The 57,671-nt window shown below is 48.0% G+C and carries 47 protein-coding genes and 3 pseudogenes (1 of these 50 running past the window's edge); 21 read left to right on the forward strand and 29 right to left on the reverse strand.

Going from position 1 to position 57,671, the window contains the following annotated elements; translation table 11 throughout:
- Nucleotides 1-105: pseudogene (locus tag ACTHTU_RS08075) on the forward strand (IS1595 family transposase); the annotation flags it as partial.
- Nucleotides 106-222: 117 nt separating this feature from the next.
- Here ACTHTU_RS08075 and rtcR read toward each other — a convergent pair.
- The 3 genes from rtcR to ACTHTU_RS08090 all read right to left on the reverse strand — a co-directional run bounded on the left by rtcR (nucleotide 223) and on the right by ACTHTU_RS08090 (nucleotide 8,030).
- Nucleotides 223-1,845, reverse strand: a complete 1,623-nt coding sequence (gene rtcR, locus ACTHTU_RS08080) for an RNA repair transcriptional activator RtcR (RefSeq protein ID WP_296185746.1) — start codon at nucleotides 1,843-1,845, stop codon at nucleotides 223-225.
- A gap of 88 nt (nucleotides 1,846-1,933) precedes the next feature.
- Nucleotides 1,934-7,261, reverse strand: a complete 5,328-nt coding sequence (locus ACTHTU_RS08085; protein WP_440362249.1) for a RecQ family ATP-dependent DNA helicase — start codon at nucleotides 7,259-7,261, stop codon at nucleotides 1,934-1,936.
- A gap of 13 nt (nucleotides 7,262-7,274) precedes the next feature.
- Entirely contained in the window at nucleotides 7,275-8,030 is a 756-nt protein-coding gene (locus ACTHTU_RS08090) for a tRNA(His) guanylyltransferase Thg1 family protein (protein ID WP_440362303.1), read from the reverse strand.
- Nucleotides 8,031-9,060: 1,030 nt separating this feature from the next.
- Between ACTHTU_RS08090 and ACTHTU_RS08095 the strand changes: the two genes are divergently transcribed.
- The 3 genes from ACTHTU_RS08095 (at nucleotide 9,061) to ACTHTU_RS08105 (ending at nucleotide 13,192) form a co-directional block, all read left to right on the forward strand.
- Nucleotides 9,061-10,635 (forward strand): RNA-binding protein, encoded by a 1,575-nt coding sequence (locus ACTHTU_RS08095; protein ID WP_440362250.1) that lies wholly within the window; start codon nucleotides 9,061-9,063, stop codon nucleotides 10,633-10,635.
- Between the two features lie 161 nt (nucleotides 10,636-10,796).
- Nucleotides 10,797-11,495 (forward strand): DUF4145 domain-containing protein, encoded by a 699-nt coding sequence (locus ACTHTU_RS08100; protein WP_440362251.1) that lies wholly within the window; start codon nucleotides 10,797-10,799, stop codon nucleotides 11,493-11,495.
- A 218-nt stretch (nucleotides 11,496-11,713) separates the two neighbouring features.
- Complete coding sequence (locus tag ACTHTU_RS08105; RefSeq protein WP_440362252.1) at nucleotides 11,714-13,192, forward strand: RNA ligase; 1,479 nt, start codon at nucleotides 11,714-11,716, stop codon at nucleotides 13,190-13,192.
- 32 nt (nucleotides 13,193-13,224) lie between these two features.
- Here the strand turns inward: ACTHTU_RS08105 and ACTHTU_RS08110 are convergent, their stop codons facing one another.
- Nucleotides 13,225-13,668, reverse strand: a complete 444-nt coding sequence (locus ACTHTU_RS08110; RefSeq protein ID WP_440362253.1) for an RpiB/LacA/LacB family sugar-phosphate isomerase — start codon at nucleotides 13,666-13,668, stop codon at nucleotides 13,225-13,227.
- 86 nt (nucleotides 13,669-13,754) lie between these two features.
- Between ACTHTU_RS08110 and ACTHTU_RS08115 the strand changes: the two genes are divergently transcribed.
- The 4 genes from ACTHTU_RS08115 (at nucleotide 13,755) to cysI (ending at nucleotide 17,555) form a co-directional block, all read left to right on the forward strand.
- Entirely contained in the window at nucleotides 13,755-14,408 is a 654-nt protein-coding gene (locus tag ACTHTU_RS08115) for a phosphoesterase (RefSeq protein WP_440362254.1), read from the forward strand.
- A 137-nt stretch (nucleotides 14,409-14,545) separates the two neighbouring features.
- Complete coding sequence (nudB, locus tag ACTHTU_RS08120; RefSeq protein ID WP_440362255.1) at nucleotides 14,546-15,010, forward strand: dihydroneopterin triphosphate diphosphatase; 465 nt, start codon at nucleotides 14,546-14,548, stop codon at nucleotides 15,008-15,010.
- 84 nt (nucleotides 15,011-15,094) lie between these two features.
- Nucleotides 15,095-15,628 carry an inorganic diphosphatase gene (locus ACTHTU_RS08125; protein WP_003678634.1) on the forward strand — a complete coding sequence of 178 codons (534 nt, stop codon included), beginning with the start codon at nucleotides 15,095-15,097 and terminating at the stop codon, nucleotides 15,626-15,628.
- Between the two features lie 169 nt (nucleotides 15,629-15,797).
- A complete protein-coding gene (gene cysI / locus ACTHTU_RS08130; RefSeq protein WP_440362256.1) occupies nucleotides 15,798-17,555 on the forward strand; it encodes an assimilatory sulfite reductase (NADPH) hemoprotein subunit in 1,758 nt (585 codons plus the stop codon).
- Between the two features lie 127 nt (nucleotides 17,556-17,682).
- Here cysI and ACTHTU_RS08135 read toward each other — a convergent pair whose 3' ends face one another.
- From ACTHTU_RS08135 to ACTHTU_RS08160, 6 genes are all read right to left on the reverse strand, one after another.
- Nucleotides 17,683-18,255 (reverse strand): hypothetical protein, encoded by a 573-nt coding sequence (locus ACTHTU_RS08135; RefSeq protein WP_440362257.1) that lies wholly within the window; start codon nucleotides 18,253-18,255, stop codon nucleotides 17,683-17,685.
- Nucleotides 18,256-18,345: 90 nt separating this feature from the next.
- Entirely contained in the window at nucleotides 18,346-18,852 is a 507-nt protein-coding gene (locus tag ACTHTU_RS08140) for a hypothetical protein (protein WP_440362258.1), read from the reverse strand.
- 449 nt (nucleotides 18,853-19,301) lie between these two features.
- The gene (locus ACTHTU_RS08145; RefSeq protein WP_440362259.1) at nucleotides 19,302-21,092 is read right to left on the reverse strand and encodes an assimilatory sulfite reductase (NADPH) flavoprotein subunit; all 1,791 of its coding nucleotides are present in this window, start codon (nucleotides 21,090-21,092) and stop codon (nucleotides 19,302-19,304) included.
- A 190-nt stretch (nucleotides 21,093-21,282) separates the two neighbouring features.
- Nucleotides 21,283-21,606, reverse strand: a complete 324-nt coding sequence (locus ACTHTU_RS08150) for a DMT family transporter (RefSeq protein ID WP_004520006.1) — start codon at nucleotides 21,604-21,606, stop codon at nucleotides 21,283-21,285.
- 27 nt (nucleotides 21,607-21,633) lie between these two features.
- Nucleotides 21,634-22,503, reverse strand: coding sequence for an ABC transporter six-transmembrane domain-containing protein (locus ACTHTU_RS08155; protein ID WP_314589320.1), 870 nt, complete (start codon nucleotides 22,501-22,503; stop codon nucleotides 21,634-21,636).
- An 11-nt stretch (nucleotides 22,504-22,514) separates the two neighbouring features.
- The gene (locus ACTHTU_RS08160) at nucleotides 22,515-22,940 is read right to left on the reverse strand and encodes a MarR family winged helix-turn-helix transcriptional regulator (RefSeq protein ID WP_440362260.1); all 426 of its coding nucleotides are present in this window, start codon (nucleotides 22,938-22,940) and stop codon (nucleotides 22,515-22,517) included.
- Between the two features lie 182 nt (nucleotides 22,941-23,122).
- On the opposite strand from ACTHTU_RS08160, the gene yddG reads away from it, so the two are divergent.
- Nucleotides 23,123-24,037: an aromatic amino acid DMT transporter YddG gene (yddG, locus tag ACTHTU_RS08165; RefSeq protein WP_440362261.1), complete on the forward strand. Its 915-nt coding sequence runs from the start codon at nucleotides 23,123-23,125 to the stop codon at nucleotides 24,035-24,037.
- A gap of 129 nt (nucleotides 24,038-24,166) precedes the next feature.
- The gene (locus ACTHTU_RS08170) at nucleotides 24,167-25,477 is read left to right on the forward strand and encodes a sulfate adenylyltransferase subunit 1 (RefSeq protein ID WP_440362262.1); all 1,311 of its coding nucleotides are present in this window, start codon (nucleotides 24,167-24,169) and stop codon (nucleotides 25,475-25,477) included.
- 74 nt (nucleotides 25,478-25,551) lie between these two features.
- Here ACTHTU_RS08170 and glyA read toward each other — a convergent pair whose 3' ends face one another.
- Together glyA and ACTHTU_RS08180 are read right to left on the reverse strand one after the other, a co-directional pair.
- Nucleotides 25,552-26,802, reverse strand: coding sequence for a serine hydroxymethyltransferase (glyA, locus tag ACTHTU_RS08175; protein ID WP_004520001.1), 1,251 nt, complete (start codon nucleotides 26,800-26,802; stop codon nucleotides 25,552-25,554).
- A 133-nt stretch (nucleotides 26,803-26,935) separates the two neighbouring features.
- Complete coding sequence (locus tag ACTHTU_RS08180) at nucleotides 26,936-27,310, reverse strand: hypothetical protein (RefSeq protein ID WP_070585602.1); 375 nt, start codon at nucleotides 27,308-27,310, stop codon at nucleotides 26,936-26,938.
- A gap of 221 nt (nucleotides 27,311-27,531) precedes the next feature.
- On the opposite strand from ACTHTU_RS08180, the gene ACTHTU_RS08185 reads away from it, so the two are divergent.
- Together ACTHTU_RS08185 and ACTHTU_RS08190 are read left to right on the forward strand one after the other, a co-directional pair.
- Nucleotides 27,532-27,750, forward strand: coding sequence for a YdcH family protein (locus ACTHTU_RS08185; RefSeq protein ID WP_003685475.1), 219 nt, complete (start codon nucleotides 27,532-27,534; stop codon nucleotides 27,748-27,750).
- Nucleotides 27,751-27,980: 230 nt separating this feature from the next.
- Nucleotides 27,981-30,326: a FepA family TonB-dependent siderophore receptor gene (locus ACTHTU_RS08190; RefSeq protein WP_440362263.1), complete on the forward strand. Its 2,346-nt coding sequence runs from the start codon at nucleotides 27,981-27,983 to the stop codon at nucleotides 30,324-30,326.
- Between the two features lie 181 nt (nucleotides 30,327-30,507).
- Here the strand turns inward: ACTHTU_RS08190 and ACTHTU_RS08195 are convergent, their stop codons facing one another.
- From ACTHTU_RS08195 to ACTHTU_RS08210, 4 genes are all read right to left on the reverse strand, one after another.
- Entirely contained in the window at nucleotides 30,508-31,170 is a 663-nt protein-coding gene (locus tag ACTHTU_RS08195) for an NAD(P)H-dependent oxidoreductase (RefSeq protein ID WP_063075894.1), read from the reverse strand.
- Nucleotides 31,171-31,415: 245 nt separating this feature from the next.
- Nucleotides 31,416-32,813: an aspartate ammonia-lyase gene (gene aspA / locus ACTHTU_RS08200; RefSeq protein ID WP_440362264.1), complete on the reverse strand. Its 1,398-nt coding sequence runs from the start codon at nucleotides 32,811-32,813 to the stop codon at nucleotides 31,416-31,418.
- An 89-nt stretch (nucleotides 32,814-32,902) separates the two neighbouring features.
- Nucleotides 32,903-33,103: a hypothetical protein gene (locus ACTHTU_RS08205; RefSeq protein WP_107867224.1), complete on the reverse strand. Its 201-nt coding sequence runs from the start codon at nucleotides 33,101-33,103 to the stop codon at nucleotides 32,903-32,905.
- A 192-nt stretch (nucleotides 33,104-33,295) separates the two neighbouring features.
- Entirely contained in the window at nucleotides 33,296-33,442 is a 147-nt protein-coding gene (locus ACTHTU_RS08210) for a hypothetical protein (protein WP_168163629.1), read from the reverse strand.
- Nucleotides 33,443-33,739: 297 nt separating this feature from the next.
- On the opposite strand from ACTHTU_RS08210, the gene ACTHTU_RS08215 reads away from it, so the two are divergent.
- The 4 genes from ACTHTU_RS08215 to ACTHTU_RS08230 all read left to right on the forward strand — a co-directional run bounded on the left by ACTHTU_RS08215 (nucleotide 33,740) and on the right by ACTHTU_RS08230 (nucleotide 39,598).
- Nucleotides 33,740-34,432 (forward strand): VIT1/CCC1 transporter family protein, encoded by a 693-nt coding sequence (locus tag ACTHTU_RS08215; RefSeq protein WP_440362265.1) that lies wholly within the window; start codon nucleotides 33,740-33,742, stop codon nucleotides 34,430-34,432.
- A gap of 130 nt (nucleotides 34,433-34,562) precedes the next feature.
- Nucleotides 34,563-37,967 carry a transcription-repair coupling factor gene (mfd, locus tag ACTHTU_RS08220; protein WP_440362266.1) on the forward strand — a complete coding sequence of 1,135 codons (3,405 nt, stop codon included), beginning with the start codon at nucleotides 34,563-34,565 and terminating at the stop codon, nucleotides 37,965-37,967.
- A gap of 244 nt (nucleotides 37,968-38,211) precedes the next feature.
- The gene (locus ACTHTU_RS08225) at nucleotides 38,212-38,952 is read left to right on the forward strand and encodes a hypothetical protein (protein WP_265511165.1); all 741 of its coding nucleotides are present in this window, start codon (nucleotides 38,212-38,214) and stop codon (nucleotides 38,950-38,952) included.
- Nucleotides 38,945-39,598 carry a hypothetical protein gene (locus ACTHTU_RS08230; RefSeq protein ID WP_265511164.1) on the forward strand — a complete coding sequence of 218 codons (654 nt, stop codon included), beginning with the start codon at nucleotides 38,945-38,947 and terminating at the stop codon, nucleotides 39,596-39,598. The genes ACTHTU_RS08225 and ACTHTU_RS08230 overlap by 8 nt, the downstream gene beginning before the upstream one ends.
- Before the next feature lie 160 nt (nucleotides 39,599-39,758).
- Here the strand turns inward: ACTHTU_RS08230 and ACTHTU_RS08235 are convergent.
- Nucleotides 39,759-39,947 (reverse strand): annotated as a pseudogene (locus ACTHTU_RS08235) (contact-dependent growth inhibition system immunity protein); the annotation flags it as partial.
- Between the two features lie 150 nt (nucleotides 39,948-40,097).
- Here ACTHTU_RS08235 and ACTHTU_RS08240 point away from each other — a divergent pair.
- Together ACTHTU_RS08240 and ACTHTU_RS08245 are read left to right on the forward strand one after the other, a co-directional pair.
- The gene (locus ACTHTU_RS08240) at nucleotides 40,098-40,466 is read left to right on the forward strand and encodes a hypothetical protein (RefSeq protein ID WP_440362267.1); all 369 of its coding nucleotides are present in this window, start codon (nucleotides 40,098-40,100) and stop codon (nucleotides 40,464-40,466) included.
- A 30-nt stretch (nucleotides 40,467-40,496) separates the two neighbouring features.
- Entirely contained in the window at nucleotides 40,497-41,504 is a 1,008-nt protein-coding gene (locus ACTHTU_RS08245; RefSeq protein WP_440362268.1) for an IS5 family transposase, read from the forward strand.
- A 248-nt stretch (nucleotides 41,505-41,752) separates the two neighbouring features.
- Here ACTHTU_RS08245 and ACTHTU_RS08250 read toward each other — a convergent pair whose 3' ends face one another.
- From ACTHTU_RS08250 to cls, 5 genes are all read right to left on the reverse strand, one after another.
- On the reverse strand, nucleotides 41,753-42,055 hold the full coding sequence (locus tag ACTHTU_RS08250) for an ArsR/SmtB family transcription factor (protein ID WP_063068694.1): 303 nt from the start codon (nucleotides 42,053-42,055) through the stop codon (nucleotides 41,753-41,755).
- 79 nt (nucleotides 42,056-42,134) lie between these two features.
- The gene (locus ACTHTU_RS08255; protein WP_440362269.1) at nucleotides 42,135-42,656 is read right to left on the reverse strand and encodes a rhodanese-like domain-containing protein; all 522 of its coding nucleotides are present in this window, start codon (nucleotides 42,654-42,656) and stop codon (nucleotides 42,135-42,137) included.
- Between the two features lie 12 nt (nucleotides 42,657-42,668).
- On the reverse strand, nucleotides 42,669-42,863 hold the full coding sequence (locus ACTHTU_RS08260) for a YgaP family membrane protein (protein ID WP_003685761.1): 195 nt from the start codon (nucleotides 42,861-42,863) through the stop codon (nucleotides 42,669-42,671).
- Nucleotides 42,864-43,327: 464 nt separating this feature from the next.
- Complete coding sequence (locus ACTHTU_RS08265; protein WP_440362270.1) at nucleotides 43,328-45,424, reverse strand: TonB-dependent receptor plug domain-containing protein; 2,097 nt, start codon at nucleotides 45,422-45,424, stop codon at nucleotides 43,328-43,330.
- A 317-nt stretch (nucleotides 45,425-45,741) separates the two neighbouring features.
- A complete protein-coding gene (gene cls, locus ACTHTU_RS08270; protein ID WP_440362271.1) occupies nucleotides 45,742-47,235 on the reverse strand; it encodes a cardiolipin synthase in 1,494 nt (497 codons plus the stop codon).
- Nucleotides 47,236-47,721: 486 nt separating this feature from the next.
- Between cls and ACTHTU_RS08275 the strand changes: the two genes are divergently transcribed.
- From ACTHTU_RS08275 to ACTHTU_RS08285, 3 genes are all read left to right on the forward strand, one after another.
- Entirely contained in the window at nucleotides 47,722-48,216 is a 495-nt protein-coding gene (locus ACTHTU_RS08275) for a hypothetical protein (protein WP_440362272.1), read from the forward strand.
- Between the two features lie 114 nt (nucleotides 48,217-48,330).
- Nucleotides 48,331-48,612 carry a hypothetical protein gene (locus ACTHTU_RS08280; protein WP_377073293.1) on the forward strand — a complete coding sequence of 94 codons (282 nt, stop codon included), beginning with the start codon at nucleotides 48,331-48,333 and terminating at the stop codon, nucleotides 48,610-48,612.
- A gap of 162 nt (nucleotides 48,613-48,774) precedes the next feature.
- Nucleotides 48,775-49,134, forward strand: coding sequence for a hypothetical protein (locus ACTHTU_RS08285; RefSeq protein WP_228378036.1), 360 nt, complete (start codon nucleotides 48,775-48,777; stop codon nucleotides 49,132-49,134).
- A 272-nt stretch (nucleotides 49,135-49,406) separates the two neighbouring features.
- On the opposite strand, the gene hemE is transcribed toward ACTHTU_RS08285, so the two are convergent.
- The 7 genes and pseudogenes from hemE to thrC all read right to left on the reverse strand — a co-directional run.
- Nucleotides 49,407-50,468, reverse strand: coding sequence for a uroporphyrinogen decarboxylase (gene hemE / locus ACTHTU_RS08290; RefSeq protein ID WP_440362273.1), 1,062 nt, complete (start codon nucleotides 50,466-50,468; stop codon nucleotides 49,407-49,409).
- 145 nt (nucleotides 50,469-50,613) lie between these two features.
- Nucleotides 50,614-51,837 carry a heme biosynthesis protein HemY gene (locus tag ACTHTU_RS08295; RefSeq protein WP_440362274.1) on the reverse strand — a complete coding sequence of 408 codons (1,224 nt, stop codon included), beginning with the start codon at nucleotides 51,835-51,837 and terminating at the stop codon, nucleotides 50,614-50,616.
- On the reverse strand, nucleotides 51,834-53,105 hold the full coding sequence (locus tag ACTHTU_RS08300; protein ID WP_440362304.1) for a uroporphyrinogen-III C-methyltransferase: 1,272 nt from the start codon (nucleotides 53,103-53,105) through the stop codon (nucleotides 51,834-51,836). Before ACTHTU_RS08300 ends, ACTHTU_RS08295 begins: the two co-directional genes overlap by 4 nt.
- Nucleotides 53,106-53,321: 216 nt before the next feature.
- Nucleotides 53,322-54,029 (reverse strand): annotated as a pseudogene (locus ACTHTU_RS08305) (uroporphyrinogen-III synthase); the annotation flags it as partial.
- A complete protein-coding gene (locus ACTHTU_RS08310; protein WP_070646015.1) occupies nucleotides 54,029-54,805 on the reverse strand; it encodes a ferredoxin--NADP reductase in 777 nt (258 codons plus the stop codon). The gene ACTHTU_RS08310 and the pseudogene ACTHTU_RS08305, both read right to left, overlap by 1 nt.
- Nucleotides 54,806-54,890: 85 nt before the next feature.
- A complete protein-coding gene (gene msbA / locus ACTHTU_RS08315) occupies nucleotides 54,891-56,657 on the reverse strand; it encodes a lipid A export permease/ATP-binding protein MsbA (RefSeq protein ID WP_293207885.1) in 1,767 nt (588 codons plus the stop codon).
- A gap of 227 nt (nucleotides 56,658-56,884) precedes the next feature.
- Nucleotides 56,885-57,671, reverse strand: partial view of a threonine synthase gene (thrC, locus tag ACTHTU_RS08320; protein ID WP_070646009.1) — the 3' portion only. 623 nt of this gene lie beyond the right edge of the window; 787 of the gene's 1,410 nt are visible here — the last part of the coding sequence; the start codon falls outside the window, past its right edge — the gene reads right to left on this strand; the stop codon is at nucleotides 56,885-56,887.

The following is a 57,671-nucleotide window of genomic DNA, read 5'->3' on the forward strand; positions in this document are numbered from 1 at the left end:
GATCGCAAATCGTTCCCGCTGTTCTTGAAAGAATGCGAATTTCGATTTAACTTCGGCACACCGTCTCAACAGCTTAAAATCCTGCGGGATTGGTGTGGAATTTAGGGCTAATCTACGTCAGCCCCTTTATTTTTATAAATAGTAATAAAAGTACTATTAAAATTATATATTTACTAGAATCAGCATAAGGAGGATTTTGCAAAATCTTCTTGCTCACTCTACTTAAATATCTCCCCATTCTAATCCGAATCGCTGTAAATATTTCCTCAATCGATCGCTGTCATTGACTTTTGCCCTTTCTGTTCGGGAGACGTTGAACAATGCACGGCCGGCAGAGGCCATGTTGGGGTGTTTGCGGCATTCGTCGATGACGTGTTGCAGTTGTAGTTTGTCGAACAAATCCAATGTGTCCCAATCGACTTTATCGGGGTAGTCTTGTGCTTTTTCAGACGGCCTTTTATGTAGGAGGCCGTCTGAAAAGGGTTCTTCCGACCATAACCATTTGAGGCGTTCGATTTCAGCTTGGACTTGTTCTACCTGTATCCTACCTTGCGGCGCGAGTGTGGCCAGACGCATGATGCTGGCGGCGAGGTCGCGGAAATTACCGCGCCACGGTGCTTGGTTGGAGTGGGCGAAGTCAAGGTAGGCGGCTAGGGCTTCTTTGTTGAAGCGGGTAGTGCGGCCGAGTTCTTGCGAGGCTAGGGCGAGCTGGTGTTCGACGTTGGGCTCGATGTCTTCGCGGCGGTTGGCGAGTGCGGGCAGTGGGTAATTCCAGATATTAATGCGGGCGAACAGGTCTTCGCGGAAGCGTCCGGCACGAATTTCGTGGCGCAGGTCGCGGTTGGTGCCGGCGATGAGTTGGAAGTCGCTTTTGACTTCGCTGTCGCTGCCGACGGGATAAAAGTGTTTTTCTTCAATGGCTTTGAGCAACATGGCTTGCTCGTCTAAGCCCAATTCTCCGATTTCATCTAAAAACAATACGCCGCCGTCGGCTGTTTTTAGATAGCCTTCGCGTTTTTCTGCGGCGCCGGTAAAGGCGCCTTTTTTATGGCCGAACAGGGCAGATGCTGCGCCGTCGCCGCGAAGGGTGGCGCAGTTTACATCGACAAACGTGCCTTTAATCAGATGGCGCGCTTTTTTCAATTCAAAAATCCTACGTGCCAGCATGGATTTGCCTGCGCCTGTGGGGCCGGAAAGCAGAATGGGGGAAGGGGAGTTGAGCGCGACTTGCTCGATTTCGGCAATCATGCGGTTGAAAGCGGCGTTTTGGGTGGAAATACCGCTTTTCAGGTAGCGCACTGCGTCATCGCGTACGGCGGCAAGGCGTTCGGCCAGTACGTCGTAACGAGCCAAGTCTAAATCGATGATTTCATAACTGCCGACATTGCCGTCCTCCATACTGCGTCTTTGGTTTTTGGGAGGGGCGGTTTGTAAAAGTACGCCGGGGATTTGACGCGATTCCACCAATAAAAACAGGCAGATTTGGGCAACGTGTGTACCTGTCGTGATGTGGGTGAGATAGGTTTCTTCTTCTGTATCAAATGGATAGCTCGCCGCCCAGTCGTGCAGCTTGGTATAAACCTCGGAGAAATCCCACGGGTTTGCCAACTCCATAGACACGAGATTGACGACTGTGTGGGGCGACACCTGCTGAATATCGGCTTTTACATGATCCGCCAGTTCGCGGTATTTTTCCGCATAAAACAGCTCCATGCGGTCAAGATGAAAATCCTGACGCTGATTCATGGCGACATTCGGCCGCCACTTCTGCCAACGCCCTTGACCAAAACCGCTGTCCAACACCGTACCGAGAAAGCTGACGGCGACTTGTTTTTTGTTACTCATCTTTTATTCCGTTTATTCCGTTCGAGTCTCAGACAGCCTTGTATTCAAGCTGCCTTCTTCATGTTTGAGATAGCCTGAAAAACTCTTTTTACTCAGGCGGTATCACTAACATAGGAATAACAAGCGTCCATTTTTCCAGCTTTTTAGTGCCGATTTTTTCTGGGATACGTTGGCGAAATGATTCTCCGACTTCGTCTAAATAACGTACTCTGAAAGTGTTGGCATAGGCGGTAGTTTTTGTCGGCAACGGTGGTAATTTGACGGTACGGGCAACTTCAATATCATCAGAAAGGAAAATATATCTGCCATCCTCCGTCCGCTTCATTTCCAGTGGGTCGTCTTTTTTCAGCTTCGCAGCAGCAAACAGACGTTGTTTCACAGTTTCGACATTGTTGTGACAGACAATGAAGTCGATATCCAAATCACTTTTGCTATCGGTTTCTCCCTCGACTGCCGTGTTTCGATAAGCTGCCAAACGTCTGTATTCGGTATTCAACTCAGGTAATTCGGTAAAGATTTGAGCCACGTTTTCAATATCATCAGGTAGCTTTGTCATCCAAGGATGCTCTGGAGTAGTTTGCAGTAGGGTCAGTGTTTCTATGGCACGAGTCATAGCGACGTAATAAAGCCTCTGTTCGGCTTCGTCAACTCCCTGCCAACCGCCGTCTAAAATGAAGACGTGCTTAAACTCCAACCCTTTGACTGCGTGCGCCGTGCCTAGAAATATACCTTCCGAACGGGTTTCATGTTCATCACCTACATATTCGTAGAGCCAGCTTTTCAGAAAGGCAGACGAATATCGGTTAACAGTGCCACTACCGTTTTCAGACGACCCGTTGTCTTCTATGGGCGACGCTTGGATTTCTGCCTCACGACTCTCTGCAAAGTTATCCGACTTTTCAGGTAGCTTCTCATCTTGCAGTGGATATTCGTTTAAGAAATCAGTTTGTAATTGCCTAAACCAAACGCACCAACTGCCACCGCTTTTTTTCACTTGTTCACTAATAAGTTCTGCAAAAGCTTGTGATGTAAAGCCTTCGGTTTGTTTTTCCACGCCATCAATCAGGCGGACAAACTCACGGGTGTGGCGCAATTTGATTTTGCTGCTTTTGTCGGCACTCAAAAAATAAGGTATGCCGTTTTGTTCACACCATGCCTGCAGAGGTTTGAGACTAGCATTATGACGGGATAAAACTGCAATCTCATTCCATGTGACTGCGCCCAAGGTTTTCAGACGACCTATTTCGGCAATAACCGCTTGTGCCTGTATGTTGCTGCTGCTACCGAACGGCAGGCTGATGTGGCGCACACTCCCCTGCCTTTCGCTGTCTGTTGAAGCCCATACGCCACCGTTGGGCTGTGTTTGACGTTCAGGGTTGATAACAATCGGATGCAGTGTTTTCAGACGACCTGTCATACCGTTTATCACGCTGTTGGCAGCGCTGATGATGTATTGTGTACTGCGGTAGTTGTAGGTCAAGTAATCGGGTTGGGCAACGTCGTAGTCTTTTTGGAAACGGTGGATGTACTCGTTGCTGGTGCCGTTGAAGGCGTAGATGTTTTGGTCATCGTCGCCGACCGCCAGAATGGTCAGCTTGTCTTCTTCAGCCCGCTTCCTACCCGCAAGCGCAGAAATGAGCCGGTAGTGTTCTTCGCTGATGTCTTGGTATTCATCTACCAGAATATAGCGGAAACCTGCCATGATATGTTCGCGTGTCTCGTCGCTACCATCATCGTTTTCAAGGTCGTCTGAAAGCATAGCGGCAGCCTGCCTGCACCATTCTTTAAACTGACTTTTGCCATATTCTCGGCTGTTGCCGTCAAAACGAACCCCCAAAAGCCGCATTGCCATACCGTCATAAGTCATGACCGTAACGGCAGCAGCAAGAGGACCGACCAGTCCGAACAGGCGGCGCTTGACCTCCTGCGCCGCCAACCGGTTGAAAGTCAAAACAATGATGGCGGATGCGGGAACATGTTGCACCCGCAAAAGGTAGGCAACCCGGTGCACAATAACTCGCGTTTTGCCTGAACCTGGTCCGGCAAGAATAAGACGGTTACTACCGCTTTGGTCGGTAACAACGGTTTTCTGCATCTCATTCAGCCCATCTGTAATTTCGCGCAGGGTTTGTGGCGATGCAGGCTCGTCCAATTCTTTCAGACGACCTTTAAACCATTTATTTTTAAAATTCTTTTCTTCCAAACCAAAGTAATCACGCACCAAATTCAATCCTTCGGCAAGGTTTTTCAATGCACGAAGGGCGTATTCCTGCATCACATGGATTTGAAAACGTTTTTCGCTGTAAAAAACAGAAAGTGGTTTATAGTCCTCCACAAGATATTGGCGTTTGGCTGAGAGTGCTTCAGGATTAGGGATAATAGTCATGGCATGTCTCAGAATAGTCATGCCGTGGTTGAGTTTGATCACACCTTGTTTGTGCATAAACAGCAAAGTCTGCTTGAGCAGAAGCTCACGACGGTCGGCGGGGATTTGCACCGACAATACCAAATCGTCGGCAATCTGCTGCACCAATTCACCCATGCGGGTTTCCACCATTACGTCTTTTTGACGCACTCCGTTGGTTTTTGCCATCAAGAATGGTAAGAGGCACAGGTTGATATTTCGGCGAAGCTCGGCGTTGTTTTGCAAGTTTTCCCAACTGTCGCTCTTAGGATTCTTGAAACGCACTTTCAAAAGGTTGTTGCCAACATCGCGGATTTGAAAACTGCCGCTGCTGTTTGTCCGCTGTGCCGCCTTATCATCGGCGAGCGACTGCATCAAAAGTTTGATTTCAGCCGGATTGGTTTCCAAATCTGCTTCATTCATTTGGTAGCAAACAGCATTCAACGAGAGATTTTGCCAAATGCCTTGATCTGCTTCTGGAATTTCGTTTTTTAAAATCTGCCAAAGTTTCTCTTCCCAAGCGATAACTTGCGCCAGACGTTTATCAGCAGGCTTTTTGTTATCAGTACGCAAAATAACGGTCATGTGTGTATCGTTGGTAAGAATGTCCAATTCTTCCAGTTTTTTTAGATGACCGCGCAATTCAGTGAAACTGCATGCTGTTGCCTGCACCAAATCATCGGTACTCAAAGGCGCGTCTTCTGGCGCTTGAAACACAATTTCGGCAATGGTTTGGTAAATTTCCGAGATACGCTTGCTGAACTTGTTTTTTTCAATAATCGCCAGCGCCTCATCTAGATTCAGACGACCTGAACGTGCGGGGAAAATACGGGTTTGATTTTCCTTACGCTCTAATAAATCTGCACGTTCCAACCATGCCAATACGGTTTTGACTTTGGTATCTGCCTGTCTATCATCGCTGTCAAAACTCATGTACTCCTCGGTGTCGCGCAAGATTTCTCCACCTGTAGCCACGATTTCACCGCAATGGTCTTTGCCGTATGCCGCTTGATTCAGCCAACCGACTTTCTTCCACACGGATTTCAAATCGCGCAATTCGATTTGCGACATTTTGCTGATGGAAAACTGCGTATCCACGTCTCTTCCGTCATAAAGCAACACGCATTTTGCATCTGCCTGATCCCTCCCTGCTCTACCCGCTTCCTGCAAATAATTCTCCAGCGAACCGGTAATCTCGGCATGAATCACTAGGCGCACATCAGATTTGTCCACCCCCATACCAAAGGCGTTGGTGGCGACAATAACGCGCAAACTACCGCCAATAAACTGGTTTTGAATATCGGCTTTTTCGTTGTTCCCCAAGCCTGCATGGAAATGCTCACATGCCCAGCCTTGTTCTTTCAGGTAAGCCGAATAGGTTTCCGCACTTTTCCGCCGTCCGACAAATACCACGGCTCCACCGCTTTGATGATCAAGTTCACGATGCAACAGCTCGTTGATTTTTTGCTTTTTAAGGCCATCTGAAATCTCCAGCACATCGTAAAACAGATTGTCGCGCTCGTTGTCACCAATAAATTGGCGGAACTCAATACCAGCCTCCACACGGAAATGGTTAGTGATGTCGGCGAGGACATCGGGTTTGGCAGTAGCAGTAAAACAACTTACCGGAGCCACCGTACCGTTATTTTTGCTGTGTTCAGCGATAAATTTGACTGCGTATAGATAGTCTGGACGGAAGTCGTGTCCCCATTTCGACAGGCAATGTGCCTCATCGAATACCCAGCCGTTGATTTGGCGTTGCGAAATAGCGTTAATAAAACTGGTGTTGCGGAACTGTTCAGGCGCGACAAACAAAATGCCGATATCGCCCAAAGCTATTTTGTCTAAAATTTGGGCGCGTTCAACCACCTCAACCAAGCCGTTAAGCATAGCAGCGCAGGTAGCTCCTTTTATTTCCAAACCGTCCAATTGATCTTTCATCAGCGATTGCAACGGTGAAACAACTATTGTCAAGCCTCCGTTGCGGTAGTAGCGGTTGAGTGCTGGCAACTGATAACACAAGGATTTGCCGCCGCCCGTGGGCAGCACCGCCAGCGTATGCAACCCCTTCATACCTGATTGCACCACAGCACGTTGTCCACCATCAAATCCTTTTACATCGCGAAAAGTCGGTAGTTTGAAATAACGCTGTAACTGCGCCTCAGGATTGAGCGTATCCTGACAATAACGGCATTCCGTACTACCGCAATCATGGTCGCGCAATTCGGCAATCAGCCGAGCCGTATCGGGAAACTGGTGCCTCACCCACGGAGCTAACACAGAATTACCACCAGAGACATTTAACCAAGATAAGGCATAGCCGAGGGAAGGATATATGGCAGGATTACGGATGTCTGTTTTCATTAACTCCAAAAAACGTGTGCGGCAGACTTTCAGACGACCTTGATCATTGTTGTCCTGCATCATCAACCAAATAGTGTCGATCAGTTTCTTGACATCTGGCGATGTATCACGCTCGGGAATCATAATGTCTTCTGAAAGACGATACGGCAGGGGTATATCAGACAGGGCTGTCCACAGCGCAAACTCCTCGGGCTTTTCGGCTTTGATTTTTCCGAGCGCAGTGCATTGGTCTTGAAAAAGCTGCCAGCAAGCGTGACAGTCGGAGAGTGGGGAATTAATTTCAGAAGAGATGATTTTATGGTTTTTGATTAGTCGGTGATACGGATTTTGCGGAAATGCCAAAGGCGAGAGCCACAGCGTATCGATAACAGGCACTTTAAGCCATGCGGCTTCGGGCACTACGGCCTTCAAATATTTTAAATCGTGCCCGAGGATGTTGTGCCCCATCAGCCACTTTAATCCACTGGTCAGATGAGCCATTTCACACAAGGCGGTATGAAAACCCTTTTCTCCACGAAAAGCTTTTTCAAAAAACAAACCTGAGTCGGGGCGGAATGCACCGATTTTGAACGGCTTGTCGGTTTTTGGATCGACTTCCAAATCAATGATAAGAACAGCGGGGATTTGTCCTTTTGTAGCAGTATTCATTTTTAGACGACCTCTAAACAATTCTTTCCAAGATAAACGCGCCGTAATCATCGCCCAACGGCAGCTCGAAATCCGTATGCAGGATTTGGCGTTTTACTTGTACAGTTTCGTCAGTTTTCGGATTAAAACCTTCTTTTAAGGCCGTCTGAAAATACACACCGAAGCCGCGTTTCTGCCATGCGGGCAATTCATTGAAATTGATATTGTGTTCAAACAGCAAATCATGTTTCTGCGCGCGCGTGAGACCGCTGACCGCTTCTGTGGCGCGGGACACGCTTTCGCCTTTTTTGCGTAGCATCCAATAACAGTGGGCGTTGAGCGCGTTGCGATATGAGTCTTCGTGCCGCCAACGGAAATAATCAACCACCAGTTTTTCGTTCGGCAAAACGCAAACTCTAGCATCAAAAGCGGCGGTCTGCCCGTGCGCCACAGAAAAGGCGGCGCTGGCTTCACCAGCCAATACCGAAATGATTTTGCGCGTTTTGCGTTTGAACGTATCGTCGTCTCGACGCAGCAATAGTGAAATTTCATCGCTTTCCGAATAGCCGTACGCCACATTGAAGCCACATTTCATCAAATGACGGACGGTGTGTGCCATCAGGTCGCGGAAACGAATGTCGAATGGGGCTTCAAACTGCCAAATTTCCTTGGTTAGTCGTGTAAAACCGCGCCCGTCTAAGCGAACAACAATAAAATTTTCCTGTGGTACGCAAAAATCATAAGCGGTTTCGTATTGTCGCAAGCGTTTGTCCAAATCATCGAATCGCATCATATATCCTTGTATATTTTATTTTCTATATAACTATCTATAAATATATTTTTAGTATTCTACGCTTCTTGCTGATAAAAGCCACTTTAAAATTTATTTTCTTTATATTCAATAAATTAAAAATTATTTTTATAAAAATTTTATTCTTGGCACGTTGTTGGCTATGTAGTGAATGTAACGATACAGCAGATGCTTCGGGAAATACAGTTACCGGAGAAAAATTTTCCGTAAATTTAGTTGCTGTGTGGTTACAGGACGAATGCCAACAAGACTACATTTGGTTTAACAGGTTCGAATCCTGTCTCGTCTGATAGACGTTGAACGTCTTGTTTATTTAGTCGCCCACCCTTTTCCAATATGACAGGCAAATGCCTAGGGAAACTACAACATGGATATCCTTGTGTCGCAGGTTCGAGTCCTGTCTCTGTTATCCAAAATAGCAGAGTAGCTCAGTTGGTAGAGTAAAGGCATGTTTCCCTGAAAAACTTGTTGCGTGCCATATTATTTTTACGGCAGCAGGCGGATGCTTGAAGAGAGTACATTAACCTTTCACGTTAAAACCGTTTCTTTTCATGTTTATCCGCTACGCTGCCACTCATTCGAGGCCGTCTGAAATATTCAGGCGGGCTGATATAAAAACTGTTTTCGGTGCAAACGGCAAATGCCGGAGGAATTACAGCCTGTAAAGCTCGAGGTCGCGGGTTCGAGTCCCGTCTCTGCCGCCAACTATGGCAGAGTAGCTCAGTGGATAGAGCGCGTAAAAATTTCTCCACTCTTTGTTACCCAATGTGCCACCCCTTATGGGCGAATGCCATTAGGATTACATTCCTTGCTTGCTACAAACCCGAATGATCCTAATTAAACTAGTCGCCCTACGGCAGTAGGCGGATGCCCGGAGGAGAATACATTAGCTTTCAGTTAAAAACGCTTCTCTTCATCTTTAGCCGCCACACTGCCACCCATTCAAGGCCGTCTGAAAAACAAAGCTAAAACAAGTTCAGACGGCCTCAAACCAACAATATGAAAGAAAATGAAAATGGCTAATACTACCTTGTTTCAATCTATTAAAAACCGTTTTACTAAAACCGATACCCATAATGAAGCCGGCGGCATCGCCTACACGCTGACACCTAAACAACAGCTCGCCCAGCTTGCCGCTACCGGTTGTCTGAACAATACCTACTATGCCGATGCCCAAAGTCAGCTTGACCAAGTGCTGAAATTGGCAGAAAGCCTGGATGCCGAGTTTATCGCCAAAACTGCCGTATATGCCCGTCAAAAAGGTTTGATGAAAGATATGCCTGCGCTGTTGCTTGCCGTGTTGGCGCAAAAAGACGTGAACATGCTCGCCCGCGTATTCGACCAAGTAGTGGATAACGGTAAAATGTTGCGTAATTTCGCACAAATTATCCGCAGCGGCGCAGTCGGCAGAAAATCTTTCGGCAACCGTCCGAAAAAACTGATGCAGACTTGGCTTTTGACCGCCACCGAAAAACAACTGTTGAACGCCGCCGTCGGTAATTCGCCGTCGCTGGCAGACGTGGTCAAAATGGTGCACCCCAAACCGTGTGAAGCATGGCGTGCCGCATGGTTTGCATGGCTGATCGGCAAACCTTACGACCGCGAAGCATTGCCGCCCATTACCCGCGCTTTTGAAGACTACAAACAAAGCCACCAAGGCGCATTGCCCAACGTTCCTTTCCAAATGCTCACTGCGTTGGAATTGAACAGCGGCGACTGGGCGCAAATCGCCCATAACGGCTCATGGCAGCAGGTTCGTCAAAACCTGAACACTTTCCTGCGCCACGAAGTGTTTGCGAAAAGCAAAAACATCAAAATGGTGGCAGAAAAACTGCGTGACGAAACCGCCATTGCCCGCGCCCGTGTGTTGCCTTACCAGTTGCTGACTGCCTATCAGGCGACATCTGAACAGATACCGTTTGAAATCCGCGAAGCCCTGCAGGATGCGATGGAAACCGCCGTACAAAATGTACCGGTCATACAAGGCAAAGTCGTGGTTTGTCCGGACGTTTCTGGCTCTATGCACAGCTCGGTTACAGGCTATCGCGGCAGCGCGACCAGCAAAACCCGCTGCATCGACATTGCCGCGCTCGTGTCCGCCGCCATGTTGCGTACGAATCCGCAAGCTCGCGTGATACCGTTTGAACAAATCACGGTAAACGTGAAGCTCAACCCACGCGACAGCATCATGACCAACGCCGAAAAACTCGCCAATATCGGCGGAGGCGGAACGGCATGCAGCGCACCGCTTGCCATGTTGAACCGTGAAAAAGCCGACGTGGATTTGGTCGTCATCGTATCAGACAACGAAAGTTGGGCAGATGACAGCCAAGGATGGGGCGCCACAACCAGCCTGATGAAAGAGTGGAATATTCTGAAACGACGTTGTCCAGAAGCCAAACTCGTTTGTCTGGATATCCAGCCCTACACCAAGGCTCAAGCACGAAACCGTCACGATATCTTGAACATCGGCGGCTTCTCCGACCAAGTATTCTCGCTGATCGGTTCCTTTGCCGAACGAGGCATGGGTACAGATTTCTGGGTAGAAGAGATTGAGAAAACGCCGTTGGCAGCGGTAAATTAGCCAAGGGGCCGTCTGAAAGTAAATCTGAAATGTGAATTTTTAGTTTTTTAGAATTATATTTTAGACACCTCTTTCACGTAATATAATAATTAATATGAATCATATAAAATAAATTTTACATGTAAAAATCTTTAATTCTTCAAATTTAAAAAGGAAATATAATGTTTAATTATAGTTTATATACTAATGTCAATCAAAAAATCAAAACATTTTGCTCACAATGTAATAACATAACTAACCATTCTATAAAAGTTGACTATAAAGAAACCTATCGTGATGATAACTTTGATTCTCGTACAAATTTTCAAATTATAAAATGTGATGGATGTGATGATATTAGCTTCAGAAAACTTTCTTCTAATAGCGAGGAATATGAACATAATATTGATGGAGACATAGTATATTTTGAAAAAGAAGAAATCTATCCCGAACGTAGCACTAAACGTAAACCAATTGATATGGATGATTTGTACTTAATTCCCAATAAGTGCAGAAAAATCTATAAAGAAACTAGCTTCTCTTTAGAGCATAAATTTAATTTGCTTGGTGCTGTTGGTTTACGTATCTTAACGGAAGCGATTTGCTTAGATCAAATTAGAAAAAAAGGAATTAATGCCTCTGAAAGTGATAAACTTTTCAAAAAAATTGATTTATTAGTTGAAGAAGGGATTTTATCACAAGACTCAAAAGATATTTTACATGCTATACGAACTATTGGAAATGAATCTGTACATCAAATTGAACCACAACCAATCGAATTACTAACCTTAGCCTTTAATATTTTGGAGAATTTATTAAAAACGCTATATATATACCCTAAAGAGTTTAAAAAAATCAAAAGTCAACAAGATTTTAAGTAGAAATATTAAGAAAGCCGCTAATCCGTAAATCTATCAGAAGGTTTATGGTCAATTACGAACGAAAATGGGCGCAAATTTTTGAGCAACAAAAACCAAGCAAACTATACCAGCGCTGGTAAGCCAACCAAACAATTATCATGAAGACATAAGAAAATCATTTTCAGACGACCTCAAACACCAAACGTCGTCTGAAAACCCAAATAAGGAAACCAAGCGCTATGCAAAAATTCATATTAATCCGTGGTCATCAAGGTTCGGGAAAATCGACTTTCGCCAAACAAAAAGCCGCCGAATTTAAAGCACAGTATCCGGATGCGGAAGTTGTCCGTATTGAAAACGATTTGTTTATTACCGATGAATACGGTGAATATCGTTGGTCGGGCGAAGCGGTGGATAAGGCGCAAAAACGTGGTAATGTTTTTATGACTGAAACTTTGAGATTTGGACGCCAAAATCCGAATCGAAATATTCTGATCATTAATTCGAATACCAACCAAAAAGCTTCGCGTTGCCGTCATTTGTTGGATCAGGCGGAGAAAAGCGGTTTTGAAACAGAGATCTACCGATTGCACAATTTCTATCCCAACCTGCACGGCGTAAAAGAGCATGATGTGTTGGCGACGTATATCAAGTTGAACCAAAACCGTGTGGCAAACGAAATCCATATCGAGGCCGTGCAACCGGCAAATGCGGAGCAGTTAGAAAAAATCGAACAGATGCAGGCTGTCGAGCATAAGCCGCTGGTGTTTGATGAGGCGCAGCAAACCTTTGTGACCGATCACTATCTGCAACACGGCAGCCGTAACTTTACTGCCAAAGCATCCAAGCGTTATCCCGAATTGCGCGTGTTGAAATACACACGCAGCGTGTTCTATAACAACCGCTTTGATGATGCTTTGCTGGAAATGCGCGGTTTGATTATCGACGCGCATAATCGAATCATCGTGCGTCCGTTTAAAAAAGTGTTCAATTATTCGGAACGTATTGCCAAAGGCAGCCGTTATCCGATCCGAATCGGCGACGAGAAATTGGTGGACGCGGTGGTGAAAGTAAACGGCTTCCTCGGCTGCTGTACTTTCGTCTCGCTTTCAGACGACCATCCGTCCCACGGCGCGGCGTTTGACGGCAAAGTGCTGTATTCGACTACCGGTTCGCTTGATAGCGCGTTCGCGGACATGACCGCTGCACACTGCGCGCAATACGAAACCTTGTTCCGTGCATATCCGAACCATACTTTTTTGTTTGAAATCACAGACGCGAAAGACGTACACATCATCCGCGAAGAGTTGGGGGAAACCTTAATCGGCTGCATCGACGTGGCGACAGGCCGTCAGTTTAGCGAAGCGGAATTGGACGAAATCGGCAAACAATACGGCGTCCGCCGCCCTGAAATGCTGAAAAACATCACGTTCGGCGAGCTGAAAGGCCGTCTGAAAAATGTGGAACACGAAGGCTTTATGGTATTTGATGCCCAAAACGGCGAAATGCTGTTCAAACTCAAATCGCCGTATTACTTGATTTCCAAGTTTCTGGGACGAAGCAACGAAGGCAACATCGGACGCAAGCTCGACAAACGCCACGTCGACGAAGAGTTTTACCCTTTAATCGACCACATCCGCGAGCATCGCGAAGCGTTCAACGCCATACCGGAATTGGATAAGATTGCGTTTATCCAAGCATTCTTGCGGCAACTGTAAGGCCGTCTGAAAATATATGGAGCAACATGTATTTATTTTCCGCGCTCGTATGCTTCAATTTCGCCGACTTTAGGTGCATAGCCGCTGTTTGTGTCGTGACGCAAGTCCAACCAGATATCGACCAATGCCCAAGCAGCCGGAGCGGCAATCACGTTTTGCCCCATACATAAAACCTGCGCATCATAGTTTTCCACCGAGCCGCGGAGCGTGAGTAAATCATGCGCAGTTGCCGCACGTATGCCGCGCACTTTATTGGCGGCGATTGCCGTGCCCACGCCGGTGCCGCAAATCAACAGCGCACGGTCGGCGCGTCCTGCGACGACTTCTTCGGCTGCGGCAAACGAGAGTTGCGGATAGGTTCCTTCTGGCGAGGATAAATCGACCAAGCTGCTGACGCGCGCGTCGTTTTGAAGATGCACTTTGAGCGCGTCTTTCAATATTACGCCGTTGGCCGGCGCGGCAATAACCAAACGCATAAAAACTCCTTGAAGCATACAATAAACATTATTCAGCATACGCCTGCGCGTGATACGATTCAAGCTTGCAACGCAGAGAGCACGGTATGAGCAAAACCTACTTCACATCAGACCTACATTTCTCACATAAAAACATCGCCAAATTTTGCCCGCAATTTCGACCGTTCGATAACGTGGAGCAGATGGATGAATTTTTAATCCGGACATGGAATGAAACTGTTTCGCCTGAAGATACGGTGTACAACTTGGGCGATTTTTCCTTTGCCCAAGACCATAAGCAGATAGAGCGCGTTTTGTTGCGCTTGAACGGGCAACATCACTTGATTTACGGCAATCATGATCATGTGATTCGGCAGCATGCCGATTTTTTCCGCAGCCAAACCAAGCATGACGGCCATCCGCTGCTGTCGTCCATACGGCCGTATTTGAAACTCAAATTGCCGGAAATTAAGAATACGCTGGTTCTCTTTCACTATCCGATTCAGGAGTGGGACGGCTGTTATCAGGGCTGGTATCACTTGTACGGCCATTTGCATGACAGGGTGGCGGAAATCAAAGGGCGTGCTTTAAATGTCGGATTTGATTTGCACGGCCGTTTTTTGACGGCACAAGACGTCGATAAGTTTTTGTGCGATTTGCCTAAAATTTCGTATTTTGGCGAAGCAGGGTTGAAAGCCAACTCGCCGGAAGAAGCGGCTGAGCTGGTGTCTCGGAAACTGGCGCAGTTAAATCAGGTATAATTTCAGACGGCCTTTGCGGATTTCCGGCAAAGGCCGTCTGAATATCAATTTCCCATTTTTGAGTGATACATGGAAAACCTTTTGGCTTACTTACTACAAAAAATCAGCCTCCCCAATCAATCCGGCAAGGACAAGTCATGAGTGGTAAGCCTTTGAAGTATCCCGTTTCCGCTTTGGTCGTTTTGCATGATAAAGACGGCAATATCCTGCTGATTGAACGTACGGCGCCGCAAGGTTTTTGGCAGTCGGTCACCGGCAGCTTGGAAGAGGGCGAGCGTATCGAAGAAACCGCATGGCGCGAAGTGTGGGAAGAAACCGGTATCCGCCTTGCAGACGGACAGCTGGAAAACTGGCACGACAGCACCATTTATGAAATCTATCATCACTGGCGCCATCGCTATCCCAAAGGCGTTTTTGAAAACCGCGAACACATCTTCTCAGCCCAAATTCCGCGCGATACGCCCATCGTCCTGCAACCGGACGAACACGTTGCCTACGGTTGGTTTGGTGCGGAAGAAGCGGCGGAAAAAGTGTTTTCCCCTTCCAATAAACGCGCAATTTTAGAATTGGTCAAAAGGCTGAATGCTAAAAAGACAATCTGAATACGACAGTTTCACATTTTCAGACGGCCTTGGGTTTGCTATACTTTCGCCGTTTGACTCTCTTTAAAATCAAAGGAAACCATCATGGCAGACTTCAACAAAATCCTGACCCCGGGCGATGTGGACGGCGGCATCATCAACGTTGTCAACGAAATCCCAGCGGGCAGCAACCACAAAATCGAGTGGAACCGCAAATTAGCCGCTTTTCAACTCGACCGCGTTGAACCGGCAATTTTCGCCAAACCGACCAACTACGGCTTCATTCCGCAAACTTTGGATGAAGACGGCGACGAATTGGACGTATTGCTGGTTACCGAGCAGCCTTTGGCAACCGGTATTTTCCTGGAAGCACGCGTTATCGGCGTGATGAAATTTGTTGACGACGGCGAAGTGGACGACAAAATCGTCTGTGTTCCAGCCGACGACCGCAATAACGGCAATGCCTACAAAACTTTGGCCGATTTGCCGCAACAACTGATCAAACAAATCGAGTTCCACTTCAACCACTACAAAGACCTGAAAAAAGCAGGTACCACTAAAGTTGAATCTTGGGGCGATGTAGAAGAAGCGAAACAAGTCATCAAAGAATCCATCGAACGTTGGAACAAACAAGCCTAATCGGTTTGTCCCGTCCAATATCAAGGCCGTCTGAAAGCAAAGTTCAGACGGCCTTTTTATGTTTCAAACCGATATAACAAAATCGTCTTTAAAACAAACAAACCATTCTTTCTCATTTTCAGACGGCCTCATTAAAGTAACGCCTATACCAAAAATAAGGAGTGCTTCAATGACTGCTACCACAACTGACCCACGCGCCAAGCTGCCTGAGACGCCTTTGTCTGGCAACGAAGCCTTGAAAGAGCGCAGCGATTATCTGCACGGTACGATTAAGGAAGAGTTGAAAGACGATTTTACCGGCGGCTTTACTGCCGATAACTTTCAGCTTATCCGCTTCCACGGCATGTACGAACAGGACAACCGCGATATCCGTGCCGAGCGTACCGAACAAAAACTTGAGCCTTTAAAAAACATGATGTTGCGTTGCCGTTTGCCCGGCGGCATCATTACGCCGAAGCAGTGGCTGGGTATCGACAAATTTGCCGGTGAAAATACGATTTACGGCTCTATCCGCCTGACCAACCGTCAAACCTTCCAATACCACGGCATTTTGAAAACCGATTTAAAACAGGCACATCAGGCATTGCACAAACTAGGTCTCGATTCCATTGCCACAGCCAGCGATGTCAACCGCAATGTGTTGTGTACCAGCAATCCGGTGCAAAGCACGTTGCATCAAGAAGCCTACGAATGGGCGGCGCGCATCAGTATGCACCTCCTGCCGCGCACCATGGCATATGCCGATGTCTGGCTGGACGGTGAAAAAGTGTTCTCGACCGAGCCGACCGAGCCGCGCAATAAAGAAATTGCCGACGACGTAGAGCCGATTTTGGGTAAAACCTATCTGCCGCGCAAATTCAAAACCGCCGTTGTGATTCCGCCCGATAACGATGTGGACATTCATTCCAACGATTTGGGTTTTGTGGCGATTGCAGAAAACGGCAAGTTGGTGGGCTTCAATGTATTGGTCGGCGGCGGTTTATCCAGCGAACACGGTAATACCAAAACTTATCCGAACACTTCTTACGAATTTGGTTTCGTTCCGCTGGAATACACCCTCAACGCCGCCGAAGCCGTCGTCAGCACCCAGCGCGACTGGGGCAACCGCAGCGACCGCAAAGCAGCGCGTACACGCTATACGCTGCAACGCGTCGGCGTAGATGTGTTCAAAGAAGAAGTCGAAAGGCGCATGGGCATTAAATTTGAACCTATCCGCCCTTACGAATTTACGCATCGCGGCGACCATATCGGCTGGGTACAAGGACATGAAGGCAACTGGCATTTGACTTTGTTTATTGAAAACGGCCGCCTGCTCGACTATCCCGGCAGGCCGTTGAAAACAGGTATCCGCGAAATTGCCAAAATCCATCCCGGCGACTTCCGTCTGACGGCCAACCAAAATCTGGTGGTTGCCAATGTGCCGCCGGAATTAAAAGATACGATTGATAAAATCGCCAAAGATCATGGATTAATCAGCAAATCGATTACTATCCAGCGTGAGAACTCGATGGCCTGCGTTGCCTTGCCGACTTGCCCGCTGGCAATGGCGGAGGCCGAACGTTTCCTGCCGACATTCTCCGATAAAATTGACGAAATGTTCGCCAAATATGGCTTGGAAGACGAATACATCGTTTTGCGCGTAACCGGTTGCCCCAACGGTTGCGGCCGCGCCATGCTGGCAGAAATCGGTTTGGTCGGTAAAGCGGTCGGCCGCTACAACCTTTACGCAGGCGGCAACCGTGAAGGCACCCGCATTCCTCGTTTGTTTAAAGAAAACATTACCGAACCTGAAATCCTTGAAATTGTCGAAGGCTGGGTGGCAGATTGGTCTCGAAACCGTTTAGATGATGAAGGTTTTGGCGATTTCGCCATCCGTACCGGCATCGTCAAACCTGTATTGGACGCTCCGCGAGACTTCTGGGCATAACGCATACAGACAGATCCACAAGTCTACAATAAGAAAATAGAGAAAACCAAAGGCCGTCTGAAAATCTGATTTTCAGACGGCCTTTTATATTGTGCGAGTTTATATCAAAGATGGGGTATAAACCGAATCAGCGACGGCGGCCAAAGCCCCGACCCATGCTGGGGCGGCGGTAGTTGGAAGGCTGACGCGCGGTTTCGCGGTAACGCTGTTGCTGTTGAGCGTTTTGTTGCTGGGCACGCAGGGTGCGCGTATTCAGCTGTTGGCTGGTGCGTCCGTTTGGACGTGCGGTTTGATAATAGTTAGTACGGGCCTGACGGGCAATCGGGCTGTTTTGATTGCGCGCCTGTGTGAATTTGTTGGCCAATGCGTTGCCGATAAATGCACCGGCTGCCGCTCCCACCAAGCTTTGCAGTAGCCAGCTGCCGGTGGATTGGTCGTAGATGTATTGTTGGCCGTCTGTACCGGTTACCGGTTGGCCGTTGTTGCCGTTGGCTTGTGCTTCGGCAGGAATGGTGTCTTTCACGGCTTCAGGCGTGAGCTGGTAAACCGTATTGTCTTCTTGTTGGCCTGCTTGTTGTGCCAACTGTTGTTGTAATGCTTCGATTTGTTTTTGTTGCTGCTCAAGCTGCGCTTGGGTATTGTCTTTGCAGGCAGCGAGGGCAAAAGTGGAAAGGGCGGCTAAGGCAATCAGTTTTTTCATTGTTTTTCCTGAGAGAGGTTTGTCTTTGCCGAGATTTCGGCGGAGTGTGTTTGCCTAATATTAAACCATTTCCCTGTTTTTCAAGTGGTTTTACAAAATAATGTTGGAAAGTTGCGCTGCAAATGCACGGCTGTTAGCAGCCAGATTGCCCAGTGCAGGCATTTCGTGTTCGGTTTCGATAATCAGCAGGTTGGCAGGGCGGCGGGTGTGCAGGGACATTTGCATTTCAGCGGGAGAGAAGGGCATGTGATGGCGTTTGGCGAAAGCTTCGGCGCGTTTGTTGGCGGTTTTGAGCATAGGCAGCAGGGTAATATCCAAATGGAAACGGCGTACACCCAAAACCAAAATACGCGCTGCAAAGAAATCTGCTTCATCAGTAAAAACGTTGGGGCTGTTTTGATTGAAGTCGTGGCGCTCTGCGGCAATTAAAGTCGCGATGGTGCGCACTTGCGGAATCAGGGCTTCGCTGATGAGGCTGTCAGGCGAATCAGGCAAAGTGTGCATGTTGAGCATGCTGTGGTGGCTGTTGCTGTCAACGACCATGCGGCAGGTGTGTAACATTTGTGTTTGGCTGTGGATTTTAGTTGAGGCAGTCATGGCTGTATTCCTTATTTCTTAAAAATGGGTGGATTTAAGCGGCCATGGTGGGTATAAAAAAAGCCGCTCAAATGAGGCGGCTCTAATTTGCGTATTTTCAATTTGGTCTGTTTTAGACAAGCGCAAAAAAGTACCGCACGTTTGTGTGGTACCAATAGAAGAAAGTAGCAGAGCGTTGCGCGGTTTGCATAATGAAAATACGTCTTTAATGTATAAAAGAATGGAACGTAGTTTAAAACAAGAATGCCAGTAATTTCAATATCCAATCGACAAAACCCACTAATAAATCTACAAGTTGTTGTAATCCTTCCAATTTATTTTCTTTCGAGTGAGTCAAATTTGCATAATTATAATGCAAAACCGGGTAAATTGATAACAATCCGAGCAGGCTCTTTAAAAAGGCCGTCTGAAATTCAGCTTTCAGACGGCCTTTATTTTTGTTTATCCAATCAATAAACGTCGCGTTGGTAGCGTTTGTCTTCGCGCAGATCGTTGAGGTAGTCTTCGGCTTCGTCACGGCTGAGTTTGCCTTGGGTTTCGATGACTTCGATCAGGGCGTTTTCGACATCGCGTGCCATGCGTGTAGCGTCGCCGCAGACGTAGATGTGTGCGCCTTGTTGCAGCCAGTTCCAAACTTCGGCGGCGCGTTCGGTGATTTTGTGTTGGACGTAGACTTTGTGTTCGCCTTGGCGGCTCCATGCGAGGTCGGCGCGGGTGAGGAGGCCGTCTTTGCGCCAATCGCTCCATTCGAGTTGGTAGAGGAAGTCGTCGGCCAGGCGTTGGTTGCCGAAGAAGAGCCAGTTTTTTCCGCTGTCGCCATTGGCGGCACGTTGCTGTATAAAGGAGCGGAAGGGGGCGACGCCTGTGCCTGCGCCGATCATGATGATGGGGGTATCGCCGTTTTGGGGCAGGCGGAAGTTGGGGTTGTGTTCGACAAAGACGCGGATTTCGCTGCCTTCTTCGAGGCGTTCGCCCAAGTAGCCGGATGCTGCGCCGGTGTAGGTGTGGTCGTGGTGGTTGAAACGGACGACGCCTACGGTAAGGTGGACTTCTTCGCCGACTTCGTCTTGGGCGGAGGCGATGGAGTAAAGGCGCGGGGTTTGTGGGCGGAATAGGCTGTATAGGGTTTGTGCGTCCAGTGGGTGTGGATGGGCGGCAAATACGCCTACGGGCGGTGTGGCGGCGAGGTAGGCATCCAGTTGGGCTTTATCTGCGACTATGGTTTTGAGTTCTTCGTTGTTTGTTAATTCGGCGTATTGTTGGACGAAGGCGGGTGTGTTTTGGGTAATGTCTGCGGATTCGGTCAGGGCTGTGCGGATGTCGGTTTCGCGGCCGTCTGAAAGTTGGACGGTTTCGTTGCCGTTCAGTTGGTTGAGGTCGAGGATTTCTTGAACGAGGTCGGCGGCATTCAGCGGCCATACGCCGAGCGCGTCGCCTGCCTGATAATGAAGACCGGAGCCGCTGAGGTCGATTTCGATGTGTTCGACGTCTTTTTCTGCATCGCGCGAGGTGATTTTTTGGCGCACAGAGAGGGTGGCTGTGTAGGGTTTTTCTTTGGTGTAGACGGCATCGTTGCTTGGTGTTGCCGAGCCGTTTGGTGCAGCGGTTGTACTTGGGCTTGCTGCTTGGGCAGTTAACTCGGCTACTTTGGGTACGACGGCGGCAATCCATGCGTCGGCATCGGTTTGGAATTCTAAGTCGCAAATGCCCAAGTCGTTCAGACGGCCTGCGCCCAGTTCGGCAAATTTGGCATCAAAGTCTTTGCCTGCTTGGCAGAAGTTGGGATAGGAGGAATCGCCAAGGCCTAAGACGGCAAAGGTCAGTTTGCTGAGATCAGGTTTCTTTTTGCCGTAGATGAATTTGTACAGGGGCAGGGCTTCTTCGGGCGGTTCGCCTTCGCCTTGGGTGGAGGTAACTAAAAGCACGATGTCTTCGTCGGGCAGGGTTTTGCTTTTGAAATCGCTTGCGCTGCTGAGGCGGGCTTCTACGCCGGCGGCTTGAAGTTTGGCGTGTAATGATTCGGCAACGCTGCGGGCATTGCCGGTTTGTGAGGCGGAGAGGACTAATACGCGGCGGCTGACTGTTGAGGTGGCTGTTTGCAGGGAAGATGGTTCGGCTGCTATACCGGATATGCCTTGGCTTTGCGCCCAGCAATAGCCGGAGAGCCAGGCAAGTTGGGTAGGGGATAGTGTGGAGAGTTGGACGGAGAGTTCGGGTGGAAGCGGATTGGCTTGGCTCATTTGGATTCCTTTGTTGGACGGCTATAACCGATTGTTTGAATAATGGACAATCGCCACTTTAAACAGGCCGTCTGAAAAAAGGAAAGAATGCTTGGTTTTAATTTAAGATGATTTCGTTATATTCGGGAAGGTATTAGGTCGTCTGGACATGCTCATTCAGACGGCCTTGGATTGGATAGAAACGAGATTTTCAGTTTCCGCTGGAGAGTTTCATCACTACGACACCTGAGATGATGAGAAATGCGCCGAGCCAGCGGCCGAAGTTGGCGGCATCGTTGAAAAATACAACGCCTACCAAAAAAGCCCCTGCCGCGCCTATGCCTGTCCAGACGGCGTAGGCTGTACCCATCGGAATACTTTTTTGGGCAAGGTAAAGGAAGTATCCGCTGCCGACGATGCAGGCAAGCGCGGCGGCAAAGCCATGCCAGCGGTAGCCTTCCTGTTGTGCCAATTTCAAGCCCAATGGCCAGCCGATTTCCAGCATACCGGCTAAGATTAAATAAAACCAACTCATAATATGTCCTGATAGTGTGTTAAGGTTTCAGACGGCCTTGGAAAGATTGTTTTCTTCCGAGAGTTCAACGCGTTGTCCGATATCTTTTAGATTGGAGTATTGTTCGACCAAGCGCGGTACATCGTCCAAGCTCATTGCAAACATCCATAAATAAGTGCTGACGGAATAGATATGGCCGGCGCTGCCATAGCCTTTAAGCGTCATGTGTATAAAGGCAAAGCCGAATAATACGCTCATCGCCATGCCGATACTGAGATAGCCTAAGGCTTCGCGGTTGGAAATCAGCACGCGTAGTTTGGCAACCCAGCCATAGTGGCGGTAGAGCTGATGCTCGTTGCCGTCGCGGATGAGGTGGTTGTCGCGTTCAAGCCGGTTGTTTAAACGGAAATATAGGTTTTCGCTGATGGCGGCAAAACGCGGCAGCAACCATAAAAACAGGGCAAGTATCGCGACAGCCAATACGCCCACCCAAAATTCCAATATCAGCAACATCATACATGCACCGAAGATGGAGACCAGCGAAGTAGCAGCGATGGGCAGGTGTTCTTCAAAAAAACTGACAAACTCACGCGATAGGGCAACGCGTGCGGTAATGGCGGAATGCGGTACTTCTCGCTTGCGCTGTTCCAAAACGACCGGGACGGCGATTTCGGTATAGATTTGGGTAAATGTGCGCGTATCGGCTGCTCGGCGGGCGGCTCCGATTATCCACATTAATAAAACCACCACACCATACAACATTGCCTGCCAGACGTTGCCTTCCATAACGGCATTAATCGCCCAGCCGCCAAACACGGGATATACCAGCAAGAGTAGATTATCCAAGCCGACGAGAGAGAAGGTTGTGATGAGTTTGCGGCGGTGTGTTTGACCGATGTGTTTCAACATTTTCCACATGGTTGCCCTCCTTATTTAGTATTGAGGGTTTGCGCCATTAATTCGGCCAATGCGTCCAAATCGGCAAACAGTCGGACTGCACGTTTTTCACCGAAGGCGGTAAAAATTCGTTTGCTGAATTCTTGCATGTTTTGCACCAGTGGTGCAGCGGATTCCTTGCCTTGCTCGGTCAGCGACAATAAGCGTTCGCGTTTGTCTTGTTCGCTTTCGTGAAATGTCAGCAAGCCTTGTTCGGCCAGCGTTTTGCATGTGCCGGAAACGGTTTGCTTGGGCAGGCTCCATTCTTCGCCTATGTATTTTTGAGTGCGGCTGCCTTCGGTGGCTAAGGTGTAGAGAACGGCGAAGGTATTGTAGTTGGTGTTTTGCTGTTTAATCCATTGGTCAAATGCGCTGTCTATGTGGCTGATGCGCATACCGAGTTGGTCAAGTTGATTCATAAATTGGTCTCGATATTGACTAATTGGATGCGGATTATAGTCATATTTAGGACTAATTGCAAATAGAAGGCCGTCTGAAACAATCATTTTCAGACGGCCTTGAAACCGTTAAAATAATTAATGTAGAAACGATATATTCAAACTACGATAAACCTAATAAAACCATCTTTAGCACATACGCCATGATTCATTTCTTATCTCAAAATATTTCATCTAAACAAGCCACTGCCATCGGGCTGCTTGCCGTTGCTTTGTGGAGCTTTGTCATTTCTCTGATACGCTCTTTGAGCCTGCATATGGGGGCAGTGGGCGGCGCGGCAATGATGTACACCCTGTCCACCGTATTGATTTGGCTGATTTTTGGCCGGCCGCATTTGCGCAATTACAACCGCAGCTATCTGTTTTGGGCAAGCGTGTTTTTTGTCGGCTGCGAACTGTGTTTGTCGCTCTCGGTCGGCTTTGCACAAAACGCAAGACAGGCGGTAGAAATCGGCATGGTCAATTATTTGTGGCCGACGTTTACCATTGTCGGAGCGGTATATTTCAATAAACAGCCGTCAAAATGGTGGATAGTCATCGGCTTTGTGCTGTCGTTTTTTGGGATTGCCACTGTACTGGGCGGCGATGTCGGCTTATCGATTTCCGGCATTTACCACAATGTCCGCACCAATCCCGGCGGCTACATCATGGCATTTGCGGACGCAGTGTTTTGGGCGGCATATTGCACGCTGACGGCGCGCGTAAAGGCGGAAGGCAGCAGCGTCGGCTTCTTCTTTGCGCTGGTGTCGATACTTTTGTGGATAGAGTATTTTCTCAGCGGCGCGGATACGTTGAGTTTTGATTCTGTATCGCTCGGCTATGCCGTTGCCGCCACATCTTGCATGGGTTTGGGCTATGCAGTGTGGAATATCGGTATTTCGCGTGGCAACCTGACCGTATTGGCGGGTGCATCTTATTTCATTCCGGTATTGTCTGCGGTAGTGTCATCATTTTTGATCAGCGCGCCTTTGTCCATGACATTTTGGCAGGGGGCGGGAATGGTGTGTTTAGGATCGATTGTGTGTTGGTTGGCAACCCGGAGAAAACGGGGGGCGTGAAGCAATATCCCATAGCTTTGCGATATAACGAAAACAGCTTTTTTAACAACCAAACATTCTTTCCCATTTTCAGACGGCCTGTTTAAAGTAGCAGTCAGTTTGAGAAATCACGAGAAATGGGAAAGAATCATGACCGCAGCTTCCGCTCCGCTTTTACGCTTCATTACCGCCGGCAGTGTCGATGACGGCAAATCCACCCTCATCGGCCGCCTGCTCTACGACAGCAAAACCTTACTGACCGACCAGATTGACAAGCTCAACCGTGCCACTGAAAACGGCGAAACGCCCGACTTTGCCAGTTTGACAGACGGCCTTGCCGCCGAGCGCGAACAAGGCATTACCATTGACGTGGCCTACCGTTATTTCGCCACGCCCAAACGCAAATTCATCATTGCCGATACGCCGGGACATGAACAATACACGCGTAATATGGTTACCGGCGCATCGACTGCCGATGCCGCTATTATTTTGGTCGATGCCACACGCGTCGATTTTTCAGGCAGCGAACCTGTCCTCCTGCCCCAAACCAAACGCCACAGTGCGATTCTGAAACTTCTGGGCTGCCCCAACATCATCGTCGCCGTAAACAAACTCGACCTGCTCGACTTTGACGAAGCCAAATATCAAGCCATTACCGAGGCCTACCGCAAACTGGCAGAGCAAATCGGCCTTAAAGCAAAAATCCACTTCCTGCCCATCAGCGCCTTGAAAGGCGACAATATCGTCAATGCAAGCAGTCAAACCCCGTGGTATCAAGGTTTGCCGCTTTTGCCTTTGCTCGAAAGCCTGCCAGTCAACCGTCAAAATGCCGCCGACCAAGCCACGCATTTTCCCGTACAACGTGTGGCGCGCCAAGACGGCAGCAGCAGCGACGACTTCCGCGGCTATCAAGGCAGATTGGAAGCGGGCCGTCTGAAAGTGGGCGATGAAGTCAAAGTTTTACCCAGCGGCCATGTTGCCAAAGTTGCCGAAATCTATAATGCAAACGGTAAAACCGAATCTGCCGAGGCAGGGGAAGTGTTGACTGTCGTTTTGGATGCAGACATCGATATTTCACGCGGCAACAGCATTGTTTCAGCCGACAGTGTCATTGTTCCCGAACAACAATTTCAAGCCGCGCTTTGCTGGTTTGACGATATTCCGCTCAATCTGCGCCGCAAATATTTGTTGAAACACACTACCCAAACCACGCCCGTAAAAATCAGCGAAATTGCCTACGTTTGGGACGTGAACACCCTCAGCCGGGTTGAATCCGCTGAAACGCTCAAGCTCAACGACATCGGAAGTATCAGCTTCAAAACCCAACAGCCGCTCGCCGCTGCCGCATACGAAGAGAATCATGCACAAGGCGCGTTTATTTTGATTGACGAAGCCACCAACCATACTGTCGCGGCAGGCATGATACGCAAAATCTGCGAAGCAAACAGTTTTGAAATTTAAAAGAAAAGTTGAAATAAAAAAAAAGGCCGTCTGAAGTTTCAGACGGCCTGTTATTTTATCCAAGTCGGAAATGCTTATGCGCCGTAAACCGGATATTTATTGCACAAAGCAGTCACTTGTTCACGGACTTTGGCGAGGTTGGCTTCATCTTCAGGATTGGCCAATACGTCGGCAACCAAGTTTGCCAATACGCGTGCGTCGGCTTCGTTAAAGCCGCGTGTAGTCATGGCGGCGGAGCCGATGCGGATGCCGGAGGTAACGAATGGTTTTTCTGGATCATTCGGAATAGCGTTTTTGTTGACGGTAATGTGTGCTTTGCCCAAAGCGGCTTCGGCGGCTTTGCCGGTGATTTTCATCGGTTGCAGGTCAACGAGGAAAACGTGGCTTTCAGTACGGCCGGAAACGATGCGCAAACCGCGTTTAACCAACTCTTCCGCCATGGCGGCAGCATTGATTTTCACTTGTTTTGCGTATTGTTTGAACTCAGGTTGCAACGCTTCTTTAAACGCCACGGCTTTGGCAGCGATAACGTGCATTAACGGACCGCCTTGCAGGCTTGGGAAGATGGAAGAGTTCAGCGCTTTTTCGTGGGTATTATCACGGCACAAAATCACACCGCCGCGAGGGCCGCGCAGGGTTTTGTGGGTGGTGGTGGTTACGAAGTCGCAGAATGGCACGGGGTTAGGATATTCGCCGCCGGCAATCAGACCGGCGTAGTGCGCCATGTCGACAAAAAGGTATGCGCCGACTTTATCGGCGATTTCGCGGAATTTTGCCCAGTCGATTTGCAACGCGTAGGCAGATGCACCGGCCACAATCATTTTAGGTTTATGTTCAAGAGCCAAGCGTTCTACTTCGGCATAATCGAGAACTTCGTTTTCATCCAAACCATAAGTAATGGCGTTGTAGAGTTTGCCGGAGATGTTGACGCTTGCGCCGTGGGTCAAGTGGCCGCCGTGTGCCAGAGACATGCCCAAAATAGTGTCGCCCGGTTTCAAAACAGAAGCGTACACAGCTTGGTTGGCTTGCGAGCCGGAGTGCGGTTGGACATTGACATATTCTGCGCCAAACAACTCTTTAGCGCGGTCAATCGCCAATTGTTCGACAATATCAACGTATTCGCAGCCACCGTAGTAGCGTTTGCCAGGATAGCCTTCAGCATATTTGTTGGTCAATTGCGAACCTTGGGCTTCCATAACGGCACAGCTGACGTAGTTTTCAGAGGCGATCAGCTCGACGTGGTCTTGCTGGCGCTTGTCTTCTTGGGCGATGGCTGCTGCCAAATCGGGGTCATATTGTGCGAGGGTAACGCTTTTTGAAAACATGTTCTCGATTCCTTTGTGATGGGCTGAAAATATAGGATGGAGTGCTGCGAATTGGTTCAAGATGAACTATTTTTCTTGCATTGTCAACAATTGTGTCGGGTGTTTGGTTTCAGACGGCCTGAGATTAAAGGGTTTATTTGAAAATATCATCTTGTTTTAAATGAAAATCCATTTTTTCCAGAAGCGCGGCTAAGTCGGCTTCTGCTTGGGCAGCCTTAAGATTTTTTGCCAGTTCTACTAAGGCTACTGCATTTAATCGTTCTTTCTCCAGCCGTAGAGCTTCTTCGCTGAAGATTTTGATATTGTCTGCCGATTCGGCGGTATCTATTTTTTCAAATGGATAAAATGATTCTTCGTGCACGGCCAAACCGTCGGGCAAGGGGGCAGCATGGTTGAAATCGGCATCATTGACCGGCATCCATGAAGGATGGTTTTCAAGCAGGATAAATTGTCCGTCCATGCCGTTGATATGACGGAATAGGGTGGTTCGGCCATTGTGTAAACGCATAAGCCCGATTGTATGCCCAAGTCGGTAAGCCGTCTATAAAGCCGTTTCTTTCTATTTTGGCGCTAACTTATGTTGATATTATTAATTTTGATGTAAAACAGTTTCGACTTAAAAAAGACTGGATAAAACGCCCGTGTTTGTTATAATGAAGCTAAAGATTGATTCGTCCTAGTTTTTGACCGCAGTACTTTTTTATTTAATTAACAAGAGAGGAAAACAAAATGTTTCCAGAATATCGCGATTTGATTTCTAAACTGAAACAAGAAGATGCACACTTTGCCCGTTTGTTTGACGAGCACAATGAGCTGGACGATAAAATCACCGGTTTGGTTAACAACCCTGTTACCAGCGGTGCCGAAGAGATTGAAGAGCTGAAAAAAGCCAAACTCAAACTCAAAGACGAATTGTATGCTCTTCTGCAAAAAGCAGCAGGCAAATAATTAAAAATTGAATAAGGCCGTCTGAACGGTATGATAGGAATCTCGGATTTCGTTTCATACTGTTTCAGACGGCCTTTTTACTTGTTTGGTATTTTGTTATTTCTATTAGCACAATTTAACTTTATTTGTAAATCACTCTTAATTGCATTGAAAACTCTGTTAAGTTTATTTAAAATCCAAAACGATTTTCATTTTAATTTTAAACAAACAAAACCAAGAGAAACAATGCAATGAAAACATTCACACTCGCTATTTTGCCTTTGGCGTTAATTAGTGCATTCTCACACGCAGCTGAAGAGAAAGCTGTTGAACAGGCTGAAGTCGATACCGTTTACGTTACTGCCGAGAAGCAGTTGCAACAGTCGCTCGGCGTATCGCGTATTTCTAAAGACGACATCGACAAGCGTCCTGCAGTCAACGATATTTCCGAATTTGTCCGCACCATGCCAGGCGTCAACCTGACCGGCAATACGGCAACAGGTCAGCGTGGCAACAAACGTCAAATCGACTTGCGCGGTATGGGCCCTGAAAATACATTGATTCTGATTGACGGCAAGCCGGTTAATTCGCGCCAGTCCGAGCGTATCAGTATGCGTGGTGAACGCAATACGCGTGGCGACAGCAACTGGGTGCCGGTTGAAGAGATTGAATCCATTACCGTCTTGCGCGGTCCGGCGGCGACCCGTTACGGCTCCGGCGCGATGGGCGGCGTGGTCAATATTGTTACCAAAAAAGTACCGAAAGAATTCAAAGGATCAGTGAACTATTACACTAACCAGCCGCAAGACAGTAAGGAAGGGGCAACCAACCGTGTCGGCTTCAACCTTGGCGGGCCGATTATCCAAGACGTATTGGGCTTCCGTATCTACGGCAATTTCAACAAAACCGATGCCGATTCCACAGACATTAACCGCGATTCTATCACCACTGTTACTACGAAAAACGGCCCGATACGGGAACGCGGACGTGTCGTTGTGCCTGCCGGACAAACCCGCACTGTTACCAACACCACCTATGGAGCGGCAGGGGTGGAAGGTGTGAAGAATAAAGATATAGCCGGCCGTCTACAATGGAAAATCAGTCCATCACAAACCCTGATTTTAGACAGCAGCTACAGCCGTCAGGGTAATATCTACAACGGCGATTCGCAAAACTCTAATGCTGCCAATACACGGACCGTCATTACAGATACTGCCACAGGTGCGGTGATTTCCGACACTGAATCGACCCTGCGCGAAATCTACCGGAGCGGCATTAAGGAAACCGCCCGCCTCTACCGTTCTTCCTATGCCCTGACCCATGACGGCGCATGGGACTGGGGCGATACTAAAAACGTATTGAGCTACGAACGCACCACCAACAGCCACCTGCCCGAAGGTTTGGCAGGCGGGCCTGAGGGCAGCTATGTCGGCACGGAATACGTCCAAAGCCGTCTGAAAAACCTGCGTTTCAGCAGCGAGGCCAACATACCGTTCGAACTCGGCGTAGAAAACGTACTGACCGTCGGTGCGGAATTTACCGACAGCAAACTGGACGATCCCTCATCCAACCGCCAAGGCTTTACCGACCAAGGCCAAACATCGACCTTCCCGGGCGTTTCCGCCATACGTGGCGGCAAAACATCGCAGCAGAACAAGGCAATCTATGTCGAAGACAATATTTCGCTGACCCCGTCCACCAAACTGATACCGTCCCTGCGCTACGACCACAACAGCAAAAGCGGCGGCAACTGGAGTCCCGCGCTCAACTTCTCCCAGCAGATCGGCGCAAACTGGCTGGTCAAAGGCGGCATCGCGCGCGCCTACAAAGCCCCCAACCTGTACCAAAGCAACCCCGAATTCATCCTGTACACGCGCGGTAACGGCTGCCCCGTGGAATTGGGCAGCAACCCACACTGCTACTTTATGGGCAATGCCAACCTAAAACCCGAAACCAGCGTCAATAAGGAAATCGGCATCGAATTCGAAAAAAACGGCTGGCAGGCCTCGGCAACCTACTTCCACAATGCCTACCGCAACAAGATCATCACCGGCACGGAAATCGTAGCCCGCAGCAGCACCAGCACGGGCATCCTCTACCAATGGGACAACTCGCCGAGGGCGACTGTTTCCGGCCTGGAGGGCAACCTCGTCATCCCCCTGCACAACACACTGAAATGGAGCAACAACTTCACCTACATGCAGAAATCGGAAGACTACAAAGGCAACCCCCTATCGCTGATTCCGAAGTTCACTATCAACAGCACGCTGGCCTGGACGCCGAACGAACGCTTTGACGCCAACCTGACCTTCACCCAATACGGCCGCACCAAACCGCGTTCGGTCGCCATCAACAACATCGAACAAAGCGGCAGCGGCGGCAGCGGAGAAACCCTGGCTTCAGCCCGCAACCAAACCGTTTTGGGCGGATACGGCATCTGGGGCATCAACGCCGGTTACAAATGGAACAAACGCGTGGCCGTGCGCGGCGGCATCAGCAACCTGTTCGACAAAAAACTGTACCGCACCGGCAACGGCGCGCAGACCTACAACGAGCATGGTCGTGCCTTCTACGGCAGTTTGAAAGTATCGTTTTAAGTAGAAGCATATTAAATAAGGCCGTCTGAAACGGTGTGAAATGAAATCTAGGATTTCTGACACAGGGTTTCAGACGGCCTTTTTGATTTTAAATTTAGAAGTATTTGTTGTTACGGAATTTGCTTCACTTTTTTAGAAAAGTAAAAAGGGCAACACTCGCCGCCCTATGAATCTAAAAGATTTATTCGACCCAAGTCACCATTTCTTCAATCGGTTTGCGTGATTTTTTGGTGATTTCTTTGGCTCGATAGCCGAATGTTGCCGCTACGGATACGCCCCATTCATTGGCATCAAACAGGCCTTCTGCCGCCAATACTTCGTTCATTTTGTCGTAGTTGAAGCCTTCGATTGGGCAGGAATCGATGCCGATGGCCGCTGCGCCTGTAAGCATATTGGCCAAAGCAATATAGGTCTGCTTGCCGCTCCAGTCAAAGAGTGCGCGTTGGTCGTCGGCAATTTTAATGTCGGTTTCTTGGAAGCTTTTGTATCTTGCTAACGCTTTTTCCAGTTGCTCTCCTTGCAGGCCCCTGCGTTCGGCAACACTGCGGAAGAACGGGGTATCGTAACGGGCATTTTTCTTGGCAAGGATAATCACCAGATGGCTGCAGTCGTCCAGTTGGAATTGCATCCCCCAGCTGAAAGGCTTGATTTTCTCACGCAGGGCTTTGTTTTGAATCACCAAGAATTTCCATGGCTCGGAGCCGACAGAGCTGGGTGAGAGGCGGGCAAATTCTAAAATCGCTGCAAAATCTTCTTGGCTGATTTTTTTGTTAGGATCGTAATAACGGGTGGAACAGCGATTTTCGAATACTTGCAGCATTTGTTCGCGTGTAATTTGATTCATCTGGTTTTCCTAATAAATGAAGATGTTATTCCAATATCCGGTTTCTTTTGAGGCATCATTACCGGCATAACCTTAAGGAGGAAACAGGCTGGGGCAACACCATGTTAAATCAAACCTGACGGTCAGGCTATCTTTTAATTCTGAATTTCGCAAAAAAATTCGATAAATATCAATATCAATACGAAAAGGCCGTCTGAAACTTTAAACGTTTAAAGTTTCAGACGGCCTTTGATTTCAAATCCTGATTACAGATGAGGATTCATCAGGTTTTCTGGGGAGAGGATGCGGTTGAGCTCTTCTTCGCTCAACAGACCGCGCTCCAATACGACTTCACGCACGCCTTTGCCGGTTTGGGCGCAGATTTTGCCGACCAAGTCGCCGTTGTGGTGGCCGATGTACGGATTCAAATAAGTAACCAAACCGATGGAGTTGAAAACGTAGCGTTCGCAGATTTCGCGGTTGACCGTAATGCCTTTGACGCATTTTTCGGACAGGTTGACCGCGGCGTTGCCCAAGAGGGAAATGGTTTCAAACATACATTGGGCGATTACCGGCTCCATAACGTTCAGCTGCAACTGACCTGCTTCGGCTGCGAAAGTGATGGTGGTGTCGTTGCCGATGACTTTGAAGCAGACTTGGTTGACGACTTCGGGAATCACGGGATTGACTTTGGCAGGCATAATGGAAGAACCGGCTTGCAATTCAGGCAGATTGATTTCTTTCAAACCGGCGCGCGGACCAGAAGAGAGCAAGCGCAAGTCGTTACAGATTTTGGACAGTTTGACGGCTGTGCGTTTCAATGCGCCGTGTACCATCACATATGCGCCGCAGTCGGAGGTCGCTTCGATCAGGTTTTCAGTCAGTTTGCAAGGCAGGCCGCTGACTTCGGAGAGTTTCTCAACAACCAAAGCTGCATAGCCTTTAGGTGTATTCACGCCTGTACCGATGGCGGTGGCGCCGAGGTTGACTTCAAGCAGCAGGGAGCGGGTGCGGTCGAGGTTGAGGATTTCTTCTTCCAACAACACTTGGAAAGATTGGAATTCTTGGCCGGCAGTCATCGGCACGGCATCTTGAAGCTGGGTGCGGCCCATTTTCAAAACGTCTTTAAATTCTTCGGCTTTGGCGGCAAAGGCATTTTTCAGGATGGCCAGTTTGTCGAGCAATTCGCCGATGCTGTAATACACGGCAAGGCGGAAGCCGGTAGGGTAGGCGTCGTTGGTGGATTGGCTGGCGTTGACATGGTCCATCGGATTGACGATGTCGTAGTGGCCTTTTTCGTGACCCAAGACTTCCAATGCGAGGTTGGCAATGACTTCGTTGGTATTCATGTTGACCGAAGTACCGGCGCCGCCTTGATAAACGTCGGATGGGAATTGGTCGAGGCAGCGGCCTTTGACCAATACTTCATCGCAGGCTTTTTCGATGGCGGCCGCGATTTCCGGCTTGATGGCACCCAATGCGCCGTTGGCTTGCGCGGTGGCTTTTTTAACCATGACCATGCTGCGGACAAATTGCGGTACGTCGGAAATTTTTTGTGTGGAAATTTTAAAGTTTTCAATGGCGCGCAAAGTATGGATGCCCCAATAAACATCGGCGGGGATTTCGCGGTCGCCCAATAAATCGTGTTCGATTCGTACAGTCATTTCTCTTACCTTCTCGTATAGTTGTGTTGGTGTGCATTATGCGTTTGGAACATTAGCCCAGTTCGGCAAGATTGTCCAGTCTATAAGGCTTAATCGTCAGGATGAAGGCGCGCTGCTTCACGCTCTTTTGCGGCTGTCTCTTTATCTTTCAATTTCGCACCCAAGCCCAACATTTTTTCATATTCGGATTGCGGCGTGCCATCCTCTTCCATGCCGAATGCGCTGGCATTGACCCAAAGGGAAAGCAGGGAAACGATGAAGGCGAAAAAACCAACGATATACCAAAACATTTTTTTCTTCCTTGTGTGTCTGCGGGTGCAGATTGTTGTGGTTTGTAAAGATGTGAATGTAGCACAAACGCGGTTGGGTTTAAATTCTTCTCCCACATCCTTTCATTGATTTACCTGTAAGTGTTTAGAAAAGAAAAGGCCGTCTGAAAAGTAAGACTTTTCAGACGGCCTCGGAGGCTTTGTCGGGAAGATTTAGCCGCCGCATGCGCCGCAGCAACCGCCTTCGCCATGACCGCCGCGTTTTTCTTCGTTGTTGATAACGGGCAGTTCAGTTTCTTCGGTTTGCTCTTTTTTCTCTTCAGGCAAATCGTTTACTTTGATTTTGTTTTCTTCGGACATGATACATCCTTTCAATGGATTGAGGAGTGGAAAGATTCATAAAGATAGCATCTTTAAGCCGATAAACCAAGCAGCACAAAACTGCCTTGTGATAATGCCATGACTTGGAACAATAAATTTGCTTGTAAAAGCGTTCAGGCCGTCTGAAAAAATCTAAAGAGGAATATTGGTTTTATGGTTTGAAATGGCAGCAGAAAGATTTAAGAATGCTTGATTTGAAGGGATAAACTGACATTGATTTCAAAAAACAATACAATGTTATCATCATCTGGAAACAGCCAATTTATCGGAGCATATATGTATTCACACCACAGCGAACGCCATTTCAGCGACCGCAACAACTGGCTTAGGGCAAGCGTATTGGGTGCCAATGACGGCCTGATTTCCACTGCCTCGCTGTTGACGGGCGTAGCCGCAGCCGCGCCTGATTTCCAAACCCTGCTGTTGACGGGCGTTTCGGCGCTGATTGGGGGCGCGGTGTCAATGGCGGCGGGGGAGTATGTTTCCGTGTCCAGCCAATCGGATACGGAAAAAGCCGATTTACACAAAGAACGCTACGAATTGGCAAATAATCCTGATGCGGAGTTGGAAGAGCTGACGGAAATTTACCGCCGCCGCGGTTTGTCCGACCCGCTCGCCACAGAGGTGGCCAAAGCCTTGATGGAACACGATGCACTCGCCGCTCATGCACGTGACGAAATCGGCATTACCGAAGCCTCTGCCGCCCAACCCATGCAGGCCGCGCTGGCTTCTGCCGCTTCATTTTGTGCAGGCGCAATTTTGCCTTTACTGGTTGCGTTGACGGCTTCTACCGCCATTGTTCCAGCCTTGGCAGTTTCCACTTTGTTCGGACTGGCCGGACTGGGCTATGTCTCTGCCAAACTAGGCGGCGCGCCTGTCGTTCCTGCCGTTTTGCGCGTGTGCTTATGGGGCGTTGCGGCATTGGTGATAACCGGATTTATTGGAAAACTGGCCGGCGTGGCCGTCTGAATGTAAGGCCTTATATTCTTTTAAACCTGTATCCAGTAAAATTGAAAATCTATTTGATCGCTAAAGGCCGTCTGAAAATTTTTTAGACGGCCTATGGTGCTTGTATTTACTTATTACAAACTGTTTTGTCATGACCTATCCGATTCCCAAACCCCGTGAAAAATCCCGTTGGCTCAATCTGTCTCAAGGCTCGTTGCCTTTGGCTTTGGCGCGTTATTTGCCGCATAAGCAGCTCAAGGTTGTCTTGACCCAAGATGCAGAACAGGCGCTACGCCTTCAGACGGCCTGGCTGTTTTTCCGTCCGCACGATACGGCGGTATTCCTGCCGGACTGGGAAACGCTGCCTTACGAGCGTTTTTCACCGCATCAGGATTTGGTATCGGAGCGCTTGTCGGCATTGTGGCAGATTAAAAGCGGCACGGCGGACGTGTTGTTCGTACCGGTTGCCACGGCGATGCAGAAGCTGCCTCCTGTGCCATTTCTGACAGGGCGCACGTTTTGGCTGAAAACAGGGCAGACTTTGGATATAGGCCGTCTGAAAAGTGATTTGGTGGATGCAGGTTATAACCATGTTTCCCACGTTGTTGCGGCAGGCGAATTTGCCGTGCGCGGCGGTATAGTCGATTTGTTCCCGATGGGCAGCGAAATGCCGTACCGCATCGATTTGTTCGACGATGAAATCGACAGTATTAAAACCTTCGATACTGAAACGCAACGCACCATTTCTCCCGTTTCCGAAATCCGCCTGCTGCCGGCACACGAGTTCCCCACCGACAGCGAGGCGCAAAAGATTTTCCGCAGCCGCTTCCGCGAGGAAGTTGATGGCAATCCGAACGATGCGGCTGTGTACAAAGCCGTCAGCAACGGCCATTTCGGTGCGGGTGTGGAATATTATCTGCCGCTGTTTTTTGAAAACGAGCTGGAAACGCTGTTTGACTATATCGGCGAAGATGCGTTGTTTGTCTCTTTGGGCGACGTTCACGCCGAGGCAAACCGTTTTTGGAGCGACGTTAAATCGCGTTACACCATGGCGCAGGGCGATGAAACCTATCCGCCTTTGCTTCCACAGCATTTGTATCTCTCTGCCGATGTATTCGCAGGCCGTCTGAAAAATTATGGTCAGGTATTGCCGGATATTTTTGGTGATGAACATACGTTGCCAAACGTGGCCGTCAACCGCCAAGCAGATGAACCGTTGCAGGCACTGAAGGATTTTCAGACAGCCTTTGACGGACGAATTTTGCTGTGCGCCGAAAGTTTGGGACGGCGCGAAACCATGCTCGGTTTCTTGCAGCAAAACGGTTTGAAAGCCAAAAGTGTGTCCGACTGGCAGGGCTTCTTGTCAGCGCATGAGCCGCTGATGATTACAGTGGCGCCGTTGGCTTACGGGTTTAAATTAGAAGATCAAAACATCGCGGTCATTACCGAATCCGATCTTTATCAATATGTTGCCCGCTCGCGCAAACATCATCGTAAGAAACACGCCGCCGTTTCAGACGGCCTGTTGCGCGACCTTGCCGAAATCAATATCGGCGATCCTGTTGTACACGAAGAACACGGCATCGGCCGATATATGGGCTTGGTCACAATGGACTTGGGCGACGAAACCAACGAAATGATGTTGCTCGAATACGCAGGTGAAGCGCAGCTTTATGTGCCTGTTTCGCAACTGCATTTAATCAGCCGCTATTCCGGTCAGGCGCATGAAAACGTCGCCCTGCACAAGCTCGGCAGCGGCGCGTGGAACAAGGCAAAACGCAAAGCCGCCGAAAAGGCGCGCGACACCGCCGCCGAGTTGCTCAACCTCTACGCCCAGCGCGCCGCCCAATCGGGACACAAGTTTGAAATCAACGAGTTGGACTATCAGGCGTTTGCCGACGGCTTCGGCTATGAGGAAACCGAAGACCAAGCCGCCGCCATCGCTGCCGTGATTAAAGATTTGACGCAGGCGAAACCGATGGACCGCCTTGTGTGCGGCGATGTCGGTTTCGGCAAAACCGAAGTCGCCCTGCGCGCCGCGTTTGTGGCGGTGATGGGCGGCAAACAGGTCGCCGTACTCGCCCCGACCACGCTTCTGGTGGAGCAGCACGCGCAAAACTTCGCCGACCGCTTCGCCGATTTCCCCGTGAAAGTCGCCAGCCTTTCGCGTTTCAACAACAGCAAAGCCACCAAAGCCGCGCTGGAAGGTATGGCAGACGGCACGGTCGATATCGTTATCGGCACGCACAAATTGGTTCAGGACGACATCAAATTCAAAAATTTAGGACTGGTGATTATTGATGAAGAACACCGCTTCGGCGTGCGTCAGAAAGAGCAACTCAAACGCCTGCGCGCCAATGTCGACATCCTCACCATGACCGCTACGCCGATTCCGCGCACCCTCAGCATGGCGCTTGAAGGCCTACGCGACTTCTCACTGATTACCACCGCGCCCAGCCGCCGCCTCGCCGTGAAAACCTTTGTCAAACCCTTCAGCGAAGGCAGCGTGCGCGAAGCTGTGTTGCGCGAGCTCAAACGCGGCGGACAAGTGTTTTTCCTGCACAATGAAGTGGATACGATTGAAAATATGCGTGAGCGGCTGGAAACCCTGCTGCCCGAAGCCCGCATCGGCGTGGCGCACGGACAACTGCGCGAGCGCGAGCTGGAGCAAGTTATGCGCGACTTTTTGCAGCAACGATTTAACGTGTTGCTCTGTTCCACCATCATCGAAACCGGCATCGACATTCCCAACGCCAACACCATCATCATCAACCGCGCCGACAAATTCGGGCTGGCGCAACTGCACCAACTTCGCGGGCGCGTCGGCCGCAGCCACCACCAAGCCTACGCCTACCTGCTCACGCCCGAATACATCACCAAAGACGCAGAAAAACGCCTCGATGCCATCGCGGCGGCAGACGAACTCGGCGCAGGTTTCACCCTCGCCATGCAGGATTTGGAAATCCGCGGCGCAGGCGAAATCCTTGGCGAAGGACAATCCGGCGAAATGATACAGGTTGGCTTCACGCTCTACACCGAAATGCTCAAACAAGCCGTGCGCGACCTCAAAAAAGGCCGCCAACCCGACCTCGACGCGCCATTGGGTATTACCACAGAAATCAAACTGCACAGCCCAGCTCTGTTGCCTGAAGATTACTGCCCCGATATTCACGAGCGCCTCGTCCTCTACAAACGCCTCGCCGTCTGCGAAACCGTGCAGCAAATCAACGCCATACACGAAGAACTCGTCGACCGCTTCGGCCTGCCCGAACAACCCGTCAAAACCCTGATTGAAAGCCATCACATACGGCTTGTGGCAAAAGAACTGGGCATCGATGCCATTGATGCGACCAGCGAAGCGGTAACGGTAACCTTTGGCAAAAACAACAATGTCGATCCAACCGAAATCATCCTGCTGATTCAGACAGATAAAAAATACCGGCTGGCAGGGGCAGACAAGTTGAAGTTTACGGCTCAGATGGAGGATGTGGGGACGCGGATTAAGACGGTGAAGAGTGTGTTGAAGACTTTGAAAGAAAGAGTGATAGCAAATTAGGGGCTAGTGAAAAGAGGTCGTCTGAAATTTTGCAGACGACCTGCAATACCATTTATACAGAAAACAGAATATCATTGGTGATGTCTAGAACAAGTTTAGCCTGTATAAGTATAGTATGCACCATGAAGTACACATATAGTTTAAAAATTTCACACAACTATTTTTTTAGCAATCTATACTACCAAATTGTCAATCAATTTCAAAATAATTAGCATATAAAATATTAAATTAAAAAGGATACGCAATGCTTCATGCTGTTATACATGGTAAAAGCAGTCGCTGGTTAAAAGATGCTAAAAAGAAATTTTCTACTCAATCTGAAGGTAACCATCAACGCATACCACGAGAAGATGAAATTACATCTACTATTTTTGGAGTCATGAAATATCTTGATTCTAAAGCCATATACCGTTTTTTTCGTCTTTTATCTAGGCAAGATATTCCAAACAATATTCATATTACTCATGAAATTGTTTTTTGGAGCCGCAAACAACATAAATGGAAGGATAAATCAATAAAGATTACTGAGCCAGATTTGTTAGTATCTTTTTGTGTTGATGGAAAAAAGGAAAACTATATTGTTGAACTAAAATGGGGAATCAACTCTCATTTTATGGAAGATCAATTAGAGAGAGAGTGGGAGAATTTCCAAGAGGAGAAAACATGTTTAATTTATATAGCCAGTAGTATTCACCCTAATTTTTATGAAAAAAAGAAAAATTATCCTTGGTATGCAGTTACTTGGTTGCAGTTTTTAGAGATAGTGTTAGCAGAATGCAATAATACTGAATTAAAAAATTATCATATTTATATGAATGATCTAAAATTATTTTTAGAAAAGCTGAATATTAAACGATTTAATTTCTTTCCTTTACTTCGTATCCCAAGTTATTTAGTATGGGATAATAAAACATTTGAATTAGTAAATTTTACTAGGATCAATGTTCCTCAATTGAAAAACCAATGGAAGGTTAACAATGGATAATTATTTAGAACAAGGCAGGAATATTACAACTGCATTAAACGAATTGGATAAATTTTTTATAGAAATTAATGCACTAAAGTATCTACTAATCAATACGTTAGATAAATTTCTTGATAGTAGTACAAAATTTAAAGCTTCGAATCATAAAGAAAGTCATCATCTTTCAAATAGCGAGTATTTAGTACCTTGGTGTAATATAAGTATCGCCATATTTGATAAGAAAAGAAGAAAATTAACTGATGATCTAGCTTATAGGTTTATTAACTTCCAATTTTCATTTAGTGATGAAAGTGTTGCAATTCCTAATCAAATAGATAGGCCTTTAATTCATATTAGTTCATCAGGTATAAGGCATGATAGCGAATGGTTTATTAAATATCCAATAGAAGAAATTTTATATTTTGATGAAGAGCCTGGATCATTTTCATTAGAAAATAATGCGATTATTTGGTCAAACTATGACTATGGAGATAAATTTTGGCATTATAGTATCGACTTATTGAAAATAAATTCCCATAACTTCCAAGAACTCTTAATTAACCCCGTATACCGTCTTTTACATGAAGAACCATTGCAGATAGTACCAAACTCCGCCTTGGATAATGCTCTAATTAGATACGAAAACTTGGAAAGCATCATAAAATAATAATGTGAACCTAACTCATTAAAATTATTACCAACAATAAGCCGTAGCCCGCATGAAATCTGCAGGCAGGGTGTGTGCGGTACGCACGCGGGCTTTGAGTGTGATAAAAAAGATCATCTGAAAAAAGTTTCCGTCTTTCAGACGACCTTTTGTCAAATTATTATCGGCAGAGGCTCAATACCAACCTTAAGCCTGATCCGATTTCTTCAGGGCTGTTATCCAATGATAAAATTACATCGTCTGCATCAATGGCATCCTACGTTTCCAGTTTGACATGGCGGCTCGGGCTGATTTTCAGGCAGCCGTTGTGCAGCCAAATATCCCCGCTCATCATGTTTTTAAATAGTGCACTTCAAACCTACATACAGGGGAGTGTGCGGCACGCATACATGCTTTAAGTGTGAATACAGAAGCAGTATAAAAAGGCCGTCTGAAAATACTGAAACTGTCGGCGATTGAAAATTGAGTCTAAGGCTGCTAAATCGATCAGGGAGTTATTATGAAAATGAGGGTAATGATGCTGGGAGTAACAGGCTTGATATTATCCGGCTGCTTTTTTGCCAATGATGAAATCAAGTTGGACGATATTGGGAATTTCAAAATTACAGTCAATGAAGCTAAGGGTTATAGGCGGGTTCATTTGACAGGCTTATTAGGCAATAGTGCAATGGGTATTTCAGATATCAAAACAACTAGCCGCAACGATGAGCTGAATATTACTTTATTTCAAAAATTAGCAGGTTCGGAATACTCAGGAACATTAGATAAAGAAATTGCTCTTGAAAGCAATATCAAGAAGATTACTTATGGTTCTAAACACGAGATGATATGGCCTGAGACCTTTGCAAAATTCCCCAAAATCCCCTAAATTCCCACCAAGACATTTAGGGGATTTTTCATGAGTACCTTCTTTCAGCAAACTGCTCAAGCCATGATCGCCAAACACATCGACCGCTTCCCACTATTGAAGTTGGATCAGGTAATTGATTGGCAACCGATCGAACAGTACCTAAATCGTCAAAGAACCCGTTACCTTAGAGACCACCGCGGCCGTCCCGCCTATCCCCTGTTGTCCATGTTCAAAGCCGTCCTGCTCGGACAATGGCACAGCCTCTCCGATCCCGAACTCGAACACAGTCTCATCACCCGCATCGATTTCAACCTGTTTTGCCGTTTCGACGAACTGAGCATCCCCGATTACAGCACCTTATGCCGCTACCGCAACTGGCTGGCGCAAGACAACACCCTGTCCGAATTGCTAAAACTGATTAACCGCCAACTGACCGAAAAAGGCTTAAAAGTAGAGAAAGCATCCGCCGCCGTCATTGACGCCACCATTATTCAGACCGCCGGCAGCAAACAGCGCCAGGCCATAGAAGTCGATGACGAAGGACAAGTCAGCGGCCAAACCACACCAAGCAAAGACAGCGATGCCCGTTGGACAAAGAAAAACGGCCTCTACAAACTCGGTTACAAACAACATACCCATACCGATGAGGAAGGCTATATCGAGAAACTGCACATTACCCCCGCCAATGCCCATGAGTGCAAACACCTGTCGCCGCTGTTGGAAGGACTGCCCAAAGGTACGACCGTCTATGCCGATAAAGGCTATGACAGTGAGGAAAACCGGCAACATCTGAAAGAGCATCAACTGCAGGACGGTATTATGCGCAAAGCCCACCGCAACCGTCCGCTGACGGAAGCGCAAACCAAGCGCAACCGGTATTTGTCGAAAACCCGTTATGTGGTCGAACAAAGCTTCGGCACGCTACACCGTAAGTTCCGCTATGCCCGGGCAGCCTATTTCGGGCTGCTCAAAGTAAGTGCACAAAGCCATCTGAAGGCGATGTGTTTGAACCTGTTGAAAGCCGCCAACAGGCTAAGTGTGTCTGTTGCCGCCTAAAAGGCGGCCGGATGCTTGATTATCAGGTATCCAAGAGGGATTAAGGGGGGATTTGGGTAGAATCAGGAGTGATTGGAGGAGAAAACAGCTGAAAACCCTTGTTTGGATTTCGGCTGTTGGAAGGAAAGGAATTTTGCAAAGGTCTCGGCAAGACTAAAAATACAATAAAGGGCGTCTGAAAAAGATTCAGACGGCCTTTAAAATTATAAATAGGATAGATTTTTTGACTATCCTATTTCGATAACATTTTAAGATTTTTCTGCACAAAAAAAGGAATACAGCAACTGTATCATCTCGGTTACCCTCGGGTCGGCAATATAATATTGCCGCTCTCGGTGGTTTACTTCAAACGATACCAAACCGGCTTCACGCAGTAGGGCTAATTGGCTGGACATTGCCGCTTGTGGCAGTCCGGATGATTCAGCCAACTCGGTTACATTGTGCGGCCTTTCATGTAGTTTGCACAATACCGCGAGGCGGTTGGGATTGGCCAGTAGTTTGAGAAAAGCGCTGGCTTCTTCGTAGGGAGGTTGATTGTCGGCAATGGTCATTTTTCGCGTTTTTCGGCAAATGAGGAGGTCGAATTATCAGTCATAATGGCCTCAGCAGCAACTTTCAGACGGCCTTTGCTTAATGATTCCATGGCATTTTGGCCAGCAGGCGTGCCATGCCGCAGAATCCGGTTAGTCCGGCCGTCAACAGGCCTGCGCCGACCATTACGTCTATCAGATAAAACCAAGGCGATACCAGCCAACCTGCCAGCACACCCAACAGAATCAAACTGCCCGCTATGGTTTGCACCTGCCGCATAATATCCGGTGCGGCACGGTCGGCAACAATAGGAATCCCTGCAGCCTTCCATGCCTGTAAACCACCTTCTAGAATATAGCATTCGCGGCCTTGGCCAAGCGCTGACAATATTGTTTCTGCCCGTGTTGTACGTTTACCGCTCAGGCAATAAAAAATCAGGCATGGGGCCGTATCATCGGGCAGTTTGTCTCGCTGCTGTTCAGGCGGAAGGGATAATGCACCGCCAATATGCCCGCCCCGATATTCGGCTTGGCTTCGGATGTCCACTGCCAACGCGCCCTCACGGATTTTTGCCATTGCTTCGGAAGGCATAATTCGCGGGAGTTGTCCGACCGTAGTCATGTTTTGCCTTCGTTATTTTTTGTTGATACGGCAGGTGTTGATGCCCAATAAGCTGTACAGCGCGCAGTTGCCAATCAGTGCTGTACCCAGGGGGATGATGCCCAGCCAACCCCACCAGCCAATTTGTCCGGTAGCGGCTGCAGCAATCAGCGCTACGCCGATAACAATACGGATTACGCGATCTAAAGTACCCAAGTTTCGTTTCATTTTATTGCTCCTTGTTTAAGAATGGATTGTCTATAAATAAACATATATAACAAAAATCATATATTAGAAATATTATAGCTTTAAAGATGACTTTGTCAAATGGTTTACAGTAAAAGTGTAATGAATATTTGCATTGTATTTTTTAAACGCACAAATAGAATCAATCTCCAACGGCATGGTTAAATGTAAAAATACAGCCTGATATTTTCAGACGGCACTGGAGATGATCTATATAATATTTTATTTATATTGGAAGAATTGGTAGTCAGTTTTCAGAAGGAATCAAATCATGACCGATTCGGAAAAGAAGTCCAATGGAGACGATTTGAAGACTGGATAATCCGTTGTGTAACTAGCAAGGGAGAGGAAACAATTTAAAATCAAATTGTCTACGAATTATAAAAGGCCGTCTGAAAATTGAATTTCAGACGGCCTTTAGTTTCTTTATAAGGTCGTTCGTATCATCAGAAACGATAGTTCACACCCAAGGCAAACTCGCGGCCGCGTTCGTAGAATGGGACGCGTCCGTTGCCGTCGGGGAAGCGTTGGCTGTGCGAACGGTATTGCTTGTTGCCGATGTTGTTGACAGCGAAGTTGATGTTCAGGTTGTCTTTTTTCAGCGGCTGCCAGTTGGCGTAGATGTCGTGTACGCCGTAGCCTGATTTCTTGCCGTGTATCGTGCCTTGTCCGCGGGCAACGTCGGTGTATTTCACGCTTTGGGCGTAGCGGCCGCGCCAGCCGATTTCGAGTTTGGGGTTTTCAAACTGGTAAGACAGGCCGGTCAGCCATTGGCGGCCGGTGTTCCAGAAGGTGAACGAGCTTTCGTGGTCTTCTGCTTTAACCGGGCTATCGCCGTAGTACATTTCGCCGTTCAGACGGGGTTTGACGTAGGACACGCCGGCGCGCGCGGTCAGGCCGCCCCAGCGGTAGGATGCGTCAAGTTCGTAGCCGTAGGTTTTGAGCGTGCCGCCGTTGTAAATCTTGCCGCGTTCGGTGATGGAGGCGGTGTTGTTGTTGATTTTTGCCCAACGATAGACGATAAGGTCTTTGATGCGTTGGTGGAACATGCTGCCACTGACGTTGAAGTTGTCGTTGCGCCATCTGAAGCCCAATTCGGCGCGGCGGGCGGTTTCAGCTTTGAGGTTGCTGTCCAAATCGGCGGCAGCGCCTGCACGTTCGTTAGCCAACAGGGCTTCGTTCAGGCGGGGCGCACGGCTTGCCTGATTGAGGTTTGCCAAGAGGGAGAAGTTGTCGTTGATGTCCCAAATCGCGCTGATGCTGGGGTTGAGCTGACCGTGCGACGCGCTTTGTTTGCTGGCGGCGTTGTATTTGAAATGGTCGTAACGCAGGCCGGTGGTCAGGGTAACGGGGTGCAGGTTCCAAATGCCTTCCGCGTACACGCCGTATTCGGCTTTTTTCTCTTTGTCGCGGTCATATAGGCCGAGAATCTTCAGCCATGCGCCTTTGTCGGAAGGCTCGGAGGTTTCGTGGCGGTAGTTGACGCCGTATTTCACCATGTGTCCGTCGCCGAAGGAGCTGGCGAGGTTCAGATTCGCGCCGGTCGCTTTGATTTTGCTTAACTCAAGTTTGCCGATAGGAACGCCACCTTGCGCAGTGCCGGAAGCTTGGGCTTTTGGAGAAGGGGCGCCTTTGGGCGGTTTGGTGTCGTCGGTATTGATTTGGAAGACGTTGGCATCGATTTTGTCGATGAAGCCGACGTTGCGGCCGCGGTATTCCAGATTGTAGGTTTGTTCTTTTTGATAAGTGCCGTCCACGCCGATGTAGCTGTCAACGTTTTGGAACTCGGCTTTGTCGGTGCGGTTGCCTTTTTGGTATTCCTGACGGTAGGTCAGGCGGATGCCGTGGTCGTCGTTGAAATCGTAGCCGAGTTTGGCGAGGTAGCTGTGCTGTTTCAGACGACTGCCGAGGTTGACATTGCCGTTGCCGTCTTTGTAGTCACGGTTGTTGAGGAAATTGCCTGCAAACAGGGCATCGAAGCCGTTTTGATAGCCGTAAACCGCTGCGCTGCCGGTTGAGCCTTTATTGCTGCTCAAGCCCGTGCCGAGTTTGAAACCGAAAGGTTTGCCTTCGGTCAGCAGGTCTTTTGCGTCAACCGTTGTTACGCGGATGGTACCGCCGACCGCGCCCAAACCCGCGCTCGCCGCACCCGTGCCTTTTTCGACGTTGATGCTTTTCACCAAAGCAGGATCAAGCTGGAAGCGGCTTTGGTGGTGGAAGATTTTTGTGGATTGGCTGGTGTTGTCGACTTCTAGGTTAATTTTGTCTTCACCAACGCCGCGGATGCTGTAAAACTGCGCTACGCCGTTGCCGCCGCCGACGTCCATACCGATTTGGTCTTTCATGACTTGTTTTAAATCAGTCGAAATTTCGCGGTCGAGCTGGTTGCGGGTTACACGAGTCGGTACGGCAGTACCGGTGACCTTAATTTCATTCAGCTCGGCAGTTTCTGCGGGTTGCAAATTTTCGGCATGAGCGAAGCTTGTTGATAATGCGAGTGTAATGATACTAAGGCGGAATACAGGAGAGTAGACCTTATTCATGATTTTTCCTAAGTAAAAAATTGACTGCTTATTCTAATTATTCTAATAATGATTATCAAATTCTTAATGGATATTAATAAATATATTCTGTTTTATTCCAGTCTCAAATCAATAGGATTTTTATAAGAATCAATTAGTTTATATTTTAGTTAAATTTGGTAAAGATTCTTTGGTTGGGAAATGGGTTGAGTCTTACTTTTTCCGAGAGGGAGAGAAGGGATAGCTTGAATATCCGTCAATAAAGAATTTTATCTATCAGTGTTTTATTTAAAAGGCCGTCTGAAAAATATTTTTCAGACGGCCTAAATATTTATGTTTTACAGTAAAGGGCTCATCAGGCGGACGGCATTTTCCACGAGGCCGCGGAGTTTAGAGCGTTGTTGCCATGATTTGATGGCGATGTAGCTGCTGTTTTTAAGGTAGCTGCGCTGCAGGTGGCAGATTTGTTTGGTGGTATCGCGATCGTAGATGGCGAGGCTGATTTCGAGGTTGAGGAAGAAGCTGCGCATGTCCATGTTGACCGTGCCGAAGAGGGAGTAGTCTTCGTCTATGGTCAAGGTTTTGGCATGTAAAAGTCCACCTTCAAACATGGCGATTTTGACGCCGGCTTCCAGCAGCATAGGGTAGTAGGCGCGTGAGGCGTAGCGTACCATCAGTGAGTCGACTTTGGCAGGCAGTATCAGAGTCACTTTAACGCCGCGTTTGGCGGCGACGGTCAATGCCATGAGAAGCGGCTCGTCGGGGACAAAGTAGGGGGTGGTAATCGTGATTTGTTTGGTAGCGGCATAGATGGCGCTAATGATGGTTTCGTAGATAACGAAACTGCTTTGCTCGGGGGCGGAGGGAATGATTTGGGCAACAATATTGCCTTGCTGCATTTTTTCAGGAAGGATTTGGGGCAGCAGGCTTTGGGCTTGATTGAGGTATGTTTGTACGTTTTGGAGGTTTTCATCGGTTTCGACGGCGAGGTCGGCGAAGAAGACGGCAGACAGTTCCAAAACCATAGGCCCTGTACAGCGCATCATGACATCGACCCATTCTCCGACGCCGGAGTTTTGTTTGAAATAGCGCGGGTCGACAAGGTTGAAGCTGCCGGTGTAACCGATTTTACTGTCGATAACGAGGATTTTGCGGTGGTTGCGCAGGTCTGTGCGCGTGAATAATGTACGCCAGATGCCGACAGGCAATGAGGTATGTACTTCAACGCCTGCTTGGCGCAGTATCTCTACCCAATCGCTTTCAAAAAAGCTCCTGCTGCCGACGGCATCGGCCAGAATGGCACAGTCAACGCCCCGATCTGCGGCGGCAAGAATTTCATTTAAAATTTCTTCGATGCGACCTTTGGGCTCGATAATGTAAAAGGCCAGCAGGCAGGAATGGGTTGCGGCGCGTATGTCCGTAAGCATGCTGTCGATGATGGCATCGGTGGTTGAGAGCAGGCTCATGGCGTTGCCTTTGGTGGCACCCAGCCCCGTTCCTTTTTCGGCAACTTTACTGATGCCGTGGTAACGTGATTTGACTTGGTCGGCAATGTCGAGATAGATATCGGCTAGATGGGTGGCGGCAAAGTTGCGGTAGAAGCGGTTCATTTCGCCGGTACGTTTGGCGCGGGCCGTGCCGAGACGAGGCTCGCCGATAAGGATGTAGGCGATGGTTCCGAATACGGGGAAAAGGAATAGGATAATCAGCCAGGCAAAGGTTGAGCCGATGTTTTTTTGTTTGTACAACACGCGCAGCATGCAGACGAGTGCGGCGCAGGTGTGGGCGAAGATGAAAATTTCGGTCCAGGTGATGTCTTTTAAAAAATTCATATTCGGTAGCGGGAGTGGATGTGTTTTTAAGTTTGAAGGTGTCAGCTGATAAGCTTCAGATATTAAGTATATAGAAAAACCGTCTGAAAACAAATTTACACGATAATCGTGTTTTTGCTTTCAGACGGCCTTTAGGTCTTGTTTTTCGTCGGTTTTGGGGTGTTAAACCACTAAACAATACAGTCAATGCTGCACCTGTGGGCAGGTCGATCAGTACGAGGGGAAAGAATGCTGTAGAGTCCAAAGTTGTCAGCTCGTGCAACACGGTTAACATAGCAACGGAAACGTGTATACTGAATAAGCAGTTGCTGCCTTGGTCAACTGCCAATCAATGACCTACTCTAATTTCAATAGTGGGAAACGATCGATGTGTTTGGCAATCATGGCCTGTGCGATTTGTTGGAAGAAGGTACTCATGAGAAATCCCCTAAATGTCTTGGGTCGGAATTTAGGGGATTTTTGGGAATTTTGTAAAGGTCTCAAATAATGAAATTAACGAAATATCCTTATAATTCCATAAGAGAGTTAGAGGACTATTTACTAAATACTTATCAAAAATATATTATTCTAAGAGAGGAAGGAAAGGAGATTTATCGATGTTTTATTCTTTCTTTTCACAAAGAATTCAATATAGGTATTGGATTAGCTGTTTCCTGTATAAGTATTTCCCCAAAAGTATTAATATTTGGTGATAAAAATATTTTTATCGGATTTGATTCAGTCGTTTTTTGTATTTCTATACAAAAATTAGAAGTTAATATGATAAATATAGATGGAATAGTTTTTGATATTTATTTATTAGAGAATCAAAAAATTTGTATTATTCATGAGTTGGGTGCAATTATTACAGATAAAAACTTAACAAGAGAGAATTTAGTATCTACCGATATAATATCAGACTGGAAAATAGATAAAATTAATAAGTTAATTATATTAACAGAATTAGACTCTGAAAAAATAATTTCTCTAAATTATGATTGAGGATGCTTGGTTATTTAAGATATTCTCCTCATTACGTAATACAGGTTGGCTGAAAACTAGGAAACTGTTTCAGACGACCTTTATTTATCGGCTTGAGCGGCGGCGACACTACCTATGCTAACTCTAATAGACGGCCATTTTTATAGGTCAGTTGAAAATAGCCGTTCTATTTTTTCAATAACTCCAAATGAATTAAAAGTTATTTTACAAAGTAGAAATACGATATCCTCTCCAGTAACAGCCATCCCTGGCGGTCAGTTTGTCCGTGTAGTCGATACTGGTAAGAATATTGGTATAACTAGTTTGAAGGAAGGAGGAACACCAACTAGATATATTAAGATATTTACTGACGAAATGGGAAATTTAATCACAACATATCCAGTGAAAGGGCAGTAATTATGCAAAAAAAAAATAATACTTTCTTTAAAAGAAAAAATAGAGGGTATAGGTAATAATGTAGATCATATCTTACTCGCAACTTTAATTCTTAAATGGTTACATGATTATCCTAGTTTAGAGAAAGAATTTTTAGATCACCGTTCAAATATTTCTGAATTTATGAATATAGAAATTTTAGATATCCCTAATTACCCAATAAAAAAATCACTAATTAGTTTTTACGATTTAAAAGCTCTTAAACGGCAAATAGATATTTCCATGCAAAGAAATAATTCATATATTTATCAATCGCTACAAAATTTTTTAGAGAATTTATTTATTATTCAAGAACCAGATATGGAATGTAATATTTGCCATGGCACCTATGGTTTTGATTTATGGAAGGAAATCGAGACTAATAGATTAGTTTATTGCTGCAAAACATGTGCATTCTCAGAATATGTTAATGGGGAATTTAGAAATAATGAAAATCACCTTACCATTCCAACAAATGATGATTTGAGTTTATTGAATACATAATTAATAGAATAAGTTATAGAAAACTATATTTACATTTTTCATCATGAGAAGCTTATGACTGAATTAAATCTTGTTTTAGATAACCTCAACTTGTTGCAAACTAGAAAAGGAGAATAACCATGAATCATGAGCAAGCCGTAGCCCATATGAAACCTAAACTCAACAAGTAGGATGTGTGCGGAACACACGTATGCGGTTCTCAAGGTTTGAGCTAAGAGGCCGTCTGAAAATAGAAAAACCATTTCAGACGACCTTTTACGTTACGCGCTCAATCAGGCGTGATACTGACGGGATAATTCGTGTACGGTATCGACCAAGATTTTGGCGTGTTCCGGATTGGCGTGTTGGTTGATGCCGTGGCCAAGATTGAATACATGGCCGCTGCCGTTGCCGTAGTCGGCAAGGATGCGTGCGACTTCGGTGCGGATAGATTCCGGTGTGCCGAAGAGGGCAAACGGGTCGAAGTTGCCTTGTAGGGCAACTTGTTCGCCGACGCGACGGCGGGCTTCGCCGATGTTGCAGGTCCAGTCCAAGCCTAATGCGTCTGTGCCGATTTCTGCCATGCTTTCCAGCCATAAGCCGCCGCCTTTGGCAAATACGATAACAGGCACGCGGCGGCCTTCGTTTTCACGTTTGAGTCCGGCTACGATTTGTCGGATGTACTTCAGGCTGAATTCTTTAAATGCGGCATCGCTCAACACGCCGCCCCAAGTGTCGAAAATTTGTACGGCTTGTGCGCCGGCATCGATTTGGGCATTGAGATAAGCGGTAACGGCTTGAGCATTGGTGTCGAGGATTTTATGCAGCAAATCAGGGCGAGAATACATCATGGTTTTGATGGTGCGGAATTCTTTGCTGCTGCCGCCTTCAACCATGTAGCAGGCGAGTGTGAACGGGCTGCCTGAGAAGCCGATCAGCGGAACTCGGCCGTCCAGTTCTTTACGGATAGAAGTTACTGCATCAAAGACGTATCGCAGTTTTTCCATGTCGGGAACCTGTAGTTTTGCAATGTCGGCTTCCTGTTGCAAGGCGCGTTCAAATTTCGGGCCTTCGCCTTCGGCAAAGTACAGGCCCAAACCCATGGCGTCGGGTACGGTCAGAATGTCGGAAAACAGAATTGCCGCGTCCAGATCAAAACGTTCTAAAGGCTGGATGGTAACTTCGGTTGCCAGCTCGGTGTTTTTGCACAAATCGAGAAAGCTGCCTGCGCGTGCGCGTGTGGCTTTGTATTCAGGCAGATAGCGTCCGGCTTGGCGCATCATCCAGATGGGGGTGTATTCGACAGGCTGTTTGAGCAGGGCGCGGAGGAAAGTGTCGTTTTTCAGAGCAGTCATGATAAATAGGCTTTCTGATTTGGTATGTTGGAACAAAGTTCAGACGGCCTTAGTTGTTTATTCAGGCCGTCTGAAATAATTAAATAGAAATTAAATAGAAGCTGGTATGAAAGATTTCATGAGTTGTTAATGCGAAGCCGGCACATCAATTTGGCTGAGGAAGGGCTGCCGGATATTCTTCTTCGGCCACGCTTTCCAAAACCAGATTGCGTTGTTCTTGCGCTTTTTGCGGTTGGTCGGTTTCATCAAACACGCGCGCTAGGACCAAATGTGCGGATACGCTGGGTTGCAGGGCGATGCTGGCTTCGAGGTAGCCTTGGGCTTTGCCCCAAAGTTTGCGGCCGTAAGCCAGTTGGCCAAGATACATCAACAGTAGCGCATTGTCCGGTTGTTCCTGCAACCAAGAATCTGCCAAATCGATGGCTTTTTGCTGGTCGCGCTCGCTTAGGAAGCGCACGGATTCGACAAATGCTTCCAAAAGCTCGGGCTGGCGGTTTTGCGGATAATGGGTTTTTACCCATTTGACCGCTTCGGCATACAAGCCCAAACGCTCGTATTTCTCGGCAATCGCGACGCACAATTCGCCAGATTTCACGTTTTCGGGAATCTGTTTTAAACAGGCTTTCAGACGGCCTGCATCGGTTACTTCGCTCAAGAGGCGGCGATATGCCCAGTTCTGATACTGTTCTGCTTCGTAATCGTTGATAGCGCCGGCTTTGACCAGTTTTTCCGCTTTTGCCAAGACATCTGAAGCATCGCCGTGATCAAAGGCATAACGTAATTGCAGACGCACCAAGCGGCTCAAGTTGCCGTTGATTTTGGCTGCGGCTTCAAGGTTTTGTGCGGCAGTCGGATAATCGCGGCGGCTCAGCGCAGATTCGGCCAGCAAAAGATGGCGGGAAAGCTGCTGTTTTTGTGGCAGCTGTTCGATTTCGTGCAGATAGCGGTCGCGCAATTCAAAGTTTTCCATTTGGTCGGCCGCGTGTGCGCCCAACATCAAAGCCAGGGTGCGGTTGTCGCCTGCTTCTTTGTTTTGCAAGACTTTGGCAGCTTCTTGTTCGGCTTTTTCAAAACGGCCTTCAAAATATGCCAAACCTGCGCTGTTCAAAGAAGCAGAAGCCTGACGGCCTTTGCGGGCAATGCCGAAGCGTTGCATACGCGCCGGAATGTTCAAGAGGCCGAACACGAATTTAATCAGGAAATACAAAACGAATACACTCAACAGCAGGCCTAAAACAAAGGCATGCAGATTGATACGCAGCATGGTTTGCTCAACCACGACATACACGTTGCCGGTATAAATGCCGGAAGCCAACGCTAAACCGACGGCGGCGGCAAACAGAATGATAATCCAAACGACGGTTTTCATGCTTGCTCTCCTTTAATTTTGGCAGCAGGCTTGGTTTGGTTTTGTGGTTTGGCAGCTTCGGCGGCCGGTTCTTTTTTGTTTTCAGACGGCAATGCAGGTGCTTCTAAAGACTGAGGGGCAGAAGCGGCAGCAGGAGCGGCAGTGGTGGCTTGCTCGGTAGTTGCAGCCGGAGCGGAAGCGGTTTTCTCGGCAGCTTGGGTTTGCGTAGCTTCTTCGGTCGTCATTTGTGTACGCGAACCTTCTTGATAAGCACGAACGGCGCTCAAGCTGGCTTTCAGACTGTCGTCTGAAATCATGCGGACATCAAGAGCTTTGAGTTCGGCCAACTCTTTCAGCCATGACTGGGTAGCAGGGGATTTGCTGTCGAAGTATTGTTTCACGGTTGCTTCAACGTTGTTCAAATCGCTTTGATACACTTCGCCGTTGTGTTGCAACAGGGCAATGCGCGCATCCAAAAGGCGCAGGCGCAGGTTTTCACGGATGAAGTAGGTTTGATCGGGCGAAATCAACATGGCGTCGTTGCTGTCCAGATGACGGACTTCAACCAAGCCTTTGAGGGCATTGAGGGATTTTTCCCATGTGTTTTCCCACCAAGTTCCTGAATTGGCGGCTTCGACAGGCGCGGCACCCGGTTTCAATACGCCGTCCAAGACCAAAGGCAGTCCGGAAATACCGGTTTCCAAACGGTCGATACGCAAGGCAGTAGCGGAAATATCGACATAAGGACGGTTTTTCAGTGCGGCCAAATCATTGCTGATGGCTTGCTTGATGGGGATAAGTTCAGGCTGTTCAAAACGGCTTAAGCGACTGTCGATGTGTTCCAATACGCTGACCGCGCCTTGGAGGTTGCCTGACAGCATCAATTGTTGCGAAGCAGTGTTCAACATCGATTCGGCTTCGTCGACCAGCCAGTTGATACGGCCTTTGAGCAACTCTTGATAAGCTTTCTGCGTTTGCAGGATTTGATCGCTATTGTTTTTTTGACCGTTGTTCAGGCGGTCTAACTCGGCTTGAATAGCGGTTTGGCGGTTGAGGTTGTCTTTTAGAAGGCTGGCGTTTTCAGACTCGCCCAATGCAGCTTTGTCGATTTTTTGGTTGAATTCGAGCTCTTGGTTTTTTAAAACATTTTGACCCTGTACAAACAGGAATCCGCTCGCGCCTAGGCCAAGCAGTGCCAAGACGATCGCACCTGCGGCCAAGGCTTTGCCGCCAGATTGTTTGATGATAACAGGGGCGTTGTTTTGTGGGAGATTGTTGGACTCGGGCATGCTCGCCTCCACTCGCTGAGGTTGGGTAGGTTTGATTTGTTCAGACGGCCTGGTGTTTTCAGAACGTTCAGGCGCTGAAGCTGCCGTACTGGCAACTTGTTGGGTATCTTTATTGTCTTCGACTGGGTTCACTGCTTGGCTCCTTTGTGGCATGGATGAAAGTGCAGCGGATAAGGAAGTAACGGTTTCTACATGTTTGGCGCCAACGATGCGAAGCGCATCGGCAATGCGCGGATGGTGGGTAAAGTATAGCAAGGATTCGAAGAATCGGGAAAATTGCGGCGGAATCTGATGGAAAAATTCGCGCGCGAGCTCGCCGGATGTAACGTAGGCGGCGGCGATGTCTTCAGTTTTAAAGTTCTGCCAATCGATGATGTGTGGCCGTCTGAAATAGATTTCGGCGATGTCGATTTGGAAACCCAGTTCGGTCAGTTTGTCTGCTAGAAAATCACGGCCGCCATGACCTCGAATGATTAAAACTCGGGCATTGGGTGGCAGGTTTTTCCAAATAGGCATTCTCAAGACGGCTTCGCTGTCGTTGCCATCTTCGGGAGAGAATACGGGATAGGGGGAGAATTGTGCCAAAGTATGTTGGCTGGTTTGGCCGACGGTAATGTGTACTTTAGGGCCGTCTGAAAAGGTCAGATACGGTACTGCAGTTTCAATAGTGGTCGGGCTGACCCAAAACACCACATCGGCTTGCTTGAATTGTTCGGGGAGTTTTTTTAGCGCCGAACGATCCGCCTCTATTTCAATCGGACTCAATACCTGAGCCTGCCAACCGGCTGCATGGCAGGTTTGGATATCTTGCTGTGGACGGTTGGACGGACGGATGATGAGTAGAGTAGGCATAATGTGGGATAAATTATTAAGGTTTAGGCCGTCTGAAAGAAGGGTTTCAGACGGCCTGTTGCTGACGTACATTATTGATCGACGAATGCGCGCTCAATCAGGTAGTCGCCGCGAACGCCGGTTTTTGGAGAAACGGTCAGGCCGAATTCGTCCAAAACGCTGCAGGTGTCTTTCAACATGGCAGGGCTGCCGCACAACATGGCGCGGTCATCTTGCGGATTGATTTTAGGCAGACCGATGTCTTCGAAGAGTTTGCCGCTGCGCATCAAATCGGTCAGACGGCCTTGGTGTACATATTCTTCGCGTGAAACGATCGGGTAGTAAATCAATTTTTCTTTAACCAAATCGCCCAGGTATTCATGTTCGGGTAATTCTTTGGTAAAGCGGTCGTAGTATGCCAAGTCTTTTTTGTAGCGTACACCGTGAACCAAGATGATTTTTTCGAATTGCTCGTAAATTTCAGGGTCTTTGGTAATGCTCAGGAAAGGGGCGATGCCGGTACCGGTGCTCAAGAGGTAGAGGTGTTTGCCCGGATTCAGGTCGCCGGCAACCAATGTACCGGTCGGTTTTTTACTGATGAGGACATCGTCGCCGACTTTAAGGTGTTGCAGGCGGCTGGTCAATGGGCCGTCTTGTACTTTAATGCTGAAAAATTCCAGATGCTCTTCCCAGTTGGCAGAAGCCACGCTGTATGCGCGCATCAGCGGTTTGCCGTCAACCATCAGGCCGACCATGACGAACTGGCCGTTTTCAAAGCGCAAAGATTCGTCACGGGTGCAGGTGAAAGTGAAGTAAGCGTCGGTCCAGTGGTGTACGGACAAGACTTTCTGAGTGTTGAATGCTGCCATTGATATTTCCTGTCGGATAAGGCCGTCTGAAAAGGATAGGTTGGGGCGGCCAAGGTTAATAAAAAGAATGGAATATGGTGTTCAGCTACTTGCTTGCCGGTTTGGCTGATTTTTCGCTGAGGCTGTGCAGGTCGGAATAGCGTCCGCCTGCGTTGATCAATTCATGATGAGTGCCTTGTTCGACTACATTGCCTTCGTGCATGACAACAATATTGTCGGCTTTTTCGATGGTCGAAAGTCGGTGGGCAATCACTAATGTGGTACGGTTTTGCATCAGGTTTTCTAATGCGGTTTGCACCAAACGTTCGGATTCATTATCCAATGCGCTGGTGGCTTCGTCCAAAATCAAAATCGGCGCATTTTTCAAAAGCGCACGCGCAATGGCGAGGCGTTGACGTTGGCCGCCGGACAGTTTTAAACCGTTTTCGCCAACTTCAGTGTGCAGGCCTTGTGGCATTTTTTGGATAAATTCCCAAGCATTCGCGGCTTTTGCAGCATTGATAATTTCTTCTTCGCTGAATTTATCAGCTTGAGCATAGGCAATGTTTTCAGCAATCGTACCATTAAACAGGACAACATTTTGGCTGACGAATGCCATGCGGTTGCGCAGGCTTTCGAGCGTATATTCATTGATGTTGACGCCGCCAATCAAAACCTTGCCTTCATCCGGATTAAGGAAGCGCGGCAACATATTGGCCAGGGTGGTTTTACCGCAGCCTGATGCGCCGACCAATGCGGTCACTTTGCCTTGCGGTACAAGCAGGTTAATGTGGTTCAAGCTGTTGCGTTCGGCTTCAGGATAGCGGTGTACAACATTGCAAAATTCGATATCGCCAGGGTTTGGGCTGAGAATTTGTTTGCCTTCGTTGCTTTCTTCAGGTTGATCCAAAAAGGTGAAGACACTTTCTGCCGCCGCCAAACCGCGTTGCAGGGATTGCATCACGCCGGTCATGCGTTTGATGGGGTCAAACATCATGATCATGCTCGACAAAAACGACATAAAATCGCCTGCACTGAAGCCGGAAAGCCCTGCTTGGCGGGCGGCTGCGTAAATAATCGCAGCCAGAGCAACCGAGGCCATTAATTGCGTAATGCCGGTACCCGCAGAGCTGGCGGAAACCTGTTTGAGCAGGTTGCGGCGCACATCGTCGGCAATACGGTTGAAGCGGCGGTTTTCATAATCTTGACCGCCGTAGATTTTTACAACGCGTTCACCATTAATGCTCTCGCCCAAGACCTGCATCAGCTGGCCAAGATAAATTTGGTTGTTGGCAGACAATTTGCGCAAGCGTTTGCTGACCGTTTGGATACATACGGCGACGACTGGCAAAATAATAAAAGTAATCAGGGTCAAACGCCAGTTCAGATAAGTTAGCAAGCCCAATAGGCCGACTACGCTCACGCCGTCTTTAGCAATCACGGTAATGACGTTAAACCCTGCATCGGTAATTTGATTGACGTCGTTCAAGATACGAGACATCAAACGGCCGCCGGTATTGCTGCTGAAATACGAAGTCGGCAGGTGCATCATTTTGTTGAACATTTCACCGCGCAAGCGCTGCACCAAGTGGCTGGACAGATAAGTCGTGCAATATTCGTTAATGAAGTTGAACAGGCCGCGAATGAAAAACAGCGCCACAATTGCCAGCGGCAACCATGACATGCTTTTCATGTTTTTATCGACAAAACCTTCATTAATCAAAGGTTTGAGCAAGTAACCGAAAGCCGGCATCGTACCGGCGACAATCAGCATGGCCACTACGGAGACGATAAACATCTTCCAATAGCTTTTTAAATATCCAAGCAAACGCTTGTACAGCTCCCAGTTGGATGTGGCTTGTGTTGTCTGCATATCAATCCAGATTTAGAGCAAACATGCAATTCTAAACGAAAATATCTGTCATTACAATGTTTGCAATTGAAAGTCAAAAGGAGTTGGTATTGTTTTAACGCCTTGATTTTATATGATAACGACTGTAATGCGGTTGGATTGGCAATAACGCTGCCTACTTCATAAACACTAGTCGCGGCCGTCTGAAAAAGTTTCAGACGGCCTCTTCAGTCGTCAAAGACAGCCGGTTAAGCCAAAGCTTCCTTAATGATGTCTTTTACTGTCGTTGCGTTATTAGGGACAACACGGACCCGTTGTGGCAGATTTTCCAAGCCTTCCAATGCGGCAGGGCGAGGGATGGAAACTTCGCCGACAGCCTCATGGATGGTGGCTTCAAATTTGGCAGCCAATGCGGTTTCGAGGCAGACAATGGTTTCGCCGGCTTCGCGTACTTCACGCGCTACTTTGATGCCATCAGCTGTATGCGGATCAATCAATTCGCGGTCTTGTTCGTAAACCTGTTTGATGGTGGCAAGGCGGTTGGCATGGGTCGATTTGCCGGAAACAAAGCCATATTGTTGATGTACTTTGTTTAAGACAAATTCCAAATTGAAACCTTTGCCGGATCCTACTTCAGCCCATAAGGTTTTGATTTCGTCTGCATCGCGGTCCATCAGGTCAAACACAAAACGCTCGAAGTTGGAGGCTTTGGAAATATCCATAGACGGGCTGGATGTGACGTGGGTGTGTTCGCTGTTGCGAGGGCGGTATGCGCCGGTTTTGAAAAACTCGTCCAATACGTCGTTTTCATTGGTGGCAACAATCAAGCGGTGGATAGGCAGACCCATTTGGCGGGCGATATGGCCGGCGCAGACATTGCCGAAGTTGCCGCTTGGCACGCAGAAGCTGATTTTTTCGTCATTGCTCGAAGTGGCATTGAAATAACCGGCAAAGTAGTACACGACTTGGGCGACGATACGGCCCCAGTTGATGGAGTTGACTGTGCCGATATGGTATTTGGCTTTGAATTCGGCA

The organism is Neisseria sp. P0020.S005, from assembly GCF_051957055.1.
In the GTDB taxonomy this organism is placed as follows: Bacteria; Pseudomonadota; Gammaproteobacteria; order Burkholderiales; family Neisseriaceae; genus Neisseria; species Neisseria subflava_A.

Bases quoted from the DNA above. Each gene is read 5' to 3' on its own strand.
- ACTHTU_RS08295 (WP_440362274.1), bottom strand. From the start codon at position 51,837: ATGAAAACCGTCGTTTGGATTATCATTCTGTTTGCCGCCGCCGTCGGT.
- aspA (WP_440362264.1), bottom strand. From the start codon at position 32,813: ATGACTGTACGAATCGAACACGATTTATTGGGCGACCGCGAAATCCCC.
- cysI (WP_440362256.1), top strand. From the start codon at position 15,798: ATGACTGCTACCACAACTGACCCACGCGCCAAGCTGCCTGAGACGCCT.
- cls (WP_440362271.1), bottom strand. From the start codon at position 47,235: ATGAATTTTTTAAAAGACATCACCTGGACCGAAATTTTCATCTTCGCC.
- ACTHTU_RS08110 (WP_440362253.1), bottom strand. From the start codon at position 13,668: ATGCGTTTGGTTATTGCCGCGCCGGCCAACGGCGTAATATTGAAAGAC.
- ACTHTU_RS08240 (WP_440362267.1), top strand. From the start codon at position 40,098: ATGAAAATGAGGGTAATGATGCTGGGAGTAACAGGCTTGATATTATCC.
- ACTHTU_RS08090 (WP_440362303.1), bottom strand. From the start codon at position 8,030: ATGCGATTCGATGATTTGGACAAACGCTTGCGACAATACGAAACCGCT.
- ACTHTU_RS08195 (WP_063075894.1), bottom strand. From the start codon at position 31,170: ATGAATCAAATTACACGCGAACAAATGCTGCAAGTATTCGAAAATCGC.
- ACTHTU_RS08205 (WP_107867224.1), bottom strand. From the start codon at position 33,103: ATGTTTTGGTATATCGTTGGTTTTTTCGCCTTCATCGTTTCCCTGCTT.
- ACTHTU_RS08255 (WP_440362269.1), bottom strand. From the start codon at position 42,656: ATGACTACGGTCGGACAACTCCCGCGAATTATGCCTTCCGAAGCAATG.
- ACTHTU_RS08225 (WP_265511165.1), top strand. From the start codon at position 38,212: ATGCTTCATGCTGTTATACATGGTAAAAGCAGTCGCTGGTTAAAAGAT.
- glyA (WP_004520001.1), bottom strand. From the start codon at position 26,802: ATGTTTTCAAAAAGCGTTACCCTCGCACAATATGACCCCGATTTGGCA.
- hemE (WP_440362273.1), bottom strand. From the start codon at position 50,468: ATGACTGCTCTGAAAAACGACACTTTCCTCCGCGCCCTGCTCAAACAG.
- ACTHTU_RS08160 (WP_440362260.1), bottom strand. From the start codon at position 22,940: ATGAATCAACTTGACCAACTCGGTATGCGCATCAGCCACATAGACAGC.
- ACTHTU_RS08215 (WP_440362265.1), top strand. From the start codon at position 33,740: ATGTATTCACACCACAGCGAACGCCATTTCAGCGACCGCAACAACTGG.
- ACTHTU_RS08180 (WP_070585602.1), bottom strand. From the start codon at position 27,310: ATGCGTTTACACAATGGCCGAACCACCCTATTCCGTCATATCAACGGC.
- ACTHTU_RS08210 (WP_168163629.1), bottom strand. From the start codon at position 33,442: ATGTCCGAAGAAAACAAAATCAAAGTAAACGATTTGCCTGAAGAGAAA.
- ACTHTU_RS08140 (WP_440362258.1), bottom strand. From the start codon at position 18,852: ATGACTGCCTCAACTAAAATCCACAGCCAAACACAAATGTTACACACC.
- ACTHTU_RS08245 (WP_440362268.1), top strand. From the start codon at position 40,497: ATGAGTACCTTCTTTCAGCAAACTGCTCAAGCCATGATCGCCAAACAC.
- nudB (WP_440362255.1), top strand. From the start codon at position 14,546: ATGAGTGGTAAGCCTTTGAAGTATCCCGTTTCCGCTTTGGTCGTTTTG.
- ACTHTU_RS08230 (WP_265511164.1), top strand. From the start codon at position 38,945: ATGGATAATTATTTAGAACAAGGCAGGAATATTACAACTGCATTAAAC.
- ACTHTU_RS08085 (WP_440362249.1), bottom strand. From the start codon at position 7,261: ATGAATACTGCTACAAAAGGACAAATCCCCGCTGTTCTTATCATTGAT.
- ACTHTU_RS08105 (WP_440362252.1), top strand. From the start codon at position 11,714: ATGCAAAAATTCATATTAATCCGTGGTCATCAAGGTTCGGGAAAATCG.
- ACTHTU_RS08285 (WP_228378036.1), top strand. From the start codon at position 48,775: ATGAATATAGAAATTTTAGATATCCCTAATTACCCAATAAAAAAATCA.
- ACTHTU_RS08095 (WP_440362250.1), top strand. From the start codon at position 9,061: ATGAAAATGGCTAATACTACCTTGTTTCAATCTATTAAAAACCGTTTT.
- ACTHTU_RS08125 (WP_003678634.1), top strand. From the start codon at position 15,095: ATGGCAGACTTCAACAAAATCCTGACCCCGGGCGATGTGGACGGCGGC.
- ACTHTU_RS08135 (WP_440362257.1), bottom strand. From the start codon at position 18,255: ATGAAAAAACTGATTGCCTTAGCCGCCCTTTCCACTTTTGCCCTCGCT.
- mfd (WP_440362266.1), top strand. From the start codon at position 34,563: ATGACCTATCCGATTCCCAAACCCCGTGAAAAATCCCGTTGGCTCAAT.
- ACTHTU_RS08300 (WP_440362304.1), bottom strand. From the start codon at position 53,105: ATGCCCGAGTCCAACAATCTCCCACAAAACAACGCCCCTGTTATCATC.
- ACTHTU_RS08275 (WP_440362272.1), top strand. From the start codon at position 47,722: ATGAAATTAACGAAATATCCTTATAATTCCATAAGAGAGTTAGAGGAC.
- rtcR (WP_296185746.1), bottom strand. From the start codon at position 1,845: ATGAGTAACAAAAAACAAGTCGCCGTCAGCTTTCTCGGTACGGTGTTG.
- ACTHTU_RS08100 (WP_440362251.1), top strand. From the start codon at position 10,797: ATGTTTAATTATAGTTTATATACTAATGTCAATCAAAAAATCAAAACA.
- msbA (WP_293207885.1), bottom strand. From the start codon at position 56,657: ATGCAGACAACACAAGCCACATCCAACTGGGAGCTGTACAAGCGTTTG.
- ACTHTU_RS08155 (WP_314589320.1), bottom strand. From the start codon at position 22,503: ATGTGGAAAATGTTGAAACACATCGGTCAAACACACCGCCGCAAACTC.
- ACTHTU_RS08185 (WP_003685475.1), top strand. From the start codon at position 27,532: ATGTTTCCAGAATATCGCGATTTGATTTCTAAACTGAAACAAGAAGAT.
- ACTHTU_RS08145 (WP_440362259.1), bottom strand. From the start codon at position 21,092: ATGAGCCAAGCCAATCCGCTTCCACCCGAACTCTCCGTCCAACTCTCC.
- ACTHTU_RS08310 (WP_070646015.1), bottom strand. From the start codon at position 54,805: ATGGCAGCATTCAACACTCAGAAAGTCTTGTCCGTACACCACTGGACC.
- ACTHTU_RS08265 (WP_440362270.1), bottom strand. From the start codon at position 45,424: ATGAATAAGGTCTACTCTCCTGTATTCCGCCTTAGTATCATTACACTC.
- yddG (WP_440362261.1), top strand. From the start codon at position 23,123: ATGATTCATTTCTTATCTCAAAATATTTCATCTAAACAAGCCACTGCC.
- ACTHTU_RS08170 (WP_440362262.1), top strand. From the start codon at position 24,167: ATGACCGCAGCTTCCGCTCCGCTTTTACGCTTCATTACCGCCGGCAGT.
- ACTHTU_RS08250 (WP_063068694.1), bottom strand. From the start codon at position 42,055: ATGACCATTGCCGACAATCAACCTCCCTACGAAGAAGCCAGCGCTTTT.
- ACTHTU_RS08190 (WP_440362263.1), top strand. From the start codon at position 27,981: ATGAAAACATTCACACTCGCTATTTTGCCTTTGGCGTTAATTAGTGCA.
- ACTHTU_RS08280 (WP_377073293.1), top strand. From the start codon at position 48,331: ATGCTAACTCTAATAGACGGCCATTTTTATAGGTCAGTTGAAAATAGC.
- ACTHTU_RS08260 (WP_003685761.1), bottom strand. From the start codon at position 42,863: ATGAAACGAAACTTGGGTACTTTAGATCGCGTAATCCGTATTGTTATC.
- ACTHTU_RS08115 (WP_440362254.1), top strand. From the start codon at position 13,755: ATGAGCAAAACCTACTTCACATCAGACCTACATTTCTCACATAAAAAC.
- ACTHTU_RS08150 (WP_004520006.1), bottom strand. From the start codon at position 21,606: ATGAGTTGGTTTTATTTAATCTTAGCCGGTATGCTGGAAATCGGCTGG.